This window comes from Synechococcus sp. F70.1, from assembly GCF_047502745.1.
In the GTDB taxonomy this organism is placed as follows: domain Bacteria; phylum Cyanobacteriota; class Cyanobacteriia; order Thermostichales; family Thermostichaceae; genus Thermostichus.
The window spans coordinates 13,879-66,671 of record NZ_JANSJL010000013.1; the positions used below are offsets into that span (position 1 = coordinate 13,879).

The following is a 52,793-nucleotide window of genomic DNA, read 5'->3' on the forward strand; positions in this document are numbered from 1 at the left end:
CTCCGTCCCGCTGCGCGAACGACTACAATGGGCCCAAGGCTTGTCTGCCCTTTTCCTCTGGCAAGGGAGCGGCATTGCCCAAACAAGCAGACTCTAGCGACCACTGCAGTGAGCTGAGGGACTCGAGGACATGACCTGGCGCAGCAACATCACTCCCAGCGAAAGGCCTCCGGCCCCCTGGCGCGAACGGCTGTGGGGATCCCTTCCTTACCTTCTGCCTTTGGTATCGGCTCTGCCCTTGGGCTTTGTCCCCTCGGGGCTGTTTCAATCCCTGCCAGGACTGATCCCTATCTTTCTACCGCTACTGCATTTGTTGCCTCTGGTCACGGGCTGGCTGGGGATGGGGCTGTTCTTTGCCCTCCTCTTTTTCGTCATCCGCAACGGCCGCATCGCCCACTTTGTTCGCTTCAATACCATGCAGGCGCTGCTGCTCAACATTGCCCTGTTCTTGGTGCAAGTGCTGCTGCAGGTGTTGGGTAGGCTCCTTGGCAGCCTAGCGCTAGGGGCAGTGGGCAGCATTTTGGCCAACACTGCCCTTCTGGGAGTGATGGCTGTTACTCTCTACGCTTGGTCCCAGAACCTGCGTGGCCGCTACGCCGAGGTGCCGGTGCTCTCTGAGGCTGCCTATGCTTGGATTCGCTATTAGTTCCTGGCCAAGAGGGAGGTAGGCCCAAGGCTGTCTGTCTGGCTAACGCCTGCTACAGAAGCTGGAAGTTGACCTGCGGCCTGGAGTGGAGCTATCGAAAACATCTGCCCGGTGCGCGAAAGGCGGGCTCTTGGAAATGGTGAAAGCGTTACGCCAACCGGGGTTGTTGGTCGGGCTTGCGCTGCTGGCCGGAGTGTTGGCCCTGCTCTGGCCAATGCTGCAGCAAGGCTATCCCATGACTCACTCCACCCACTTCAACCTCAGTTGGGCCTTTCAGTATCAGCGCCAGTTTTTCGGCGGGCAGTTTTACCCCCGCTGGCTGGAGTACTCCAACTTCGGCTACGGCAACCCCACCTTTGCCTTCTACCCGCCTTTGTGTATGGTAGCCACCCTGCCCTTTCGCGCCCTGGGGCTGGACCTGCCCGGCTCTTTGGTGGCCAGCATGGGTCTGGCGATGGCGGTCTTTGGGCTGGGGCTATACGTTCTGCTGCGGCAGGTGCTTCCTTGGGCTTTGACGCTGGTCTTGGCCCTGCTGAGCATGGCCGGCCCCTATTGGTTGGTGGATATCTACCAACGGGGTGCAATTGGAGAAGTTTGGGCCATTGCCGTCTCCCCCTGGGTTTTCTGGGCCTCGCTGCAGGTGATTTGCCGGCCTCAGTCCCTCTGGCCGATCGGGGCTTTGGCTCTGAGCTATGGCCTACTAGCGCTCTCCCACCTGCCCACTTTGCTGATTTTTACTCTGGTTTGGCTGCCTCTGCCGTGGGTGGTGGGGGGAAGGGATCCCTTCTGGACTAGGGTGGGACGCTGCTACCTGGGATTTGGTCTGGGACTGGGGTGGGCGGCTTTTTATTTGCTGCCGGCTTTCTGGGATCAGCGCCATGTCCAGGTGGATTTTGTCAACTTTGCCGAGGAATACATGCCCCAGCATCGCTTAATGCTGAGCGGGCTAACTCAGCTTCAGCCGCGCTGGACGGAGCACTGGTTTGAGAGCAACCTGGTCGGGTACTGGGTCTGGATGGCAGCGGTTGTGGTGGGCGTTGGGATCTTAGTTTTTCTAGAATGGCTGGTCCGCCGGCCGGGGGGGAGTTTTGATGCGGCTGGATCCCTTGCCAGAGCTACCTTGCTCTACAGCTTTGGGGCTAGCCTAGTGGCGCTGCTGATGACGACGGATCTGCTGGCTTGGCTCTACGAGTGGTTTCTGCCCCTGCGGCGCATTCAGTTTTCCTGGCGCTGGATGGCAGTGACGGCGGTAACCGTGCCCTGGCTTTTGGGGTCTCTAGCGGGTTGGGGATGGGGGCAAAGGCGCCTGCGGCTTCTCTTGCTGGTGGGGATCGGACTAGCTATGGGGGTGCAAACTTGGCAGGGCTTTCAACTCTTGTCCAAGGCCGGCTTTGATCCGCAGCTTGTTCAAACTTTTCAAGAGCTGGCTACAGCTAAGCAGTTTCCTAAGGAGCCCCAAGAGAGGCCCGGCATTGCTTTCTTGCACCTGCACTGGCGCTTTCCCGATGGGCTGGCGCTGGTGGATGCGCAGGAATACCGGCCCCGCCAGGCCACGTTGCCTATGCCGCCCCCGCAGGTGGATCCGCTGCTGCAGTGGCAAGGCGAGCTGGGGGATCCAGCTGCGCGGCTACAGGTGGAAGAGTGGCGCTATGGCTATCGCCGCTTTCGCGCCATCAATCCCACCACTCAAGATCAGCCCGTAGTCTTGCGCACGTTTTACTATCCCGCTTGGCGGGTTCAAATTGATGGACCGTTTAGGGCTGCCGAACACGACGGGTCGGGGCTGTTGCAGGTACGGATTCCCCCGGGAGAGCATCGCGTGAAGGTGCGCTACCTGGGCACGGCAGCCGAGTGGCTGGGCTGGATCCTGACCGGTGTAGCTGGTGTGCTGCTAGTAGAGCTGCGGCGGCTTGTGCGTTGGTTGAGGTTGACCAAGGCGGCGTAGGCCCTGGCGTGCCACTCTTCTGGAGCGGACTTTTCTTTCTTCCTGCTTCCGCAACCGGCTACTACCCCCCAGAGGGATCTCCCCCGGCTCGAGCTGACGGTAGTTGCCCCTTGCTCTTGAGAGAGCAAGCTGGGAAAGGATCCCCCTCTAGGGCTGGGTAGAACGTCAATTGAGTTTCTCTTGGGCCTGTCTCCCGGCAGAGGGAGCTTTTCTTCGCTACCCTGGAGCTAGCTAGGTAAGCAGGGGGATTGGCAGCAATGAGCCACTACGAAGGGCGTCCTGCCCAACTCGGCTTCCTCAGGGAGGGAGAGCAACGCCCCCGCCGACGACGTGGCCAGGCCTTGCAGGTGGGAGTGCTTGGCTTCTTGGTGGGATTGGGGCTTGTGGGAGGAGCCTGGTGGTACAGCAGGGGGCCGCGGCAAACTCTTTCCCTGTATTGGCTGACCGCGGCTGACAACTCTATCTACTACGTGCAGCAGGAGCGCTCCCTTCGCGCCTTCGACGCCCAAGAGGCCATTCGTAGGGCTCTGGAGGAGTTGATCGCTGGACCCAAGGATCCCCGCCTCACCACCGCTATTCCTCCCCAGACGCGGGTACTGGATGTACGGGTGGAAGGCGACGATATCTTTTTGAACTTCTCCCCCGAATTTACGCAAGGGGGGGGATCCACCGCAATGATGGGTCGGATTGCCCAGGTACTCTACACGGTTACTAGCCAAAACCCTAATGCACGGGTTTGGATCTCCGTGGAGGGACAGGCCCTCGAAGTGCTAGGGGGAGAAGGGCTGATTCTTGACCAACCCTTGACGCGGGCCTCGTTCTTGCCCAGTTTCCCGCTTCCGGCAGAATCCAAGGCAGAGCCGTCAGCCGCATCGGCCTCTTAAGCAGCCATGCTCTCTGGAGTGAAGCTGTCTCCAGCGTCCGCCCTTGGCCAACCAACGGTGAAGCTGGGCCAAAAGGTGCTACTGGTAGACCCCACCTCCGGAAGAACACCTGCGAAAGACTTCATAGGCCAGACTCATTTTCCAGCCGCTCGAGACTAGCGGGGTTGGGATCCAGCTTCAGGGAGTAGAGGCCGTAACAGGCCAGCAGCCAATTGAGAAGACGAGCTGCAATGCGGGCAGTTGGTCGCGTTGCCGAGCTTACCGCCACCCCTCCCAGGGAAACGCCGACCACAGGACGAGCAGCGAAGATGGCCTCACAAGTTTGTAACAACCGAAACCAGCTCAGCCCCCCTGGCTCTGGGTGGTGCACTGCTGGTGCTAGCGAGGGATCCAGCACGCTACAGTCCACCACCAAAAACACTGGCTGCTCCGGCAAAGCCTCGACGACCTGCTGCGGATCCCAGGCCTCTTGAGCCCAGAAAATGGGGCTGTGGTGGTCTCTTAGCCAAGCGTAGGCGCGGGCACTGCTGCTGCGCAGCCCCACGTGCACTACCGGCAGGCCGTGCTGGTAGAGCAGCTCTACCCAAGCGCCGTTGCCGTAGCTCATATCTTGATCTGGCTGGGTCATCTCTATGGGGGGCATGAAGTTGGCATGAGCGCTGCAATGCACCACACTGAGACTCAAGTAGTGCTTCCAAAGGGCACGAATGGCCCCCCAACTGGCTGCTAGAACCGAAGGCAACAAGACCGGCCACTGTTGTCGTCGCCAGGCCTGGGTCACTGCTGCCTCACACAGGCCATAGGGTGGCTCATCCATCAGCCCCGGCAACTGCGCCACCGCCAGCTGATCCACATCGATCCCCAAGCGCGGCTCAAAAGCACACAGTTCTGCGCCTGCATTGAGGATGGTCAACGGAGCTTGGGTATCCGGGCCAAAGGCAGTGGGAATGAGGAGAACCCTGGCGCTGGACTGGGAGCAGGGATGGAGAGACCACTGGGCCATAGGCGGCGTTTCTGCTTGCCAAAGGGGGGATCCCTACCAAGTTACTCGACCCCGCAGTTGCTCCATCTTGGCTGGGCCGATGCCCTTAACGCGCTGCAGATCCTCCAAAGAAGAAAAGGGGCGGGCCTCGATAATCCGTTGCGCCAGGTCTGGGCCGATGCCAGGCAACTGCTCCAGTTCGGCTGCCGTGGCTGTGTTCAAGTTAACGCGAGGGGGACTGGGGGTAGCTAGCGAAGGGGAGGACCTCGAGGTGGCCTCTAGCAGCTCCGGCTCTACTGTGGGGGAAGTAGGGGCAAGCGGAAGGGGGTTGGGGCAGCGGCGGGCTGCTTCCTCTACTTCCTCCCGCAAGCGACGGCTGGGGCCAAAGCGGGCCTCGGCCAGGAGCCGCTCGAACTCTCGCACAAAGTGATCCACCACCTGCCTATTGCGGATAATCAAGAGGTTTTCGTCGTTGAGGTGGTTGGCCGAGACTGACCAGTTGTGGGAGCCGGTGATCACCGTGGCCTGGGGGGTGCCGGGATCGAGAATAGCGAACTTGTGGTGTAGCTTGTCGCCGGGGGCGAGGTTGGGTATGCCTATGGCTAGGGGGGGCTGCTGCCAGGGCAGGCGGGCCGGATCCAGGCGGCAGTTTTCGTCTGGAAGCGCCAACCCCCACATCTCTAGGGTGCGGCTGTAGTCGCGGAAGGCAAAGCCAGGATCGAACAGGCCGCGGATCTCCACCTTGCGCTCCTGGTGCAGTTGCCGGAGCTGGTTGGCAATGCCGGAGTCGGTAAAGACAAACAGAGCCAGATCCACCCGCTTCTGCGCTTGGGCCAGGGTGGCCGCAATAATGCCATTAGAAGTAGCTTCATAGGGCAGGGAACGACTGGCGGGGGAAAAATGCACCTCCACGACGGCGTCGTCAATCAACACCGTCTGCAGGGGTCGCTTGCGCTTTTGCACGCCAAAGCGGCTATCGGGCAGCCCTCCCGGCCCGTCCCCCCACATGAGGTTGAACTCCTCCGTATAGATGCGGGCCAGCTCGGGGCTATCCAGTAGCAGCAGGTGGTTGGCATTGCCCACGCTGCCAGGAGCATCGAAATCCCCATGGATATCGGAGAGGGTGAAATTGGCTGAGCCAGTCAGCACCCGCTGCCCGTCGATAACCACGAACTTGTGATGCATCAGGCCGCTGCCCTTGGAGCCGTCGGCGGTGTCGTCCAGCCAGGGCACCTGGCCTCTATCCAGCAAGGCGTACACATCCCGGCTGGCGACCTCCTCGGGGGAAAACCGCCCGTCCCGGTTTACATCCACCAGACGGCGATACTCTTCGAACTTTTGACGGCTGCGCTCGTCCAGCGCCTGCACTTCGGCAGGGGTCAGCCGGTGCCAGGCCCGCACGTAGGTGTTTTCGGTAATCACGCGCACTGGGATCCCGGCCTGCCGCCGCTCTGCAAGGGCCTGGGCGATGAGGGGCAAGTTTAGCTCCTGTACCGCCACATCCACCGACCGCCGAGCGGAACGAATCTGGGAGATAATCAACTCCTCCAGGTTGTAGCCGTAGCGGTGGATCTGGCGATAGGGATCCCGATAAGTGCTCTCGCGGCTTTGGTTAAACGCCACCCGGATGCGAGGGTGCTGCGGCAGAGGGGCCAGGGTGGGCAGCTCTGGTTCTTGGGGAGAGGGCCGAGGGCCTACCCAGTAGCCAACTGCTACCAGGATCAACAGCAGGGCGGCCCAGGGCAGCCAACGGCGCAGTTGCCGCCACCAAGACGGGATCCGGTTCATCCCCTTTTCCCCTTGCAGCAACCCCCTTCAGAATACCGAACTTTTCCGAAAAACTGGGCATAAAGCCCCGTCCCACTGCTCTGTGCTCTATGTTCGAGCCCCCAACGGCATCACCTCAGTCATCGCCAGAGCTTTGGGGCAATAAGATAAGTCTAGCGGTTGATTGAGGAGGCCCGGCGTGGAACGGCCCAAGTGGGTAGCCATTATCACGGGAGTTCTGGCCATTGCTCTGGGGGTGGGCTATTTGTTGCTGGCGCAGCTATTGGATTACCGCGGGGGTAAGTTCTTGCCAGCGCCGTCGGAGCCACCAGGGGTCTTGAGCGTCTTGGCAGGGATCCCTGGCCTGAATTAGCTGAGAGCAATTGACTGTATGCTCAGCTACAGCACGCCCCCTGCTCAAGAAGCGGCTGGGGGGAGATAGGGAAACATTTGGGCAGACGGGGAGTTGGCATAGTGTTGTCGCGCTCCACTTGGCTGTGGCTATTGACAGGGCTAGGACTAGTGGCCTTGAGCCAGTACCTGCAGTGGGTTGGCGGCATCCACGGCTCTATCGCCTCCTACTCGGAACCGCTGGCCGACCTGACCGTGGCCGGCATTCTGGGAGGAACAGTAACGGCAGGACTGGTGGTGCGCCACTGGTGGCAGCAGGTTTGCCGAGGACAAAGGGAGCCCACCCCAGGGGCCAAGCCGCGGCGGCGGGTTAAGTTGACGCGGGCTCAGGTGCAGGCAGATCTGCAGGATGTCGATTCCCTTATCCAGAAGTTGCAAAACGACATCAGCCGCCGTGCCCTGCAAGCCAAGAAACAGGAGATCGATCGGCGGCTGGCTGAGGAGGCATTGCACCTGGTGGTGTTTGGCACGGCTTCTGCTGGCAAAACCTCTCTCATCAACGCTCTGCTGGGGCGGCCGGTTGGGGAAACTGCCCCCACTCTGGGCACCACCCAGCAGGGCTCCGTTCACACCTATCAACTGGAAGGTTGGAACAGCCCCATTTACCTCACCGATACCCCTGGGCTATTGACCATCGGCGGTGCCGGCGAAGCAGAGGCCCGCGCCCTCGCCCAGAAAGCGGATCTGTTGATTGTGGTGGTGGCCGGGGATCTGCTGGCTTCAGAATACGCGGAGCTGCTGGAGTTGGCTCGGTTGGGGAAAGCCACTATCCTAGCCCTCAACAAGACGGATCAAATGCTGCCGGAAGATGTGGAGACCGTCCTAACCCACCTGCGCCGCCGCACTGCCGGTGTCATCCCTCCTGAGCAGGTGGTGGCCATTGCCGCTGACCCCGAGCCCTTGAAAGTCCGCTACTGCTTCCCGGACGGATCCCGTCAGGAGACCTGGGAGCCCCAGCCCCCTGATACCGCCGCCCTCATCCAGCAGATGGCCCGCCTACTGCAGCAAAAGGGATCCCATCTGCGCCTAGCCAACGCCCTGCTGCAAACCCGAACCTTGAGCGAGGCTGTCCAGCAAGCCCTGCGGGAAGAGCGCTGCCAACGGGGCCGCCAGATCGTGGAGCGGATGCAGTGGGCAACAGCTGCAGCTCTGGCGGTAACCCCCCTCCCTGCCTTGGATGTCCTGGCGGGGGTGGCCATTCAGGCCCGCATGATTGGAGAGCTGCACCAAGTCTTCGATCGCCGCATTACCCTGCAGCAGGCTCAGGCAATTGCTCACCGGTTGGCCCAAATGATTGTGCAACTGGGCGGACTGGAGCTAGCTACCCATGCCTTCAGCTCTGCCCTCAAAGCCAGCCCCTGGATGCTCATGGGGATCCCTCTGCAGGCAGCTAGCGGGGCCTATCTGACGCGGGTGGCGGGGCTCAGCTACCTGGAGTGGCTGCAGTCAGGGGATCCCTGGCAGGAGGAGCTCCTGCAAGAGCGGCTGAGGCAGCAGCTCCAGAACGGCCATCCCCTCGCTTTTTTCAAACAGTTAGCTCGCCAGGCCCCCTCCAGCTCCAGCAGCTAGCCGAAGACTTTTCCAAGAACCCGCTAGGAAACCAGCAGGGCTGACGGGACTGGGCGGATTTGAACCGCCGACCTAGCGCTTAGGAGGCGCTTGCTCTATCCAGGCTGAGCTACAGCCCCAGGTCAGGTACCTCACTGATACTAGCAGAGAGGCTAGGGGGTATCGCCGCAAGGCTGCCGAGCAATAGCGTTCTTATGGAATTGCCGGAACAAAGGCTTTGCTTTCTGACATAAAACCCAACGCGGCGGCTCACCCCAGTAGTACTCTTTTTTCCAAATGGGCAAGCGCTCCTTGATTGCATCAATGATGTAACGTGCTCCAGCAAAAGCGGCGCCGCGATGTTCAGCTGTAGCACCAACCCAAACCGCAATATCACCAATTGCAAGATGACCCTGGCGGTGACAGGCAACAGCACCGCAGAGGCCAAACTTGGCGTGGGCTTCTCGGAGGATCTTCTCGCCCTCCTTCTGGGCAAGGATCTCGTAGACTTCGTACTCCAAGCTGAGAACAGGTTTGCCCTGGCTGTGGTTGCGTACCCAGCCCTCGAAGGTTACTAAGGCACCCGCTGTGTTATTGACGAGCAAACGACTGAGTTCAGCTGGCTGGATGGTGCTATCCACAATTAGAAAACGCAGCATTTAGCCCCCACAAACTGGTGGAATGAAAACTACCAAGGCACCTTCATCTATCGGCCTAGTCAAGTCACAGAACTCATGATTGACAGCAACCTTAACGTCCTCCGCTGCTAGCGAAAATCCATACTTTGCTTGCAGCTGCTGATAGAGCTCTAGGTAGTTTGCTGCACTGGTTTGCAGTACTTCGCTGCTCCGCTGAGCCTGTTCCCGCAGCACTGCTACATATTGAATTGTTACGGTCTTACTTAGGACAGATTGAGTTACCATGGCTGCAACTACCCCAAACCGATTGGAAAGTGGCATACTCCTCGGCGGTATTGACGTTCATGAGCTCGACCTCATGGTTGGGGGTAACTAGGGTGCAGGGCTGCCTGCTGAGGATTTCCACAGGGCAGTACACCCCTTCCGCGTAAGCCCTTTCGAGTACCGCTGCAGCTTGAGGAGTATAGATGGCGCAAAGAGCTTCCGGGAAGCCGCGCTCGGGGTTAACATAGCAAGTTGCGATTGTTTCGGCTTGGTAGTGATCCAGCAGCTTTTGGATTGTTTCTGACCGAAGGTTCAGTAGATCACAGGCAACAACCAACCAGTTAGCTTCAGGATGAGTATTCAAGGCAGTCAATAGGCCACTGATCGGGCCAACGCTTTCTACTAGATCTGGTAGTGTGGGCAAGAGCTCTAGAGCTGTGCCCGACCACTGACCGGCACGCGCTGACAAGTAAACCTGCTGGCAGTAGGGCTGCAGCAGTTCATAGAGATAGGCGGCGTGGGGTTTGCCAAAAGGGTTCAGCAGCGCTTTATCGCGACCCATGCGCTTGCTACGTCCCCCTGTGAGCACCAAGCCATAGAGGGGACGTTCCAGGAGGGCGTTTTTGCCGCCGGACTTAGTTACTAGGCGGGTCTCCTGGATGCAGATATGGGGCGACACCGACTTGCACATGTCATAGATTGTCAGCGCTGCTGTTGCCGCACCACAGAGAGCTTCCATTTCAACCCCTGTCTTAGCGCTGGTCTTGACAGTGCAGTGGATGGTTACAAGCAAGTGATCATCAATTGTGATATCAAAGGTGCAGTCTTCAACAGGGATCTGATGACAAAAGGGGATCAGCTGGTCAGTTCTTTTAACAGCCATTGTACCGGCAATGGTTGCTGTCTGAAATACCGGTCCTTTTTTCAGGTGGATATCTTGGCCAACAACATAGGATCTGAGAGCAGGTGGCAGTTGAACTCTTGCCCGTGCTGTGGCCGTTCGCAAAGACACCGATTTGTGGCTAATATCTACCATATGCGGATGGCCTTGAGCATTAAGATGGGCCCATGTACGATCAGCTTTGTCCATAGAGCTAGCCCCCTAAGCCGTACATTGGGTGTGAGACCTGCTCAACCCGGCGCAGTGGTTTCATCCCCAAAAGCTGCTGGTAAATTTGCTGACGTTGGCCTGGTGTTTTGTCTCGAACCGAGAGACCCTCCTCACTAAATAGGCAGGCAAAGAGACGACCATCAGCTGTCAAGCGCCACCGGGAACAGCTGCTGCAGAAGGGCTGAGACTCAGAGGCAATAAATCCAACTTTAACATTCTCGTCGATTGTAAAGTAAAACGCTGTCGAATCAGGTGCCGCTGGAAGGGGGGTTAGAGTATAGCGTTCTTGCAGACGGGCAATGCACTCTTGTGCTGAAACGTAGTGTTCTTCATAGAGAGAGTTGGCATAGCCGACCCGCATCAGCTCCAGAAAGCGAACTGTCACGCCTGTCTTGCGGGCAAACTCAACGAAATCAAATAGCTCGCAATCGTTGATCCCCCGCATTACAACCGTATTGACTTTGAGGCTAAATCCCCGGGCAATACCCTCCTGGATATTACGGAGAATATCCGCCAGGCAGTCGCGACGGGCAATTGCAGCTTGGGTGGAGGGCTGTAGGCTATCGAGGCTAACATTAAGGTTGAGAACGTTGGCAGCCTTGAGAACGTCCCAGTAGCGGTGGAGCAGCAGGCCATTGGTTGTTAGGCTAAGGGACGGGATCTTCAGCTTGGCAAGTTCCTGAATGACTTCATCAAAGTCTTGCCGAACCAGAGGCTCACCACCTGTAATGCGAACTTCTTCAATGCCATAGTCCAGCAACTCGCCAATAATTTCTTTGTATTGCTGCGGAGTTAAGTAGCTACTTTTGTCCAGAAATTCTGGATGCAAAGGCATGCAGTAGCGGCAGCGAAGGTTGCATTGATCGGTTAGAGAAACCCTTAGCTTGCGAATGCGACGATTCCATTGATCCACTAGCTGCATCTTAGTACCACGGATAGAATTGGATGCTTTGCTCGGGGCTGAGGATAGCTTGAGCCGGGGGTAACTCTACAAAGCCATCGCTGTCTGTTAGAGCGATGAAGTCTCCGGAGTTGTTAGGCATAATCGGTGTAAAGACTCGGTTGGCGCTCATCTTAACGGGCACAAAAAGAGTGAGATTGGGTTTGAAGGTAATGACTTCACTTAGGTGCCCAGAGTCAGTGTTACGGTTGAGGAGATAACGATGCAAACATACAAGAGCTGAGATGGGGTTGCCTGGGAGGCCCCAAACTATAGTATTGGCCTGATGGTCGATGCCAAACCACATTGGCTTGCCTGGCTTTTGCGCCACGCCGTGGATGTAGGCAGTAACACCACAGCTTTGCCAGATGGCCGGCAAGTAGTCACACTTTCCCCTTGAAACACCCCCAGAGTAAATCAAGAGGTCGTAGTTTGGGGTATTGGCTTGGTAGTGGGTGGCAATGGCAGCAGGATCGTCCGGAAGGTGATCGGTCTCAACCTCGGTATACCCGTAGGCAAGAAGAGCCGCTCGGAGGGCCTCAGCGTTGGAGCGCCGCAGTTGGTAGGGTGCAGGGGTCTGCTCAATGGGAATCAATTCGCTGCCAGTTGCCACAACTTTGATGCGAGGAGTCCTCTCAACTTGGATGCGGCTGTAGCCAAAGGAGGCCAAGATCCCGACGTGGATGCTCTTGAGGGTAATGCCGGGGCGGAGAACCAGCGCTCCTGCAGAACAATCGCTACCTTGGGGATGAACAAAATCACCCCTGTTGCGTTCGACTTCCTGGATGATGGTGGCAATTCCTCCCTCGATACGAATTTGCTCGTAGGGAATGACGAGATCACTACCCAGCGGCAGGGCACAGCCAGTCATCACTTCCAAGCACTGCTGCGGATCGGGCAGGGTGGCAGGGCTTGTCCCCGCAGGGGCTATGCCTGCAACGGCAAAGCTTCGCTGCCCAGCAGCATAAGCGGCATAGTTGATGGCGATACCGTCCATCAGGACCCGGTTAATTGGCGGGTAGTCCCGATCGGCGTAGATCGGCTCTGCCAAAACCCGGCCCACACAGCTTGCAATCGGGATCGACTCGGTTTTGGCTGGCAGCCAGTGGTCTTTAATAATGGCTTCAGCTTCCTGGACAGTGACCATAGGTGTGGGGTGCGGAAAATTCCTGAAAGGCGGGTAGGAAATTGCGGTTTTCGTGGCCAGGGCGACTGAGCTTAATGAGGGCAAAGCGCTGCAACGGGGTCAGCTTTTGCCATAGCTCAAGAGTCAGCACGACCCCCTTGGCTGCCGCCTGCTCAAGAACGCAGTCAGGGATGGTGGTAGCGTCTTCCCAGGCAGGGTTTGGATCAACAGTTACCTCAGCGGCCTGCTCTTGGCAGACACTTTCGATAAGGTGAATTAGGTAGGCGCGGTAGGCAGCTCGGTTGTCAGCGGTATCCGTTGGCAGGTCAACCAAACTTTGGCGCTGCTGGTAACTAAAACGCAGCCACTGATGTAACTTGAGCTTGATGCCGCACTGATCGAGCTTTAAGCGCACGATCATGGGAATGCAGCGAAGGCTGTCGGCAAAGTCTTGCTCAAACTTGAAGATCATTTTGGTGGCAGCTCGATGCGACTAAGCTTGACGGCACAGGCTTTGAGTTCAGGTTGCTTTGAGCTGGGGCAGGCAACCGGGTGGGTGAGAGCGTTACAGCTTGTATCATTGCCCCACAATGCCCCCCAGTGCATGGGCATGAACACTGTGCCAGGGCTGATGGCGCAGGTAATTTTAACCGGCAGGGTAGCCTTGCCGCGCCGTGATTCAATCCTCACCCAGTCACCCTCAGTTAGCCCTACCTTGCTGGCATCGCGGGGATGGATTTCGAGAAAGGGTTGGGGGTGCATTGCTCGGATTTTGGCGACATGTCCAGTGCGGGTTTGGGTGTGCCAATGGCCATAGAGACGTCCTGTGGTGAGGATGTAGGGATATTCAGGGTCGGGCGGTTCGGCAAGGCCGCGGGAATGGCTGGGGATGAAGCGGGCACGACCTGTGGGCGTTGGGAAACGGTGATCGGTATAGAGGTTGCGGGTCTCCACTGAACCTGTGCGCGGATATGGCCATTGCTGAGGCCCCTGGCGCAGGAGCTCATGGCTGAGGCCAGACTGATCGCAGAGACGCCCGGCAGTTAGACCCACATATTCGGCAAAGACCTCAGCGCTATCGGCAAAGTCAAATGCCTTGGCAAAGCCCAGGCGGCGGCCTACTTCCGCCCAAATTTCCCAATCAGCCCGCGCTTCACCAGGAGGGTTACGCCAAGCTGGACAGAGGGTAACGCGGCGCTCCGAATTGGTCATGGTGCCTGTCTTTTCGCCCCACTGGGCAGCAGGGAGTACCAGATGGGCATAGGCAGTGCTTTCGGTGGGGAAGTAGGCGTCTTGGACAATCGTAAAGGGCGACCGCGCCAGAGCTGCTTCTACCCGACGTAGATCAGGCAGGCTCACCAGAGGATTGGTGGCGGCAATCCAGAAAATATCGAGGGCATCGGCTTCGAGGGCACGGATCATCCCCAGCGCATCAAGGCCAGGTTCAGGGTTAATTGGGCCAAGCTGCCAGTGCTGCTCCACTGCTGCCCGATCCTCTGGATTCGTAACCTTGCGGTAGCCGGGCAATAGATGTGCCAAGCCGCCCGCTTCTCGACCGCCCATAGCATTGGGCTGACCTGTTAGCGAAAAGGGCCCTGCCCCTGCAAACCCTATCTGGCCGGTGAGCAAATGGAGATTGATGAGGCTGGTCACCTTGGCCGTGCCTTCGCTGGACTGGTTAAGCCCCATCGACCACATGGAAAGCGTTTTCTGCGACTGCTGCCACAGTCGCGCAACAGCAAGTACCTCCTCAACTTCTAGGCCACAGCGGCTGGCTACTTGCTCAGGGGTGTAGTCGGCAACCAGGGCAGCATAGGCTTCAAAGCCTTCGGTGTGCTGGGCAATGAAGTCATGGTTGATGGCGCCCCACTGAATGAGTAGGTGAGCAATGCCATTGAGCAAGTCAATATCGCTACCTGGAGTAATCCTCAGATACAAATCGGCCTCCTCAGCCGTCTGCGTACGACGGGGATCCACCACAACAATCTTTAGGCTTGGGTCGCTTTTGTGGCGCTTGCGCAAGCGATTGAACAGAATTGGGTGGCATTCAGCGGTATTGGTGCCGATCAAAAAAGCCAGCTCGCAGCTATCGAGATCCGTGTAGCTACAGGGGGGGCCGTCCGAGCCGAGACTCTGGCTGTAGCCCTCTACGGCAGAAGACATGCAGAGGCGGGAATTGCTGTCGAAGTTATTGCTTCCTAGACACCCCTTAAGTAGCTTTTGGGCAATGTAGTAATCTTCGGTTAGCAACTGCCCTGAGCCGTAGATGGCAATCCTTTCGGGAGAGGTCTGGCGAATGCGCTCGACAATTAAATCCAGCGCTTGATCCCAGCTCACCGGCTGGAAATCCTCGCTGAGGCTAGGGCGATAGAGAGGCACCGTAGCCCGATTGCAATCGAGGGTTTCCAGGAGAGTCGCACCCTTAACGCAAACCATGCCCTGGCTGGACGGATGAGCTCGATCGCCGCGAATTTTTGTGCCGTCGGCCAGGATTTCTAGGCCACAACCAACCCCACAGTAGGGACAAAGGCTGCGTACGTTATCCATGTTCCCCCTCTGTTGTTACTTGGCTTGGTGTGGGCAAGGCGGCCGTAGGGAAAGAAGCTAGGGGTGTTGGGCCTAAGGCCTGCTTATCTAGCTGTCCTTGCCGCGGTTCTCACAAGTTCCAACGCCCCAGTCTAGAGACATTGACCTGGAACTTTTGTAGCTTGCGTTACTTTTTGCTCCTCACTATGCGGAAACATCATAGGAGGAATGCTTGAGCAGCATAGCCACCTCCTGCCAACTGCGGCTAGGTCTCTAGGCAAAGCAAGGGAGAAACAGGCAAGGAGTGCTCCTAAAGGCTCCGTCCTGCTAGACGAGGCGAGGAAAGTTTTAGGTCTGTAAAGGGCAACCTGAGATCAAGCTGCATAGGGGAGAAAGGCCCCCGAGTCGTTTGCACTTGGATACTGACGCTCCAAAGGGGAAGCAGACGCTGCTATGAGCTGACTTTCTCTTCATAAAGCCTATCTAATGCTCTGCCGTCGAGCAACTAAAGCTCCGCACGTCATGACCTTGATCAAGCTGCTGGCGGTAATCGTAATTGTCGGCATTCTCTCTGCTATTAGCATTCCCAATTTTCTTAACCACATTCGCCGTTCCAGAGTTGCAGAAGCCTAGACAGCTCTAGCAGCTATCGGCGGTGCCTCAGAAGTTTTCCGAATGGACTTCATGGTTTATCCTCCTGCCTACGCCGATATTGAATTTGGCGGGATCCACAGGGATCGCTATTTGCAAGATCCTTGGCAAGCCCCCAACTATCGTCTTCCTGAAGTTGTTCCTCCCACTGCCAGCTCAAGCGGCGTTCGTTGGATGACTGAGTCTCACACACATACAACTGTTAGTGGGGATCTCCTGCGCTGCGACCTTGGCTTAGGGGATCGCCAGCAAGAGGTTTTGGCCTCTGGCTACGACCTGCGCAGCTCTTGCAACCTCTATCGCTAGGAAGACAAGACTCGGGCAACTTGAGCTTGAGCTGCCGACTAGCTGTTCCATCGATTGGCCGGTTCTTAACCTGCTCGACAGGTGTTATCTTGAAAGCGCCTGTGAAAGGGGAAGCGGAGCTTTGGCCAGTAGCCTGCTGATCCGCAATGCCGAGCTGGTGGTACCGGAAGGGGATCCCTGGGTGGGAGATGTGCTGGTGCAGGAGGGGCGGATTGCCCAGATTGGCCAACATCTCTCCACAGAAGGGGTGGCTAGGGTCATCGAGGCCGAGGGCCATACCCTGATGCCGGGGGTGATCGATCCCCAGGTTCACTTTCGCGAGCCAGGCCGCGAGCACAAAGAAGACCTGCAGACGGGATCCTGGGCCTGCGCTCGCGGTGGGGTAACTAGCTTTTTGGAGATGCCCAATACAGATCCGCCAACAATTGACCAGAGAGCGCTAGAGGACAAATTGGCGCGGGCTGCCAGCAAGTGCGTCGTCAACTACGGCTTTTTCATTGGAGCCACTGCCGATAACTTAAAGGAGCTGCAACGGGTGCAAGGAGCCTGCGGCATCAAGATCTTCATGGGATCCATGCATGGTCCGCTACTGGTGGATGATCAGGCTGCTCTAGAGAGGATCTTTGCCGAAACGGATCCCAACCTGGTCATTGCTGTCCACGCTGAGGATCACGCGCGGATTCAGGCCCGCCGAGCTCTTTTTGCCGGACGTACGGATGTGGCGGTTCACTCCCTCATTCAGGACGAAGAAGCAGCCTTGATTGCCTCGCGCCGAGCTCTAGACTTGGCCACCCGCTACCGCCACCGCCTGCACATTTTGCACCTCTCCACTGGCCTGGAGGTGGAGCTGCTGCGCCAGCACAAGCCAGCCTGGGTCAGCGCTGAGGTCACCCCCCAACACCTGCTGCTGAGCACTGCCGATTACGCTCGCCTAGGATCCCTGGCCCAGATGAACCCGCCGCTGCGGGATCCCGCCAATTTGGAGCAACTCTGGCAGGGACTGCACGACGGCATTCTGGACTGCATCGCCACCGACCATGCCCCCCACACCCTGGCCGAGAAGGCCCAGCCCTACCCCCACTCCCCCTCTGGCATGCCTGGGGTGGAGACGGCCTTGCCCCTGATGCTGACGGCCGCGCAGCAGGGCCGCTGTACCCTACACCAGGTGGTGCAGTGGATGTGCGAGGCGCCGGCCCGCCTCTACGGGATCCCCAACAAGGGGCGGCTGCAGGTGGGCTACGACGCCGACCTGGTGCTGGTGGATCGGCATACGCCCAAGCCAGTGCGACGGGAAGAGCTGCTGACCAAATGTGGCTGGAGCCCCTTCGAGGGCTGGGAGTTGGTGGGCTGGCCGTTGCTAACCATTGTGGGCGGGCAGATCGTCTTTCAAAACGGCCAGGTGGATCCCTCGGTGCGCGGCCAGGCTCTGACATTTTGCCGCTAGCAAGTAGAGGTAGATCCCCCCTCGCCCTAGAATAGGCTGCATGGACAATCAGCCGACAAAACCAACCTCTGCAGCCCCAGCCGTTCTGGTGCTTGCCGGCCTGACCGGAGCAGGGAAAACTTTGGCCATTCAGCAACTCGAGCAACTGGGCTACACCGGCCTGGAAGGGATCCCGCCTGCCCAGGTCATCCCCTTGGTTGAAGCGATGCGGCCTCACCACGCCGCTTTGGCCATGAGTTTAAATCTCCACGCCCAGGAGTATCGGGAGCAGCTCCCCGAGCTAGATGCCTGGATGCGAGCCCAGGGGATCCCTTTCCTGTTCCTAGAAGCCCGGCCTTCGGTCTTGCTCAAGCGTCTTAGCGCCCACCGTCGCCCCCACCCCCACCACACCGGTGGCGGCCTGCTGGAAGCCATCGAGCAAGAAATCCGCGAACTAGCCCCCATCCGGCAGCGCTGCACCCACCTGCTGGATACCTCGGAGCTCAATAGCCAACAACTGCGGCAGCAACTGCAAGCCTTGGTGCAGGGGCTCCCCCAACCTCTCAACCTGCGGCTAGTGAGCTTTGGCTTCAAGTACGGCATTCCTCCTGAGGTCAACCTGCTGTTTGACGTGCGCTTTCTGCCCAACCCTTTCTTTCAGCCCCATCTGCGCCACCTCACTGGCCAGGATCGGCTGCTGCAGGAGTTTCTCTTTGCTGATCCGCTGACCCAGTCCACCTACCAGCAGATCTTTTCCCTCCTCCGGGCCTGGTGGCCCCACTATCGAGCAGAACGGCGGCCTCACCTAACCGTCGCCATTGGCTGTACCGGCGGGCAACACCGCTCCGTGGCCCTGGTGGAACGCTTGGCCCAGGATTTGCAGCCTTGGACCCTTCCTGCCAACGGCTCTGGCCTGCCCGAGCTCAACCTCCAGATCCAGCACTGCCATTTGCTGGAGTCGCAGCGGGATCTGGAAGCCTGCTTTGGAGCACCGCCTGCTGGCCCCAGCAAGGAGCAGCCAGAGGCTAGGATCCCTTTGGCCGGCGTTCTTTCCCATGAGTAAACCTGAGCTCCGCAACAAGTCCCCCATCCGGGGACCTCGCCGCCGCAAGGCTGCCTGGTGGCGAAGTGGCTGGAAATGGCTCTTCCCTGGCCTGGCGGTCAAACGCTGGCTGAGCCTGGCCGTGGGAGGCGTACTCCTGATGCTGCTGGGCATTGCCATTTGGACGGAGCTGACCCCCATCTTTCGCCTGAAGCGGCTAATCGACATTACCCTGCGCTGGATCACCACCTGGATCCCGAACAACATCAGTGGTCCCTTGGTAACCGGGATTGGCTTGGTGATGGCGGTGCTAGGTTTTCGCAGCGCCCTGCGCTCCATCGAAGATGTGCTGATCCCGGAAGGGGACGAAGCGCTGGTGGATAAGCTCCTATCGCATCGGCGGCTAAGCCGTGGCCCTCGCATCGTGGTGCTGGGGGGTGGCACCGGCCTCTCCAACCTGCTGCGGGGGCTGAAGCACTACAGCTCCAACATCACCGCCATCGTTACCGTGGCCGATGACGGCGGCTCCTCAGGGCGCCTGCGGCGGGAGATCGGCGTGTTGCCCCCTGGCGACATCCGCAACTGCCTCACGGCCTTGGCCAACGAGGAAAAGCTCCTCACCGAGCTGTTCCAGTACCGCTTCCAGGCGGGGGAAGGGCTGAGCGGGCATAGCTTCGGCAACCTGTTCATCACCGCCCTCACCGCGGTAACCGGGGGCGACCTGGTCCGGGCCATCACCGCTACCTCTCAGGTTTTGGCCATTCAGGGACGGGTGCTGCCGGCTACTCTAGCCGATGTCACCCTCTGGGCCGAGTTAAGCGATGGCCGCCGCGTCGTGGGTGAGTCCAACATCACCAAAGCTAGGGGGCGCATCTGCCGCATTGGCTGCGATCCCCCCAACCCTCCCGCCTTGCCCGAGGCAATCGAGGCTATTGAGAAAGCAGAGTTGGTAGTGCTGGGGCCGGGCAGCCTCTACACCAGCATCATTCCCAACCTCCTCGTCCCTGAAATTGTCGAGGCCCTGGCCAGAAACATGGCGCCCCACATCTACGTGTGCAACATCATGACGGAGCCGGGGGAAACCGACGGCTACACCGTTGGGGATCACGTCATGGCCTTGGATCGGGTGGCGGGCCTGCGCCTGTTCGATGCCGTCCTAGTGCAACGGGATCCCCCCTCCCCTCGCACCCTGGAGCGTTACCGCCGCAACGGCTCCGAGTTTGTGGTTTTGGACCCGGATAAACTGGCCTACTTGGGCTGCCGGGCCGTTCTGGCCAACGTCATGCAAGAGGATCCTGAAACTGGCTTGGTGCGCCACAACCCTGAGCGCCTAGCGGCAATGCTGATGCGCTGGTTCGACAGACACCGCTAAGCCCTCCTGTAGCTCCTAGATTCTTCCATGCGGGGGAGGAGGAAAACTTCCCGGCGATGCCGCTTCGCTAGCAACGACTCACCCCGACGGATTTTGGCCACCCTGGGCCCTTGCAGGACCGGGGCTATGGAATTTCCGGGAGAAATTTGTGGCAGCAGGTTTAAAAGTGGGCCAGGATCGAGGTGAGGGATCCCAAGTTACGGCGCAGCATTCCAGGGAAATCCTGGCAGGCTGTTAGCTTTGGAGGTTAGGCGCCAATGGTAAGGTTGTTCTCGTCCCTCTTTAGCAGGACGGGTGGGGTTCGCCTTCCTCAGCCCTGTGCCGAGAGTGGCTTGGATCCCTGGGCTGACCAACGGGAACGGATGGTAAGGGAGCAGATCCTTCAGCGCGGGATCCGGGATCCCCGGGTGCTGGAGGCGATGCGCAAGGTGCCGCGTCACCTTTTTGTTCCCCCCGAGCTGCGGGATCGCGCCTACAGAGATTGCCCCCTGCCCATCGGCTACGGCCAGACGATCTCTCAGCCCTATATCGTTGCCTTTATGACCGAGGCAGCCCGCCTCACGCCTGAGTCGGTGGTGCTGGAAATCGGCACTGGTTCCGGCTACCAGGCGGCCATTTTGGCTGAGCTGGCCCGACAGGTGTACAGCGTGGAGCGGCTGCCTCCCCTAGCCACCCGCGCTCAGCAAACTCTGGCCTCCCTTGGCTACCGCAACGTGGAGGTGCGTCAGGGAGATGGCTACCAGGGCTGGCCGGAACACGCCCCCTACGACGCCATTGTGGTTACAGCCGCACCCCCAACCGTGCCGACAGCGCTTCTGGATCAACTGGCGGTGGGAGGTACCCTAGTGGTACCGGTAGGCGAAAGCAAGGCATCCCAGTCCCTGCTCATTCTCCACAAAACGCCGGAAGGAGTGGTGCAAAAGGAAGCTTTCCCCGTGCAATTTGTGCCCATGGTCTAGGGCAGGGGTTAGCAAAGGCCGCGATCTGACTAGGAAAGCGATAAGCTGGAGGAGCTGAGGCAACCACTGCAGCTATGGAGCCAGCGGAAATTGCCGCCCTAAAAGAGCGCATCAGACGTATTCGCGAGCGCCGGCCCGTCCTGGTCAAGCTTTTGGAAAGGCCGGATCTCGGGGACTTGCGCGTCGATGTCAACCAAGCCTTAGAGGAGATTGACGAGCTGCTGCAAGAGTTCGAGCAGACCTTTGGCCCCCAGGACTAGCCCTTCTTGGTAAGCTCCTGCAGTTGGGCCAAGACCTCGGCGCTGTGCCGGTAGGGGTTGACGATTGGGTAAATAGCCCGCAGGATCCCATCGGGATCAATGAGAAAGGTGTTGCGCAGGGCCATATCCCCCATCCACGAGCCGTAGGCGCGGCTAACCGTGCCCTGGGGATCCGACAGCAAAAGAAACTGCAGCCCCTCTGCTAGGCAAAAACGGCGGTGGGAGTCCACCGAGTCGGCGCTTACGCCCACAATCTCCGCTCCTAGGGCCTGGAACTTGGGCAGATCCTGCTGGAAGCGGCGGGCCTCGATCGTACATCCGGCAGTGAAGTCGCGGGGGTAGAAGTAGAGCACAACCCACTTGCCGCGAAAATCCGCCAGGCGCCGCACCTGGCCCGACTGATCTGGCAGTTCAAACTCTGGCGCTGGGGCCCCAATCGAGGGCAGGGGAGTAGTGCCCCACTGGGCAAAGGCAGCCTGAGTCCCTCCAAAGCTAACCAGCAAAGCTGCAAACAAAGCTACAAATACGGCCCCCCAGCCCCTCCTGCTTACGGTCTCAACGTCCACGGCAACGCCTCTCTCGCCTTTTCCCTCCTAGTTTACATAACTTTACGGCAACCACTTGCAGAGCAAAAGCTGGGGTGGGATCCCCAGCCACTGCCAAAGCTGAGGGGTGCGCTCGAGGGGCACGTAGCCCAGTTGGGTGTAGAGTTGCTGGGCGGGCAAGTTATCTTCCAGGACGTGCAGCTGTAACCGGCGATAGCCCCACTTCTGCACTACCTCCTCAGCGCTGAGCAAAAGCTGTCGCGCAATTCCCTGCCGTCGCCACTCTGGCAGCACCGCCAAGTTCGAAAGGTAGGGATACTTCCCGTGGGCCATCGCCCGCAGCGAGATCTCAGCAGTCCCCACCACTTTCGACTCCACCGCCGCCGCTAAGCAGCAGTAGTAGGGATCCCTGGCTGCCAGCTTGAGGCGTAAATCCTGACGAATGATCCGTTTGTGAATGGGGTGCAGCCAGCGTTGCAGGCCTAGGGGCGGGTAAAAGACCTGGGCAAGAACCTCCACCACAGGATCCAGGTCGACGGCTGTGGCGGGATAGACCACGAGGGAGGGCACTGTGGAGGGAGCGCTTACGTATCCCTACCATTTTCGCAAACAATGCGAAGTGGCGGCCCTTGCTCGGGAACCGCCACCCCAGCACCAAAGCCAGAGCTTAACAGCCCTGAAACGAAGACCAACCCGCTGGCCACCTCTTAGGAGCTCAACCCCTGGACGTGGCAAACCCCTCTCCTTCCCCCCTCGTCCTACAGCTCACCGGCATAGCGAGCCGAGCGCTTGCCGCGATAGCGATAGATATCATCTGTGATGGGCTGGTAGCCGACTTCCACTAGGTCGGACTTGGCAGGGGTGAACACGCGAATAACTGCCCTTGCAATTTTCGACAGAAAGGTAAACATAGAGACCCCCCACCTCAAGAAATCTCAAGTTTTACTAAAAATCTCGGCTCGCTAGAGCCTGCAGGAGGAGCACCTGAACCTCACCGAAGCACCGGTTTTCCACGTCTTCTCCAATCTTCGCTGATTCTTGCTGGAGACTCGAAATAGCAGGCCGGCGCTTCCAGAAGCAGCAGAACTTACTGTCTTTTCACCACTCCAGACGAGGTAAGCGACCCCTCACGCTACAGTGCCTGGCTTCAGTAAACCCAGCCGCTATTTGATTTAACTCCCATGTCCCTTAGCTTGGGGGAAAACCTGTCGGAGAGGCCAGGTGCTCCACTAGGCAAGACAACCCCTTGCTTGGTACACCTGCCAGCACAGCCAATTGAGAGCTTACGTGGGATCAACTTGAGAGGTTGTTTTGCTGGCAGTTTTGAGGCTGAGCAAGTTGCAAGCCGGTGTCTTACCTTTCCGCTGGATCTACCTCCTTTCCTGAATCACTACACCTCTAATCTAGCCCAGGCCGCCTACCCCTGTAGCGGCTGGCAACTGTTTTTAACAGTTTATGTTACTTCTTCAATTTGATTTCCATCTTTCTTCACGGGTAGTACCTGTGGATCCTGCGGTCAAATCTTCTTGCTTTTTCTCCTGGAGAAAAGCTCATTTTTTAGGAGCTTTTTGGCAAGTCAGCCACTCGAGGAGAGCTGCGATTCTGAGGCCACAGGATTAATAGGGAAAAGTAGGGGGGGCGGTAGTCGGCCAATCCGTCGAGGGTGGGGAAAAGGGCTTGCTGGGGCCAGCCGGCCCAGACCACTAGGCTAGCCCGCTGCAGCCAGCCTTTTTCGGCCAGCCACTGCCAAACTTGGGGGTAGACGGAAGCCACCTTCATGAGGACAACCACCTCAGCCCAAGCACAGGCCTCCTCCAGCTCTGCTAGGGCAAAAAGAGCGGGCAAAATTGCCAATTTCTCGGGGCCGAGGGCCAAAGGGGATCCCAAAGCCGCCGCAGCAGCCAGAGGAGAGCATACCCCCGGTACGACCTGGATGGGCAGGTCAGGGAGCCGCTGCCGCAGGGCCTGGGCCAGGTAGGCAAAGGTGCTGTAGAGGCCCACATCCCCTTCGCAGACAAAGGCCACATCTTCTCCCTGCTCCAGAAGGGGAGCTAGTTGCTCGGCAGCCGCCTCCCACGCCGCCTGGAGGAGCTCAGGCTGGGTAACAAAGGGCAAAGGCAGGGGCAAGAGCGTTTGTCCCGGTTGCAGCCAAGGACGCACGATTTGGTAGGCCAAACCAGGCTGGCCAGCAGCATTTTGGGGACAGGCCACCCAGTTGACAGCCTGGAGAACCCGAACAGCTTTTAGGGTCAGCCACTCGGGATCCCCGGCGCCAGCGCTGATGCCCCAAAAAGTCCCCAGACCCATTCCAATATCCCAGCAGCGGCCTAGGAAGCTTCGCCCTTGGGCTCCTCCGGGCTAGATCCGGCGGCTTCGGAGCCAGCCTCAGAGGGGGGAGAGGCCTGCTCGGAGCGCCTTTTGCTCTCTGCAGCTAGATAATCCAAAGCTTCCTGGAGTGAATTGCGCAGGGACAAGAACTTCTCCAGCCGCACCAGCTTTACCGTTTGGGTAATGCGAGGATTGCTCACTACCTGGAAGATGCCCCCGCGCTCTTGCACCAGTTTGGCCAGTTGCACCAGGGCACCGACGCCGGAGCTGTCAATGAAATCGATCCCTGTCAAGTCCAGGATAAGGTTGGGGGATCCCTTTTCTAGGTGCCTGGTGACCACTTTCACGAACACCGGCTCAGAGAAGGCATCCAGAAGGCCGGCCAGGTGGAAGACCTGGCAGTCTTCCAGGGCCTCGTGGCTACCACGCAAGCTAACTGTCAAAGACAGAGGTTCCGGAATGGCTTCTCTCCTTTATCTCGACTGCTCCAAAAGGCTTATACAACCTTATACAACACACCAGGGGACAAAACTGTAAGCCCCTCGTACTGCTCCCTACTTACGTGGTAGCTCACACTGCCCTGCCAGAGGGATCCCCCCGGCAAGCTGGGGGTGTAGACAAACCACCCGTGGGCCTCATTGTAGAGGGCTGGATCAAGCCATGTCCATGGGCAGGGGATTGCGGCTGGGAGTAGGGATTTCTTCTCTCTGGCCCCTCATGGCAAGCCAGGAGTCCTTGGGTAGGATGGGGGCAGCTTTGGCTATCCCCAAGGAGGGCTTCTCAAGGGGGGTGCTTTGGATCCTGAGGGTAGGTGTTGGGCGAAGAGCGACGCAACAAAGAGGGTGAAGTGCCGCAGCGACCCTTTCCCCTCTCCTCCAAGACCTGGGCGAGGATAGGGGCAGGCCTGGGTTTGGGCTTGACGGCTGCCGCCTTTGGCGCTGCCTGGGGAATCGGCGTCTACTTTCAGGATCAAGTGCTGCCCCAGGTGGAAGCTGCCCTCTCGCAGGCGATGCGCCGGCGGGTGGAATTGGGAGAGGTGAGGCTTGTGGCTCCCTGGGGAGTGCGGCTGGGAGAAAGCTTCATTGAACACTTGGCCAGCATTGGCTCTATTGACCTCAGCCCCGACTTCTGGACATGGCTACAAACCGGCGAGTGGGTGCTCAATGTTACCCTGAACCAGCCCCAGTTGCTGCTCATGGAAACGCTGGATCGCGGCTGGGCAGACGTGCAGTTTCAACTGCCTCAAGGGGAGGGATCCCTGCCCTTGCAGGGGTTGAACATCCGTTTGCGGGGGGGATCCCTGACGGCCATCCCCTTAGTAGGGGAGCGACGGCAGTTCGAGGGGCTGCAGGGCCAGGTGCAGGTGAGGCTGAGTGCCCTGCCGGGGGAGAAAGCCGGAGGACGAGCCAGTTTCCAGCTTTCGGCGGTCCTGCGCCCGCTGGCAGGTAGAGGGAGGTACCCTCTGCAGTTGCGGGGGGTGGCGGATTTTGCCCAGGTTTCTGGTTCGGTGACGGTTGCTGCTGCTCGCCTGCCTTTGGATCTGCTGCCCAGCATCTTGCCGGCAGCGCCCTGGACGGAGGTGGAGGGAGAAGCCAGTCTAGCTCTGCAAGTCCTTTGGGGAGGAGAAGGGACGCCGTCCCGCTTGCACAAACGCCCTTTGGAGTTGACGGGGCAAGCCCAAGTTCAGCAGGCGCGGCTGAGGCTGGAGAGGTTGCCTCGTCCTTTTGAGGAGGTGAGGGGCTCTGTTCGCTTTACCCTGGAGGAGCTGGAACTGGAGGGGATAAGCGGCCGCTTTGGCCAGCTTGCTTTTGAAGATCTCAACGGCTCCATCGCCTTCAGCGACAAGGGGTTGGATCTGCAAGCCGCCATCGCCCCGGCCAGCCTGCAGCAAATCCAGGAGACTTTCAACTTCAAGCTGCCAGTGGCGGCAGAAGGGGTGGTGGCGGGATCCCTGGCGGTCACCGGCCCCCTGGAGGGGCCGCAGATCCAAGGGCAGTTGCAAGGGATCTCGCCAGGTCGGGTGGATCGCCTGCCAGTGCCGCAATATGCTTTTGGCTTCCGCTTGGCCGACCAGACCTTGGCCTTTGAGGCCATTGACTTGCAAGCTGCAGGCGGACGCCTCCAGGGATCCGGCCAACTGCAGTGGGCTGGCGGCTTGGCAGGCCAGTTTGATCTGCAGGTTACCGCGGCCGACGCGGGGCAGGTGCTGTCCCTCTACGGCGTCAACCTGCCACAGAGGGGCAAGCTGCCTTGGGCGGGGCGGGTAACTGCTCAGGCCCAGGTGGTGCTGGCGGGATCCCAGCCCCAGGTGGAGGCCACTTGGGAAATCCAGGGGGAGGAGCTCGCTGGAAGAGGACAGCTGCAGATCCTGCCTGGCAGGGACAGCTGGGTGGTGGAGGTGCCCCAGGCAGTGTTGGCCGTAGGGGAGGGCCGAATCCAGGCAGCGGGGCGGTGGGAGGCAGGACAGCTCCAGGCGCAGGTGGTTCCTCAGGCTGTGCCGCTGGCGTTTTTCAACCCGCAGTGGCCGGGATCTGTCTCTGGGGAGCTGACGGCGCAGGTGGACACAGGGGAGGCGGCGGAGGTGGGTCTCCTGGCGGCGCTGCGGGCCCAGGGATCCCTGACCCTGTCGCGGCTTGGGGAGGAAAATGGGCTAGTTGATTCCATTAGAGGCCAGGTGGCCTGGGATGGCGGGGGCTTGGCAATCCAAGCAGCAGAAGTCTTGGCCGACACCACCCGCTTGGGCAGAGTAGAGGGGCGCATCCTCGCGGATCCGCAGACCTTGCAGGTGGGGTCTCTAGATCTCAACTTTGCCGCTGACGGGATCCCCCTAGCCAAAGTGCCCGGCTTGCCGCCGAGGGTGGCAGGAGTGCTGCAGGGATCGGGGCGGCTCCGCGGATCTCTGGACAACCTGCAGGTGGCCGGCGAGGCCAAGGTGCGCGGCTTGCGGGTGGGAGAGGTGGCCTTTGCTGACTTGGCCGGGCCCTTTCAGGGGTCTAGCCAGGGGATGACAGTGGAGCTGAAGGGGACGCGGGAGCGGCTGGCGCTGCAGTTGGATCCCCAGTTTCGGCCCTTGCAGTTCGAGCTGCAGCTGGGCGAGGCGGAACTGCGCGGCCAACGCCACCAAGGTAAGCTTCAGGTGGCGGCGAACCGCTTGCCGCTGGCTTTGCTGGGGGGGGTTGCTGCTGGGCCGTGGGCCAGTCTGCAGGGGAGCCTCGATGGGGAGGTGACCGTTGACCTGGCAAGCGGCGCTACCCAGGGACGGGCAGCGGTGGCAGATCTGCGGCTAGGGGGGATCGAAGCCCAGGGCCTCTCCGTGGATTTCGCTTACCGTCCTGGAGACGGCTCCAGCCCCTCTTGCCTGACCATTGCCCAAGCCCAACTGGAGTTGTTCAAGAGCACCTACACCGCCAGCGGCACCTTGGAGCTGCCGACGGCCTCCTTCCAGGCTGCTCCCGTTCCGCAAATTGACCTGCAGATCCGCACCCCCCAGGGTCGCCTGGAAGACATTGTCTCCGCCTTTAAGTGGCGGCAGTGGCAAGACCTCGCCACCCGCGGCCTGCAATTGCCCCCGCTAGGCCCTGCTGCCGTGCTAGAGACAGAGCCGGTTGGCCTGCCCGGTTCTCCCCTGCTGCAGCAATTGGAGCACTACGCCCAGGTCCTGGCCGCCCACCTGGAGGCCTTGACCAGCCGCATGGATCCCCGCATCCCGCCACCCACCAGCTTGCAAGGAGAATTCCAGGCCAGCCTCAGCTTGGTTGGCAGTCTCAACCGGCCTAGCGTCAGTTTTCACCTGGAGGGCTGGAATTGGCAAGCAGAGGAGTTTAGGGTCGAAAGCCTCACCGCTGCCGGCAGCCTGGTCGAGGGGGCGGTGGTGCTACAGCCGCTGCTGTTGCGCAGTGGGGAACGCCAAGCCCTTTTCACCGGCAAGTTGGGTCTGGAGGAGCAGTCGGGATCCCTGCAAATTCAGGGGTTTCCTCTGGCTTTGCTGGATCGCTTCTTGCCCGAGGGGCTGGAACTCCAAGGGGATCTCAACTTGGATGTGGAACTAGCGGGCAACCTGCGGGATCCCCGGGCCCGCGGCTCCCTGACGGTGGTGAACGCTCGGATCAACCAGGTGCCGCTGCGGGAGGTAGAGGGGCAATTTGACTACAACCAGGGTCAACTGCGTCTGGAGGGTGCTCTCCTAGCCAACAGCGACGAGCCAATCCGCCTTTCCGGCCTGGTTCCCTACACCCTGCCCTTTGCCCAAGTGCGGGCTGCCTCGGATCAGATTGACCTTACCCTGCAAGCCAAGAAGGACGGCCTGCGCCTAATCAACCTCTTCACCGACCAGGTGCGCTGGGAAGGTGGCCAAAGCCAACTGGAGCTGGCCATCGGCGGCACTTTGCAAGAGCCTAGCCTGCAGGGAAACCTCAACCTCAGCTCCGGGATCCTCAAGCTGGCTGCCCTGCCGGAGCCTATCACCAACCTGACCGGCCAAATTGTCTTTAACCTCAACCAATTGGAGGTGCGGGAGCTACAGGGACAGGTGGGGGGCGGATCCCTGGTGGCTCGAGGGGTTTTGCCTGTCAACTCCCGCGGCGCCCTGCAGATGGACGAAACCTCGCCACCCCTAACGTTGCAACTGCAAGGGATCCAGCTCAACCTGCCCAATCTCTACACCGGCCGCTTGGAAGGCAGCGTATTGGTGGAAGGCTTGCTCTTGCGTCCTTTGCTCGAGGGTCGTCTAGAGGCCTCCCATGGGATTATCGAGGTCAGCCCCCGCCAAGCGGCAGCTCCCGCCGACTCGACTCAGGCAGATCCCTTCTGGCAGCTGCGGCTGAACGGGCTGGAGCTGGTCTTAGGGCCCGGGATCCGCGTGCAGCGCCCCAACCTGTTTGAATTCAACGCCACCGGCAGCTTGCGCCTGTTCGGCACCCCCTCAGATCTCCGCCCGGCGGGCACTATCGCCCTGGAGCGAGGCCGCGTCAGCCTGCCAATTGCCAACTTTCGCCTGGATCGCTCCCGCCCCAACACCGCCACCTTTGACCTGGACAACCCCTTCGATCCTTTCCTCAACCTGCGTCTGGTGACCCAAGCCTTCGAGGTCTACCGCTTTCCCCAGGAGCTGTCTCCCTTCGACACTAACCGCAACCTGCCGGGATCCCAGCAGAGCATCGAGATCTTGGCCACCGTCAACGGGCGGGCCAGCCAGCTTGCGGCTGCGGATCCCCGCAACGGGGTTTTGACGCTTTCTAGCAGTCCCAGCAGATCCCCAGAAGAGATCGTCGCCCTGCTAGGAGGAACAGCTTTGGCCCGACTCAATCCAGAAGCAGGGGTGGCCGGGCTGGCGGGAACGGCCCTACTCAACGATGTGGTGGAAACGCTGGGGGACACCCTTGGCCTGGATGAGGTTCGCCTCAGCCCCGTTCCCCCAGTTGACACCCGTGCTCCCAGACGCTCCTCGGTGGGCCTGGTCCTGGAAGTAGCCCGCGATCTGGGGCCGACCACTTCCGTCTCCGTGCAACGCAACCTGACGGATCCCTTGCAGCCCACCCGCTACAGCGCCCGCTACCGCCTCAGCGACCAAACCCTCACCCGCGCCAGCACCGACTTCCAGGGCAACAACACCCTTTCCATCGAGTTTGAGACCCGATTTTAAACCTACTAGAAGAAACGGACGTGCTAAGTTGCTAGCTTGTTTCGTTGGCGAGGTTGCCCAGGGTGCCACAAAGCTGCTCCGCAGCACTGTCCCGAAGGAGGGCTAGAGCAAAGCCCTAACTCACTCTTCTTCTGGCAACTTGGGAGGAGGCTCGTTCCACTTAGGCTCGTCCAGGATAGCTTTTTTGGTTTGTTTGAGTTGTTTCCACAGCTCTTTAATTTGGCGGTAGGCTTCTTCTGGGGTAATCTTGCCCCCTGTCTCTAAGCTACAAATTAGGGACACCTTATGGCTGAATTCTTGTAAATTGGCATCAAAAACCAAGTTCTGCGGCTTGACCTCGCCCCAGTAGGGGTAGCGGGGGGAGATGAATTCATCTTTTCTGGGAGGAGGGTTTGACTCTGTCATGGCGAAGGTAGAAACTATGGACGTTTCTTCTTAGTGGGCTTGGGAGGTTTGGCTGCCTTGGCGGGATCCAGCGGCAGGCCAGGTTGACTGGGGAGCGGTTGTTGCGCGCGCCTTGGGGCGCTGGGAGGTTTCTTCTTGGGTTTGGAAGGGGAAGTTGAACGTTTTGCCTGGGGCTGTGGCCGCTCTCTGGGCACAGGGCCAATAGGAGTTGCCGACTCTATGTAGAGCTGGGAGCCGCGGCGGCGCGCCTGCAGATCCCAGAAGATACCTACTCCTTTGCCTGGCAGGGATCCAAGGAGGCGCAACTTAAAAGCCTGGGGCGCTGCCGGCAAAGCCGATCCTGCTTGCTGCTGGCCCCCCGGACTAGCTACTTGCTGGTCGCTGGAGCTAGCGGCTGGCAAAGGAGGAGCAGGGGAGGGCAACTGAGAGTGGGAGCGGCGAATTTTGACGATGATGAACCCTCTCTCCTGGGATTGAAAAACGACCTCGCCGCGAATGGAAAACCAGTCCGGCACCACCCTTGGGCAGGATCCCTCGGGCAGGGTTTGCCCCATTTCCTCCGGGGCCCAGACTCCCATCAGCTGGACGTGGAGATTTTGGCCTTTGTCGCGGGTGCGGGGATAGACCACCCACAGGTAGTTGCGCTCCGGCCTTAGGTGCTTGCGCACTAGGCTCATCACCCGGCCCAGGAGGACAGCATGGATGTCCAGACCATCCGAGGTGCGCAAAACCCCCCGCGTAAAGCGATCTGGCGAAGGAATATACCGACCCTCAATGAGGCCAATGGCCCGATACTGCATCACTTGCCCTGGGGGAGGGATGGGCTCTAGGCAGGGTCGCTGTCTTGCCACCGTTGCTTTTTCTCCCGACGTGGCGGCGTTACCTAAGCTGGAGAAGGTAGAGGCTACTCCACCCTCTGAGACCGGCAGAGTACCAACGCCCACCGCTGCTTCTAGTCCAGGGGAGCTCTTTGGCTCTGGGACTGGGCTTAGACGCTGTAGGGAAGGTTCCAGACCAGAGGCCATTCTGACACCCCCCGCGGGAATTCTGACTCCCAGTCTAACACATAGCCTCTCGCCTACTGGCGCGGACAGGGCTCTAATCCGGCTCAGCCCAGAGGCAGGGGGTAAAGCTGCCGTGAAGGCCATAGGGAAGGTGATGCCGCAAGGGGATCCGGGCCACTGGGCCGGCTGCTAGGTTAGCAGCTTCTAGGATCGCCACCTGCGAGCGCTGACTGGCTGCATCAAAGACCACTGTTACCACCCACCCGGCTTCCTCCGCAGCGTTTTCGGGATCGGGGATGAACACTGGCTCTCCCACGAAGCCGCGGGGGGCAAAGCTGTACTGCTCGCTGCGGCCTGTTGCGGTGTCCAGCTTGAGGATGGCCTGCAGGGGTGCGTTGGGGCCGGGAGCATGGGTAGCGCCAACATAGAGGTAGCGGTGGGGTCGGCCAACGCAAGCCGGGTGGATAGCCGGGAACTCCACCGAACGATCCAGAAGCAGCTCCCGCTTGACTTTGCCTGCCTTGGGATCCAGCTCAAACCGCCATAGCTTGCCCGCTGGCACCTGGGCAAAGTCAATCTGCAGGTAGTCGGCTCCGGGCTCCAGGGCGGGGTAGGTCTCGTAGACGACGGCATCGACCAAGATCTTTTCCCCCACCTCGTAGCCGTTGACAAAGTGAAAGACAAACCCTGGCTCCGTTTCCAGCTGCAGCGGCTTTTCCTTGGGAGGAAATAGCCAGATACGGGTAGGCTCCCCTTTTTTAAGGGTCAGGCAAGTGCCGGCTGGCTGCAGGCCCAGCATGTAGGGCCAGGGGTTGAAGGCCACAGGATTTTGGAAAAAGATCCAGTGGCGGGGCGTCCAGACAAAGTCGTGCAAAAAGGCAAAATCTGGCAGGCGGTAGTCCCACTTTTCCGCCAGCCGCCCTTGGGGGTCAATGCGGTAGAATAGAAGCGTAGAAGGGGGGCCCGTCCGCACCCCAAAGGCCAGGAGATCTCCGGTTTCTGGATGGCGGCGGGGATGGGCTGTAAATGGCTGATTAGGAGCAAGGGCACCGCCAAAGGTCTCGACCCCCTCGGTGGCCAAGGTGGCTGGGTTTAGGCGGTAGGGAGCGCTGGCTTCCCAAAGGGCTAGGAGCTTGCCGCCGTGGTAGATGACGTTAGTATTGGCCGGATTTTTAAAGCGCAAATCGAGAAAATTGGCCCACCAGCCTCCTGGCTTCTGGGTGCCGAACACGCCGCGGTAAAGGACTCGACCCGCCTTCTCCTCTGCTTCAAACTCTGGCGTACGCACAAACCGGTTGCGGAAATGCACCCGCCCTCCCACAAAGGTGATGGCGCAGACCATGCCGTCGCCGTCGAAGGGATGGCCATAGCGCTGGGATCCCGCTTCCAGCTTGCCGGGCCCGTTGCGAAAGAGGGTTCCCTGCAGTCTTTTGGGGATCCGCCCCTCGATCTCCGTTACCCAGTAGTCGTACTCCTGGCGCAAAGAGCGATAGCCCAACTGCCAGTCGGAGATGCTGTAGGAGCAAGAAGCAACGCTGACCATGGCCAGTCTGCAAGCGACGCCTTCTATTGTTGCTTAAACTTTCGTAAAGTCGCTAGCCTTCCTCGGCCTAGGTAGCCGCTGGGGCCGGGATCCCCAAGCTGGAGCGGCTCCAACTGGACTATGGTAGGAAATGCCCTAGCAGCCCTTGACTAACAGCACCCATGTTTGATGTCCTTGCCGAAAAGTTGGAACTGGCCTGGAGAAAGCTGCGCGGCCAGGACAGGATCACCGAAACCAACATCCAAGAAGCCCTGCGGGAAGTGCGGCGCGCCCTGCTGGAGGCCGATGTCAACCTACAGGTGGTCAAGCAGTTCATCGAGGAGGTGCGGCAGGCAGCCCTGGGCGCTGAGGTGATCCCGGGGGTAACGCCGGATCAGCAGTTTATCAAGATTGTCTACGACGAGCTGGTGAAGGTGATGGGGGAAGCCAACGTGCCCCTTGCCCAGGCGGAGCATCCCCCCACCATCGTGCTCATGGTTGGCTTGCAGGGATCTGGCAAAACCACTACTTGCGCCAAGCTGGCTTTGTATTTGCGCAAGCAAGGCAAAAAGCCGCTGCTGGTGGCAGGCGACATTTACCGTCCAGCGGCCATCGACCAGCTCAAGAGCCTGGGCCAGCAGATCCAGATCCCCGTCTTCGAGCTGGGCAAAGCGGATCCGGTCGAGATTGCCCGCCAGGGGGTGGCAACCGCGCGGGGACAGGGCTACGACTACGTTATTTTGGATACCGCCGGTCGCCTCCAGATCGACCTGGAGATGATGGCAGAGCTGGAGCAGATCAAGGCCGCGGTGCAGCCCCACGAGATCCTGCTGGTGGTGGACGCCATGATGGGGCAGGAGGCGGCCAACCTCACCCAGGCCTTCCACGAGCGGCTGGGCCTTACCGGCGCCATCCTCACCAAGCTGGACGGCGATACCCGCGGCGGGGCAGCTCTTTCCATTCGCCAGGTTTCCGGCCAGCCCATTAAGTTTATCGGGGTTGGCGAAAAGGTGGAGGCCTTGGATCCCTTTTACCCGGATCGCATGGCCTCGCGCATCTTGGGCATGGGGGATATTCTCAGCTTGGTGGAAAAAGCCCAGGAGGAAATCGACCTGGGAGATGCCGCCGCCATGGCAGAAAAGATGATGACCGCCCAGTTCGATTTCAACGATTTTCTTAAACAAATGCGCCTCATCAAGCGCATGGGGTCTCTAGCCAGCTTGCTGCGGCTAGTGCCGGGAATGAGCAAAATTAGCGACGAGCAGCTGCAAAAAGGCCAAGAGCAACTAGCCCGGGCGGAGGCCATGATCAACTCCATGACGCCAGAGGAGCGGCGCAACCCGGATCTGCTGGCCCGCAGCGTCAGCCGCAAGCGGCGGGTAGCCCTGGGCTCTGGCCACAAGCTGGAGGATGTCAGCCGCCTGGTGAGCGATTTCCAGCGCATGCGCGACATGATGCGCTCCATGAGCATGGGCGGCTTTCCGGGCATGCTGGGCGGACGGGGCCCGCTGCCGGTAGGTGGCCCCCAATGGCGAGGGCGTTCGCAGTCCAGCCGCAAGCCAGACAAAGGGGGGGGCAAAAAGGGGGGCAACAGCCGCGGCTTTGGCAGCAAGTGAGCTGAGCCTATGCCTTTCCACGTCGTCTTGGTGGCTCCGGAGATCCCGGCCAACACGGGCAACATCGCCCGCACCTGTGCCGCTACCCGCACACCCCTCCACCTCGTGGATCCCTTGGGGTTTCGCCTCTCGGATCGCTACCTCAGGCGGGCGGGGCTAGACTACTGGGAGCACGTCCAACTGCATCGCTACCCCTCTTGGGAGGCCCTGGTGCAAGCCCACCCCGAGGCAAGATTTTGGTGCTTTAGCGTGCGCGGCAAGGCCCTTTACACCGAGGTGGCCTATCAACCCGGAGACTGGCTGGTGTTTGGCAGCGAAAGCCGGGGCTTGGATCCCATGTTCTTGGAAACCTATCCCAGCGTGCGCATCCCCTTGAGCGGGCCGGTGCGCAGCCTTAACCTCAGCAATGCAGTCGCCATTGCCCTCTTTGAAGCCCTGCGCCAACAGGGATTTCCCACCTAAACTTGACAGCCCTACGCCTGCCGCAACAAGCTGCACCTGCTCCAACCCCTGGTTCACTAGCTGACGCAGCTCTAGTGACTAGACTTGGCAGCTGTTGCGTCCAGGAGCCCAGCTTTCTCGGTCAGCCCCTCCTTGGCTGAAGCCAGGTGCTCCTGGTCCTAGGCTATGCGTTAAAGTGGAAACCCTCCTTGGCGAGGGCCGTTCCCCCAAGCCAAAGGCGCACCAAGTGTACCTATGTTTTCTCCATCTGTGGCACTTTCGCAACTACCGGGATCAAGGGATCCCCTTCGAGGCACCCAAGACCATCCTGGTGGGGGAAAACGCCCAGGGCAAGACGAACCTCTTGGAGGCAGTGGAGCTCTTGGCCACCTTGCGCTCGCGGCGGGCCGGTCGCGATCGGGAGATGGTGCAGCAGGGGGAAGAGAAGGCGCGGATTGCCGCCACCGTGGAGCGGCTAGGGGTAGCCCACGAGCTGGTGATGGAGCTACGCAGCCAAGGGGGACGCTCCCTGAAGGTTAACGGCCAGGCGCTACGGCGACAATCTGAGTTCTTAGGGCAAGTGAATGCGGTGGTCTTCTCCAGCCTGGATCTGGAGCTGGTGCGAGGGGGGCCAGAGGCGCGGCGCAACTGGTTGGATGGGGTGTTGCTGCAGCTGGAGCCGGCCTACCTTGGCCTGGTGGAGCAGTATCGCCAGATCCTCAAGCAGCGCAATGCCCTCCTAAAACAGGATCCCGCTGCTGCCAGCGACAGGGACTTGCAGATGGCCTTCTGGGACGCTCAGCTAGCCACCAGTGGCAGTCGCATCATGCGCCGCCGCGCCCGGCTGTTGCAGCGTCTGGGGCCGCTAGCCGCCCACTGGCACCAAGTCATCAGTGGTGGTCGGGAGACTCTCAGCCTTGCCTACCGTCCGCAGGTGCCTTTGCTGGATCCCCAGGCCAATCCCGAAGGGGTTCAAGCCCAGTTGTTGGCGGAGATCCGTGCCAAGGCCGCTGCCGAACGGGCCCTGGGCACCTCTCTAGTCGGCCCTCACCGAGACGAGGTGGAGCTGAGCCTCGACGGACAGCTTGCCCGCGCCTACGGATCCCAGGGGCAACAGCGCACCTTGGTCTTGGCCCTCAAACTGGCGGAGCTGGAGCTGATCGAGCAGGTGAAGGGGGATCCGCCCTTGCTGCTGTTGGACGACGTGCTGGCGGAGCTGGACCTGCACCGCCAAAACCAACTCTTGGAGGCTATTCAAGAGCGGGTGCAAACTTTGGTAACCACCACCCACCTGGGCTCCTTCGACGCCGCTTGGCTCAAGGGAGCGCAAATCCTGCAAGTGCACAAGGGGCAAATTTCTCTCTCGCCTTAGCTTACAGCAGGCCGGCTGCGATCCAGGCTGCGATACTGAATGGCTTCGGCGATGTGGGCAGGGGCAATGGCCTCGGCACCTTCTAGATCGGCGATGGTGCGGGCCACCTTGAGGATGCGGTCGCTCCCCCGGGCAGAGAGGCCCAGCTTTTGGATGGCGCTCTCGAGGAGCTTGCGACAGGGATCCGAGAGAGCACACCACTGCCGCAGGTGGCGGGGCTGCATCTGGGCGTTGCAGTGGATCCCGGGCTCGTCCTGGAAGCGCTGCCGTTGACGCTGCCGCGCCTGTTCCACCCGCTGCCGCACCGCTTGGGACGACTCGCCACCCTGAAGGCGGACAATTTCTTCCGGCTTGAGGCGGTTGACCCACACCTGCAAATCAATGCGATCTAGCAGGGGGCCGGAGAGCTTCGACCAATAGCGCTCCCGCTGCTGCGGCGTGCAGGTGCAGGGCTGAACAGGATCCCCGTAGAAGCCGCAGGGGCAGGGGTTGGTGGAGGCCACCAGGGTGGTTTGGGCGGGAAACTCCAGGGAAAGGCGGGCGCGGGAGATGGTAACCTTGCCGTCTTCCAGGGGCTGGCGCAGCACCTCCAAAACCTCGCGGCGGAATTCCGTTAGCTCGTCCAAGTACAAGACACCGTGGTGAGCCAGGGAGATCTCGCCAGGCTTGGGGTAGGGGCCACCGCCCACCAGCGCCACTGCCGAGGCCGAATGGTGGGGAGCACGGAAGGGCCGCTGGGTAATCAGGGGGGTTTGGCCTCCCAAGTGCAGGTTTTGCCGCAGCAGGCCGGCTGCTGAATAGATGCGGGTGATCTCCAACATTTCCTCCCACTGCAGCCGAGGCAAAATGCCGGGCAGACGACGCGCCAGCATGGTCTTGCCCGCTCCTGGGCTGCCCACCAGCAGCAGGTTGTGCCCGCCGGCTGCCGCAATCTCCAAGGCTCGTCGGGCCTGTTCTTGCCCCTTCACATCGGCCAAATCCAACAGAGGTTCTGGTTCAGTTGCTAGCAGCTGCTCCGGCTGGATCCGCAGCGGCTCAACCCCCTGGGGGTTTTGCAGCCAGCTCACCACCGCCGCTAAGGAGGGCAGCCCGTACACCTGGATCCCTTGCACCAAAGCCCCCTCTGGGCCATTCTCCTGGGGCACCACCAGGCGGCGGATCCCCATCTCAGCGGCACCGGCGGCAATGGGCAGGATTCCGGCCACGGGTCGCAAGGTGCCATCCAGGGCCAATTCCCCCACCAGCAGGGTGTTGGCCAGCGCTTCTTTCTCGATGACCCCGGCAGCAGCCAGAATGCCGATGGCGATGGGAAGATCAAAGCTGGGGCCCTCTTTGCGCAGATCGGCGGGAGCCAAGTTGACGATGATCCGCCGCTGCGGCAGGGCAAAGCCGGAGTTCTTGATGGCCGCCCGCACCCGCTCTTTGGCCTCCTGAACGGCTGTGTCTGGCAGCCCCACTAGGATAATCTGGGGCAAGCCACCGCCCACATCCACCTCCACCGTGACCCGCACGGCCTTGAGTCCCAGGAGAGCAGCAGCAGTGACCTGAGCAAACAAAGGCGTCGCCTCCTCCGGAAAGCTTTTCCACCGAATGATTGTCTCCCGACACCTATCCTGGAGGAAGTACATTGGCTTGTGCAGGCTTATTCCTGGGAAGCGGTGACTCTAGAGTTGGCTGGGATCAGAGGCTACTGGGTCTGCTCAGCCGCCAAGCCACGGAGGGAAAGCCCCCATCTCTAGGAGGCTGGTGCCAGTGGTCTCTTCTGCTGCTGAACCCCCTTTTGAGCGTTTCTCCAGCTCTGGGCAAGAAGGCGCCCCAGCCTGGAAGGACCTGGAGGAGCAGGTGCAGGAGTTTGCCCGCTGCTACCGGGGGCAGGTGGCCCAGCTCAGCCCACCAGAGCTGGGGAAGGCGCTGCAAGTCTTGTCGCAGCTAACGCAAGCTCTGGCGGCTCAGCTTGCGGAGGGCAGGGAAGGGATCCCGGCTACCTCTCTTCAGGCTCCAAGCTGGCGGGATCTGGAGCGGGCTATCTCCCTGCAAAGCCACTTGCTGTTTTTCTCTCTGGAGCTGCAGTCGCTGTTGGCTGGTTCCCCCGACGACTCTGCCGCCGAGTTGCCGCCCGAGGATGGGCGCTTGGACCTTTTAGCTGCTGCCCATGTCGAGCCGCGGCTACGCCCCTTTCGTCAGTTTCTGTGTGGCCTCCTCCACCAGCGGGGTCACCGACAGGCGGAGCCTCTAGAGCGCTTACTGCACCAGCAGCGCCTGGCTGGACGCTTGGCCTGGCGGCAGTTGTGGCAAGTCACCCTCAGCTCCCTCGGCGACCAGGGCCTGTTGCCTCCCCAACAGCAGTCAGCTAACACCCTTGCCCACCTCCAGAACCTGCAAACCCATCCCAGTGCCGAGGTTCGCTGGGCGGCCTACCAGCGCTTGTGCCACCATCTGGAAGCCCATGCGGAGCTGGGAGGGTTTATTCTCAGCATCCTGGTTCGCGACCACCTCTGGGAGGCCCAGTGGCGGGGCTACGATTCTGCTGCCGACCTTTACCTGGCTCGCCACGGCCTTGGCCAGCCCTTTTGGGAACATCTGCTGGACGGGATCCACGATCGCTTCGACCTGTTCCAGCGCTACTACCGCCTGAAAAGCCGCGCCATAGGACGCTCCATTCGCCTCTGCGACCTCTATGCACCCTGGGGGGAGCCCGTCCCACCTCTTGCTGCTGCCGAAGCCACCTCCCTAGTCTGGGCCGCCCTGCAAGAGTTCTGCCCTGAGTGCGCAGCCCAGGCCAAACCCTGGCTACTGGAAGTCAGCTCCGAACGGGAGGCACCCCCTGGCGAGCCAGAGAGACCATGGCCAGGAAGTGAACCCCTTGCCTCCCTGCTGCAAGCCCTTGAAGCCCTCAGCCGGCGGCTCCGGCCTGAGGGGCCTCGAGTTTGGCTGGATCTGGAGGAGCTGCAGGGATCTGTCCAGCCCTCCTGGGAAATTCGGGTGCATACCGCGTTTTTACAGCAGGTGCTGCTAGACTACCTGCTCGGGGCGGCACGGGGTACACCGGCACCACCCCCTCTTCGAAATCGTGCAAGCGGGCTGGAGGTCTTTACCTTGGCCCAGGCCCTCTTGATTCACCACCTGGAGGCGCAGTTACAGGCCGTGTTTTACCAGAGCCTAATTGCCCGGCTGGAGCTGCTCCTCTATCGCTCGGAGAACACCGCTCCACTAGCTTCCTCCAAGGCCAGCCCTATCTCCTGGGTCGGCGAAGAGTGGCTAAAGCTGATCCAGGAGCTGTGCGGCGATGCGGTGGAGCTGTTGCCGGAAGACCAGTTCTGCTGGGTGGGGATGCCGGAGCTGTTTCTGCGACCCTTCAGCGCCCCTCAGGTCAGCCTGGCCAGCCTAGTGGCCCTGGCCTGCCACCGCCAGTATCATCTGTCTCCGCGTACCTTTTTGCCCCGCTACCGAAATTGGCTGGCTAGCCCCCCTGGATCCCTGACTTGGGGAGAATCGGCCCAGTTGCTCCAGGTGGACTTGAGCGAGCCGGAGGAGGTGTTGCAGGGGTTGGAGGAACTGGAGCATTGGATCGAGGTGCTGGAAGAGAATCAAGACTAGGGGGCTGCAGCCAGCTGGCCTTTGGCGTAGCCGGAAGGAGCTCCTTGCAGAGGGGGAGGGAGCACCTCAAAGCCCGCCCCTTCCTCAAGTGGGCAGGAGGGAAATGGGGGCTGCTAAGCCAGTACGAGCCCTTCTTCCCCCGCGACTGGGGCACTTATCATGAGCCCTTTTTGGGTGGCGGGGCGGTGTTTTTCCACCTGGCCCAGGTTTACCCTGAGCGGGGTTTTGTGCTATCCGACATCAACGCTGACTTGGTCAACGCCTACTGCTGTGTGAGGGATCGGGTGGAGGAGGTGGTGGCACTGCTAGCCTACCACCAGGCCCACCACAGCCGCGACTACTACTACGCCCTGCGGGCATCCAGGCCAGTTGACCCTGTCCAGCGGGCGGCGCGACTAATTTACCTCAACAAAACTTGCTACAACGGGCTTTACCGGGAAAACGCCAGCGGCGAGTTCAACGTACCCCTGGGCCGCTACCGCAACCCGCGCATTTGTGATGCCGACAACTTGCGGGCTGCTAGCCGTGTCCTGCAACGGGCTAAGATCTTGGTGCAGTCGTTTGAGCAGGTGTTGGAGCGGGCCCAGCCCGGCGATTTTGTCTATTTGGATCCGCCCTACTACCCGGTTTCAGAAACCAGCAGCTTTACCGCCTATAGTCAGTACGCCTTTGGCCAAGCGGAGCAGATCCGCTTGCGAGAAGTTTTTGGGATCCTGGCCGACCGAGGCGTGCACGTGCTGCTGTCCAACTCAGATTGCCCTTTTGTGCGAGAGCTGTACAGGGGCTATCCTATCCACACCATCGTGGCCAGCCGCGCCATCAACTGCCACGGCCGCAAGCGCGGTCCCGTCACCGAGGTACTGGTCTTGTCAAGGTAGCCGGCCCTAGCTACTCGATCACCACATTCTTGGGCCCGCCATCGGGGCGCTCCTGGTTGAAATTGGCCAAAAAGGTATCCGGATCTCGGAGGCTGAAGACCAGCTTTTTGCAGGGTACTTGCAGCCCCAGGGGACCTACCAAGGGAATGAAAAGCATCTTTTCCTGGAGCAGCGGAATGGCAATCACCCCCTGGGTGCTGGTTACCGCGCCAACCAGTCCCTGGAAATCGGTGCGCACGCCCAGGCCGTAGAACCAGGGCCAAGAGAAGCGCTCCCCGCGTCCCAGCTCGCCTAGAGAAAAGGTTTCGTTGAACAAGTTGCCCGCCCGCACTACTAGCTTGTCCTGGAGCAGGTCAACGTAGGCCGACTCACTGCCTACCCCAAACAGCGCCAGGGGCAAACTTGCCAGGGGGTTGGAGTCAATGGCCATGTAGTAGCGCATGGGAAATCTCCAAGGTCAGGAACAAAAAGAATGAGCCGCGGCCCCTAGCCTTGCAATTATAATCTCCGGCCTTGCCAGCTTGGCCAAAAGGAAACCCGTTCGCTAAGGCTTTGAGCGGCTATGATGGGTTGCTGGGAGCGGCCTTCTACACCCTTTGAGCTGGCCACTGCTGAGCCAGGAGAACTCATGGATCTGCGCCCCCTTGTCCGCCTGGTGCCCGATTTTCCCAAGCCCGGGATCCTCTTTCGCGACATAACCCCCTTGCTGCAGAATCCAGCGGGCTTTCGGGCCGCTATCGAACAGTTGGCCGCCGGCACTGCCACCATGGGATCCCTAGATTACGTGGTGGGCATTGAGTCGCGAGGGTTTATTTTGGGGGCTGCCTTGGCCCAACACCTGGGTTTGGGGTTTGTCCCCGTTCGCAAGCGCGGCAAACTGCCGCCGCCAGTGCTCAGCCAAACCTACACGCTGGAGTATGGCCAAGACGAGCTCCAACTACAAGCCCACGCCCTGCGCCCTGGCAATCGGGTGGTGATTGTCGATGACGTCTTGGCAACTGGCGGTACAGCCGCCGCCACGGCTGAACTGGTGGCTCAGAGTGGCGCCCAGGTAGGCGGGTTTGCTTTTCTAATCGAGCTAGCTTTCTTGTCGGGCCGCAAGCTTCTTCCTCCACAAATCCCAACCCACGTGCTGATGGTGGAAGACTCCAACTGAGGGATTTGCCCCTCACCGCAGGCGTAGCGGCTGGCGGACGGCTACTTCTGTTGCCTTAGCTTTGGGCAGAGGTTGAGTCAAGGGGCTGAGCTGAGCCTGGGCCTGCAGTTGCTCCTCAATCCAGTCGGCCAGCTCCCGCATGTAGAGGGCCACGTGGGGGGCGTAGTCGCGCCGCAGCGGCTCTACCCCTTTTTCGGCCAGGCGGGCCAGGATGACCGGATCGCCTAGCTCTTCGAGAGCGGCAAAGTCTTCTGGCTGGTCAAACCCCAGCTCTGCCATCTTTTCAAACACATATCCCAGCCGTAGGCCCGTAGCCCCGCAGTGGGAAGGATCCCTCGCGACATAGGCAGCGGTGCGGTAGGCCGTTTGGGCAATGGAGCGCCAGGTGCCGCGGTGGATGTGCAGGCTAAGCTGCTGCTGATCCCAGCCCAGGGCTTCCCGCACCAAAAGGCCACAATTGCAGCGGGTGCTATCCCGCCAGCAGTACTCGCGATCCCAAAAACCCCAGTGCTGAGCTTGCAGGCGATCGGCGGTGCGGCGCAAGAGGGCTGCCAGCTCCGGTGTAGGACGCATTGGTCAAGGCGGCAGACGGGATCCCCTCCAGTCTAGGCAGGCAGGCGGCTGGGAACAAGCCAAGCTTAATCCTTTTTTGAGTTGATTGGCTCTGCTTGAACTTCGGAATCCTCAGAAGACTGTTGCCGCTGGCGATGCCGTTGCCAAGCTCCCCAGGCCACCCCCGCCAACACCAGCGAGGCCCCGCCCAGATAGGTGCCCCCTGCCGGCAAGCCCGCCAAGGCCAGGGCCAGGGATCCCCCCCAGAGGGTCATGGCGTAAATCAGCAGCACCGAATGCCGCTGGGACAGGCCAGCCTTGAGCAGGCGATGGTGCAAGTGGCCCTTGTCGGGATGGAAAGGGGATTTGCCTCTGGCCAAGCGCTTGAGGATCACAGCAGACATATCCAGAATCGGCACGGCCAGGATAAAAAACGGCAGGGCCACCGCCAGGGTGGTCACCCCCTTGGCCACCCCAATGACCCCGATCCCGGCCAGGGTGAAGCCCAGAAAGTAGGCTCCCCCATCCCCCATGAAGATCTGCGCCGGGTTAAAGTTGTAGCGCAAAAACCCCAGACAAGCCCCCGCTAAGGCTGCCGCCAGCATGGCTGCCGCTGGCCGATCCAAGAGCAGGGTTACCATCAGCATCACGACTGCCGCGATCCCCGACACCCCTGCCGCCAAGCCATCCAGCCCGTCCATAAAGTTGATGGCATTGGCCATCCCCACCAGCCACAGCAAGGTAATCACTAGGCTCAGCCATGCAGGGAACGGCCAGATGCCGATCCGCGGCAGGTTGATAAATTCGATGCGCACCCCCACTCCCCAAGCCGCCGCAGCCACTCCAAATTGCATCGCCAGGCGCGAAAAAGGCGACAACTGAAACAGATCATCCGCCAAGCCAATTAGGAAAAACAGAACGCCGCCAATCGTCACCCCCCAGATCTCGTACTCCTGCTCGGGGCGCAGGCCGGCAAAGGCTCCGGCTCCCCAAAGCACAAGCAGCGCCACCAGGTTGCCGAAAAAGATGGAGACCCCCCCCAGGCGCACCATCGGCTTCCGGTGGATCTTGCGCTCGTCAGGAAAATCCAACTGGCCGCTGCGGATCCCGACCGCCCTCACCACCGGGGTTGCCCACAAGACCACACAGGCAGCAGCGAGAAAGGCAACCAAGTAGGGCATGGCAGGCTGTAGCGAGGATGGCGGTTATCCCAAGTGAGGGTAGAGCGGAAAACGGCGGCAGAGCTGAGCAACCCGCTGACGACAGTCTTCAAGAACGCCTGGATCCTCCGGTCGGAACAGGCAATCGGCAATGATCTCCCCGATTTCCTCGAATTCTGCCGGCCCTAGGCCGCGGGTGGTCAAGGCCGGGGATCCCAGACGCAGGCCGCTGGCCACAAGGGGCGGCTGCGGATCGAAGGGGATGGCGTTTTTGTTGGCGGTGATGTGGATCTCGTCCATCAGGCGATCCGCCCGCTTGCCCGTCATCACGGGATCCGCCGCCCCGTTTTTCTCCAGCACCGCCGAGACCGAGCGCAGGTCCAACAACATCAGGTGGTTGTCGGTGCCCCCCGAAACCAAGCGGATGCCACGCCGCTGCAGAGTCGCCGCCAGCGCCTGGGCATTGGCGATTACCTGGGCTGAGTACTGGACAAAGCTGGGCTGCAGCGCTTCCCCAAAGGCCACCGCCTTGCCGGCAATGACATGCTCTAGCGGCCCACCCTGGCTGCCGGGGAACACCGCCTTGTCCAGCTTTTTGCCCAGTTCTGGGTCGCGGGTGAGAATCAGGCCCCCGCGTGGCCCCCGCAGCGTCTTGTGGGTAGTGGTAGTTACCACATCGCAGATGGGCACGGGGTTAGGGTGGTGCCCAGTGGCCACTAGACCGGCAATGTGGGCGATATCGGCCATCAGATAGGCCCCCACCTCGTCGGCAATAGCACGGAAAGCAGCAAAGTCAATGACCCGGGGATAGGCCGAATAGCCGCAGATGATGAGCTTGGGCCGGTGCTGCAGGGCCAGATCCCGCACCTGGTCAAAATCGATTCGCTCCGTCTTGGGATCCACCCCATAGTGCACCACGCGGAACCACTTGCCGGAGACATTGACTGGCGAGCCATGGGTAAGGTGGCCACCGTGGGCGAGATCCATACCCATGATCGTGTCTCCCGGCTGCAGCAGGGCCAGGAAAACGGCAAAGTTGGCCTGGGCGCCGGAGTGTGGCTGCACATTGGCGTGGGCTGCTCCAAACAGTTGCTTGGCGCGGTCGATGGCCAGTTGTTCGATCTCGTCGATAAACTCGCAGCCACCGTAGTAGCGCTTGCCGGGCAGCCCCTCGGCGTACTTGTTGGTGAGCACCGATCCCTGGGCCGCCAGGACAGCCGGCGAGGTGAAGTTCTCGCTGGCAATCATCTCCAGGTGATCCCGCTGCCGGTTTAGCTCCTGCTGAATCAGGCGGTAAACGATGGGATCCGTTTCCGCCAAGATGGCCAGGTTGTCCCGGGGAGTGGTCAAGCTTTGGGGAGCGGCTACCATGGTGACACCAAAAGCAAACGTTGCCAACAAAAAAAGCCCAGCAGCGCCCTGCCGTCGCGACAGTCCTACGGAGCAACATCGTAACACAGGGGGGCTAGGCCAGGGGATCCCCAGGGGCCAGGGGAGGCTTTGTAAAGAATGTTTTTCGGCCCTGGGTCTGGCCGCTGGCCAAGGTAAAGTGGGGGGCAGGGTTTTAGGGAGTTGGCTATGACCGACGCACAAGTTTTCACCATCCTGGCCATTGCCCTAGTGCCGGCAGTGATGGCCGTGCTCCTGGGATCCGCCCTGGCTCGCAGCTAGTTTCTAGCAAAAGGCTGCTCTGCGGGACCTACCCCTGGGTAGGTCCTTATTTAGTGGTCAAATGGGTGAGTGTTGCCATTGGCTAAAGTTGGATAAGAGATACTACCAGCAGCCAGCCCGGAAGCAGCTTGACCCAGGTGGATCTCCAGCGAGTTCAGCGCGCCCTTTCTCTAGAAGCAGAGGTGGGGTTTACCGACCTGCGAGGGCGAGAGCAAACCTTTTCCCAGTTTTTGCAAAGCATCTTTGGTCAAGATCCGCCTTCCCACTGGAGCCTGGATGGGGATGACCGACGGCGCTGGCGGGAACTGGGATCCCGCTATCGCCTCTACCCCCAGCTAGAGCTGTCGGAGCGGCAGCACCTGGTGGCAGAAACCCGTCGCTGGCTGGAGCGTCTCCGGCGGCAGCAAGAACAAGCCCACTCCGCCCCACCCAGCCCTGCTTTGCCCCCGCCCAAGAGCCTTAGCTTGGAGCAGCCTCTGCAATTTCTCAAAGGCATTGGCCCCAAGTCAGCGGAGAAGCTGGCGCAACTGGGCCTGCACACTGTGCGCGATGCCCTTTACTACTTCCCCCGGGATCACCTGGACTATTCTCGCCGGGTGCTCATTCGCCAGGCCAAGGTGGGGGAGACAGTCACCCTGGTGGGGACGGTGAAAAGCTGCAGCTGCTTCACCAGCCCCAAGAACCCCTTGCTGACCATCTTGAACCTCAAGATTGCCGACAAAAGCGGCATAGTCACCCTCAGCCGCTTCTACAGCGGGCGGCAATTTGCCCAGCGTAGTTGGCAGGCAGCCCTAGAGCGGCAATACCCCAAGGGAGCAGTGGTGGCGGCCAGTGGCTTGGTGAAGAAAGGCCGCTTTGGCCTGACGCTGGATAACCCGCAACTGGAGGTGCTGGGGGGAGAGGGCGAGGATCCGGACAAGCTGGGCAAGATCCTGCCCGTTTACCCGCTCTCAGAAGGGATCCCCGCCGATCTGGTGCGCAAGGCCGTCCAGCTTGCCCTGCCGGCAGCCGCCTTGGTGGAGGATCCCTTGCCAGAGAACCTGAAGCGGCAGTTGCAGCTTTTGGACTTGCCCCTTGCCCTGCAGCAGATTCACTTTCCTGAAACGCGAGAGCTGCTGGCCCAAGCCCGGCGGCGGCTGGTGTTCGACGAGTTTTTCTATCTGCAACTTAGCCTCTTGCAGCGGCGGCAGCGCTACCGCGCCCAAGCTCAGGCTGTACCTCGCTACCAGCCGGCCAGAGGGGAGCTCTTGGATCGCTTCTACCAAATCCTGCCCTTCCAGCTTACTGCGGCCCAGCAGCGGGCCATCGATGAGATCCTGGCGGATCTGCGGGATCCCTTGCCCATGAACCGCCTGCTGCAGGGGGACGTGGGATCCGGCAAAACCGTGGTGGCGGTGGCGGCCTTGCTGGCAGCCATTCAATCCGGCTGGCAGGCGGCCCTCATGGCTCCCACCGAAGTCCTGGCCGAGCAACACTACCGCAAGCTGGTGGAGTGGCTCAGCCAACTGCAAGTGCCCGTTGAACTCTTGACTGGCTCCACACCCCCCGCCAAGCGGCGCGAGATCCTGCGGCAGTTGCAAACCGGGGAGCTGCCCCTGGTAGTCGGCACCCATGCCCTCATCCAGCCGGCGGTGCAGTTTCGCAACCTGGGCTTGGTGGTCATCGACGAGCAGCACCGTTTTGGGGTAGAGCAGCGGGCTGCCCTGCAACAAAAAGGTGACCACCCCGATGTCCTGACCATGACAGCCACGCCCATCCCCCGCACCCTCACCCTGGCCCTGCACGGGGATCTGGACGTAACCCAGATTGACGAGTTGCCCCCGGGGCGCAAGCCGGTGCATACGGTGGTAGCTCGACCGGGGGATCGCCTGCAGGTGGTGCGGCTTATCGAGCGGGAAATTGCCCAGGGGCGGCAGGCCTACGTGGTGCTGCCTTTGATTGAGGAGTCGGAGAAGCTGGATCTCAAGTCGGCCATCGAAGAGCACCAGCGCCTGCAGGAGAAAGTCTTCCCCCAGTTCCGGGTGGGCCTGCTGCACGGGCGCCTGAGCAGCAGCGAGAAGGAGGCGGTTATCGAGGCCTTTCGCCGGCGGGAGCTGGATATTCTTGTTTCCACCACGGTGGTGGAGGTGGGCGTGGATGTGCCCAACGCCTCGGTGATGCTGGTAGAGCATGCCGAGCGCTTTGGCCTCTCCCAGCTCCACCAACTGCGGGGACGGGTAGGACGGGGCTCCGACCAGGCCTATTGCATCCTCATGACCTCCTCCGAAAGCGAAGAGGCCCTGCGCCGTCTCAAAGTCCTGGAGCAGTCCCACGACGGCTTTTTCATTGCCGAGATGGACCTGCGCTTCCGGGGCCCAGGGGAAGTGATGGGCACCCGCCAGTCGGGGCTGCCCGACTTTGCCCTGGCCAGCCTCATGGACGACCAAGAGGTGCTGCAGTTGGCCCGCCAGGCGGCAGAGCAGCTTATTGCCCAAGACCCTGAGCTGCAGCAGTGGCCCCGCCTGCGCCGCATACTGGAAGAGCGCCAGGCCCGCCTTTTGGGGCCAGCTTTGTTGACTTAGCCTTGGTGCCTATGCCCCCTACCCCTGAAGAGCTGAAGCTCCACGGCCTCTCTTCCCAGGAGTATCAACAGATCCAGCAGCAACTGGGCCGGGATCCCAACCCCACCGAGCTGGCCATGTTTGGGGTGATGTGGTCGGAGCACTGCTGCTATAAGAACTCTCGCCCTCTGCTGAAAAACTTTCCCACTGCGGGCGAGCGGGTGGTGGTGGGGCCAGGGGAAAATGCCGGCGTGGTGGATTTGGGGGATGGGGACTGGCTGGCCTTTAAGATCGAGTCCCACAACCACCCTTCAGCCGTGGAGCCCTTCCAGGGGGCGGCCACCGGCGTGGGGGGCATCCTACGCGATATCTTTACCCTGGGCGCCCGCCCCATTGCCCTGCTCAACTCCCTGCGCTTTGGGCCGCTGACGGATCCCCGCAACCGCCGCTTGATGGCCAGAGTGGTGGAGGGGATCGCCCACTACGGCAACTGCGTGGGGGTGCCCACGGTGGGGGGCGAAGTGGCCGTGGATCCCTGCTACAGCGGCAACCCCCTGGTCAACGTCATGGCTTTGGGGCTTTTGGAGGCACCAGCGGTGGTGAAGTCGGCAGCGCGGGGGGTGGGCAACCCTGTCTTGTATGTCGGCGCCACCACCGGGCGGGACGGGATCCGCGGGGCCAGCTTTGCCAGCGCCGAGCTGAAAGAAGATGCGCACCAAGACCGGCCAGCCGTGCAGGTGGGGGATCCCTTCCTCGGCAAATGTCTCATCGAGGCCTGCCTGGAAGCCTTTGCCACAGGAGCAGTGGTGGCTGCGCAGGACATGGGAGCTGCCGGGATCACCTGCTCCACCGCGGAGATGGCGGCCAAGGGAGGGGTGGGGATCCGCTTCGACCTCGACCGGGTGCCGGCCCGAGAAAGCGGCATGGAAGCTTGGGAATACCTCCTTTCGGAGTCCCAAGAGCGGATGCTGCTGGTGGTGCAGAAAGGCCGGGAAGCAGAGGTCATAGAGATCTTCCACCGCTGGGGCCTGCAGGCCAGCGTGGTTGGGGAAGTCATTGCCGAGCCGCTGGTGGAGATCTGGCACCAGGGATCCTGCGTGGTGCGAGTGCCGGCGCGGGCCTTGGCGGAGGATACCCCTGTATACGTCCGTCCCGTGTTGCCAGAGCCGCCAGAGTATGTGCAGGCAGCCTGGCAATGGGATCCCAGTACCCTTCCCCCCTGCGACCGGCAAGGGATCCACCTACCCCAGAAAACGCTGCCGTGGGAGCAGGTGCTGCTACAGCTTTTGGCAAGCCCCACCCTGGCCAGCAAAGCCTGGATCTATCGCCAATACGACCACCAGGTGCAAAACAACACCGTCCTTTGGCCGGGACAGGGAGATGCGGCAGTCATCCGCATCCGCCCCCAGAAATTTGGCGTAGGCGAAGTGCCACCCCTGCAGGCTTCCCGCAAGGCGATTGCCGCCACCGTAGACGGCAATGGTCGCTGGGTGTACCTGGATCCCTATGAGGGGGCCAAAGCTGCGGTGGCCGAAGCCGCCCGCAACCTCTCCTGCGTGGGGGCGGATCCCTTGGCGGTAACCGACAACCTTAACTTCGGCAACCCGGAAAATCCGGTGGTGTACTGGCAGTTGACCCTGGCCTGTCGGGGGATTGGGGATGCCTGCCGCGCCCTGGGCACGCCGGTAACCGGGGGGAACGTCTCCCTCTACAACGAGAAGGGATCCCAGGCCATCTACCCCACTCCTGTCATCGGCATGGTGGGTCTCATTCCGGACTTGAAATTCATCTGTGGCCAGGGGTGGCAGCAAGAAGGGGATCTCATCTACCTCTTGGGATCCCAGGCCGTTACCAGCCTGGGGGGGAGTGAGTACTTGGCGGTCATTTACCAGAAAGTTACAGGCCGGCCCGCGCCCGTGGATCTGGAACTGGAAAGGCAGGTGCAAGCGGCCTGCCGCCACGGCATTCGGCAGGGGTGGGTGCGCTCTGCCCACGACTGCAGTGAGGGGGGACTAGCCGTGGCGCTGGCGGAAGCCTGCCTCAGCGGCGGACGAGGAGCCAAGATCTGGATCCCCTCTCCGTCTACCCGTTGGGATCTAGCTCTCTTTGGCGAGGGATCCAGCCGCATCCTCGTTTCCGTCGATCCAGCCCAGCGCTCCCCTTGGGAAGCCTACCTAGAGTCGCAGCTTCCCGGCCAGTGGCAGCTTCTAGGACAGGTGGGCGGGCCAGCGGATCCCTTGGTGGTGACTACTGCAGAAGGGGATCCCGTGTTGTCGGTCTCTTTGGCAGCTCTACAGGCCGCCTACTCCAGTGCCTTTGCCGACTAGCTGGTAGACTAGGCTGATTCGGACAAGTTGGCCTGGATCACCTCGCGGTAGTGGGACTTGGGCTTGACGCCCACCACCTGGGCCACCAGCTCCTTGTTTTTGAAAAACTGCACCGTTGGCGTACAGGTTACCCCGCCGGCCTCGGCAATCTCCGGCTCCTTCTCGATATCGATCTCCACCACGTGCAGCTTGTCGGCAAACTCTTCGATGACCTTGTTCAGGATTGGCTTGAGGGCATGGCAAGGGGTACAGGTGGGAGCCGTGTACTTGACCATCAGCAGGCGATTGCTCTCATGGTAAAGCCGCCGCAGGGCATAGCCCCCTTCATGGCAAGTTTGGTTGAAGTCGAGGTCATCTTGCTGCTCAAAACCGGCCTCCTCAACAGCAGAGTCTCCCGTAGGCTCTACCTCGATAGCAGAAGCAGGTTCCGGCTGGCTCTGCGGGGCAACGGGATATTCCTGAGCTAGACCTCGCTCCGAGAGCCAGCGCTCCGCCAGCATGGCTGCCATACAGCCGGTGCCGGCAGCGGTGATGGCCTGACGAAACTCGTGATCTTGCACGTCCCCAGCGGCAAATACCCCCTCCACACTGGTGGCTACAGAACCGGGGCGGGTGACAATGTAGCCAGCTTCATCCAGCTCCAGTTGCCCCTTGAACAAGTCCGTGTTGGGTTTGTGGCCAATGGCGTAGAATACCCCCCCTACCGCCATCTCCCGCAGCTCGCCGGTCTGGTTGTTGCGCACCCTCACGCCCGTCAGGCGCTGGCCGTCGCCCAGAACCTCTACCGCCTCCGTGTGCCAGTGCACCGTAATCTTGGGGTGGTTGAGCACCCGGTCTTGCATGGCCTTGCTGGCCCGCATCTTGCCACTGCGCACCAGCATATGGACATGGGATCCAAACTTAGTTAGGTAGGTGGCCTCCTCACAGGCGGTATCGCCACCGCCAATCACCACCAGCTCCACTCCCCTGAACATGGGCATGGCCCCATCGCAGACAGCACAGGCCGACATGCCCCGGTTCCAGTAGATCTCCTCTCCAGGCAGGTGCAGGCGCTTGGCCGTAGCCCCGGTGGCAATAATGAGGCTGTGGGTGCGCACTTCCCGTTCGTCAGAGCGGACTACAAAAGGCCGCTGGCTGAGATCCACAAAGGTGACATCCTCGGGGTAAAGCTCTGCCCCCCACCGCTCTGCTTGAGCGCGCATGTTCTTCATCAGTTGGGGACCGCTGATGCCCTCGGGAAAGCCCGGAAAGTTCTCCACCTCGGTGGTGGTCATCAGTTGCCCACCCGGGATCCCGCCCACTTGAAACCCCTCGAACACCACCGGCTTCAGGTTGGCACGCCCAGCGTAAATGGCTGCGGTCAACCCAGCAGGCCCCGAGCCAATAATGACCACATTCTCAACCCGACCTTGGTTTGTCATTGCTCTATCTCCCCTTCCGCAACGGGACTATCAAGTCAAACTCGTAATGACTACGCTTTAGCCTAACACGATTCCGCAGCCTCAAGGAGGCCAGGGCTTGTCAGTTTCATTTTCGTTCTCCCGCGGATTGCCGGTGGGCTACTCTTTGACGGGGGGAAGGCTGGAACCAGGTCATCTTTGTATCAGAAGATACAAAAAGCTGGTGTCGGCCTTTCTAGGATGGGTGAGCGCTTTCGGCCTGTCTTAGTTTCAACCGCAACCCAAGTCAAGTTAGGAGAAAGGCATGGCATCCACCCCACAAGAAGTGCTCCAAATGATCCACGACAACAATATCCAGATGGTGGATCTCAAGTTTGTGGATCTCTTTGGCACCTGGCAGCATGTCTCCTTCCACTCTTCAATGCTGACGGAGCAAGTTTTTAGCGAAGGGCTGCCCTTTGATGGCTCCAGCATCCGGGGCTGGAAATCCATCAACGAGTCGGACATGTACATGGTGCCAGACCCCAAAACGGCCTGGATCGACCCCTTTTTCCAAGTGCCCACCCTCAGCCTCATCTGTAACATCATTGAACCCCGCACCGGCCAGCCCTACAGCCGTTGTCCTCGGAGCCTAGCCATGCGGGCTGTGGCTTACCTGCAATCGACAGGCATTGCCGATACGGCTTACTTTGGGCCCGAGGCAGAGTTTTTCATCTTTGAAGATGTACGGTTTGACCAAACTCAGAACGCCGGCTACTACTTCGTCGATTCCATCGAGGGCCGCTGGAACTCAGGCCGGGAGGAGAAAGGGGGCAACCTGGGCTACAAGCCGCGCTACAAAGAAGGCTATTTCCCTGTGCCGCCCACCGATGCCCACCAAGACCTCCGCACCGAGATGTTGCTAACCATGGCCAAGTTGGGGGTGCCCATCGAAAAGCACCACCACGAGGTGGCCACTGGCGGGCAAGGAGAGCTGGGCTACCGCTTTGCCGACCTGCTCACCTCTGCCGACTACATGATGATTTACAAGTACGTGATCCGGAACGTGGCTCGCAAGCACGGCAAGACGGTGACGTTCATGCCCAAGCCCCTCTTCAACGACAACGGCAGCGGCATGCACACGCACCAGTCTCTCTGGAAAGACGGCCAGCCCCTCTTCTACCAAGAAGGCAACTACGCGGATCTCAGCGAGATAGCTCTCTACTACATCGGCGGCCTCCTCAAGCATGCACCAGCCCTTCTGGCTTTCACCAACCCCACCACCAACTCCTACAAGCGCCTGGTGCCTGGGTTTGAGGCGCCGGTAAACTTGGCCTACTCGCAGGGCAACCGCTCCGCAGCCATTCGGATTCCGGTAACGGGCAAAAACCCCAAGGCCAAGCGGCTGGAGTTTCGCTGCCCAGATGCCACCTGCAACCCTTACCTTGCCTTCTCGGCTATGCTGATGGCTGGCTTGGACGGGATCAAGAACAAGATCCACCCCGGCGAGCCTCTCGACAAAGACATCTACGATCTAGAGCCGGAGGAGCTAGCCAAGATCCCCTCCACGCCCGGATCCCTGCTGGATGCTTTGGAAAGCCTGCAGAAGGATCACGACTTCTTGTTGGAGGGGGGCGTCTTCACTGAGGATCTCATCGAGACCTACATCGAGTACAAGATCGACAACGAGATCAACCCCATTAACCTGCGGCCTCACCCCTACGAGTTTGCCCTCTATTTCGACGCCTAATCGAGGTTTTCATCTAAAGCATTAGTTCTCGACCAAGGCTTTTGAACGGGATCCCTTCTTGCTGGAGGGATCCCTTTTTTGTGCCTGCTCTGGTACTCTGGGTGGGGG

Annotated in this window: 46 protein-coding genes and 1 tRNA gene; 23 read left to right on the forward strand and 24 right to left on the reverse strand. The window is 60.6% G+C overall.

Annotated elements, in window-relative coordinates; genetic code table 11:
* Window positions 1-130: 130 nt before the first annotated feature.
* The 3 genes from NW860_RS00635 (at window position 131) to NW860_RS00645 (ending at window position 3,475) form a co-directional block, all read left to right on the forward strand.
* Window positions 131-646: a Tic20 family protein gene (locus tag NW860_RS00635; RefSeq protein WP_414511913.1), complete on the forward strand. Its 516-nt coding sequence runs from the start codon at window positions 131-133 to the stop codon at window positions 644-646.
* Between the two features lie 136 nt (window positions 647-782).
* Entirely contained in the window at window positions 783-2,591 is a 1,809-nt protein-coding gene (locus NW860_RS00640) for a hypothetical protein (RefSeq protein ID WP_414511914.1), read from the forward strand.
* A gap of 257 nt (window positions 2,592-2,848) precedes the next feature.
* Window positions 2,849-3,475, forward strand: a complete 627-nt coding sequence (locus tag NW860_RS00645; RefSeq protein WP_414511915.1) for a GerMN domain-containing protein — start codon at window positions 2,849-2,851, stop codon at window positions 3,473-3,475.
* A gap of 121 nt (window positions 3,476-3,596) precedes the next feature.
* On the opposite strand, the gene NW860_RS00650 is transcribed toward NW860_RS00645, so the two are convergent.
* Together NW860_RS00650 and NW860_RS00655 are read right to left on the reverse strand one after the other, a co-directional pair.
* Window positions 3,597-4,478, reverse strand: a complete 882-nt coding sequence (locus tag NW860_RS00650; protein WP_414406286.1) for an arginase family protein — start codon at window positions 4,476-4,478, stop codon at window positions 3,597-3,599.
* Between the two features lie 33 nt (window positions 4,479-4,511).
* A complete protein-coding gene (locus tag NW860_RS00655; RefSeq protein ID WP_414511916.1) occupies window positions 4,512-6,245 on the reverse strand; it encodes a phospholipase D-like domain-containing protein in 1,734 nt (577 codons plus the stop codon).
* A gap of 178 nt (window positions 6,246-6,423) precedes the next feature.
* On the opposite strand from NW860_RS00655, the gene NW860_RS00660 reads away from it, so the two are divergent.
* Window positions 6,424-6,597 (forward strand): hypothetical protein, encoded by a 174-nt coding sequence (locus NW860_RS00660; RefSeq protein ID WP_414406288.1) that lies wholly within the window; start codon window positions 6,424-6,426, stop codon window positions 6,595-6,597.
* A gap of 101 nt (window positions 6,598-6,698) precedes the next feature.
* A complete protein-coding gene (locus tag NW860_RS00665; protein ID WP_414511917.1) occupies window positions 6,699-8,204 on the forward strand; it encodes a YcjF family protein in 1,506 nt (501 codons plus the stop codon).
* A gap of 44 nt (window positions 8,205-8,248) precedes the next feature.
* On the opposite strand, the gene NW860_RS00670 is transcribed toward NW860_RS00665, so the two are convergent.
* The 8 genes from NW860_RS00670 to NW860_RS00705 form a co-directional block, all read right to left on the reverse strand.
* Window positions 8,249-8,323: transfer RNA gene (locus tag NW860_RS00670), tRNA-Arg, on the reverse strand.
* 33 nt (window positions 8,324-8,356) lie between these two features.
* Window positions 8,357-8,842: a molybdopterin synthase catalytic subunit gene (locus tag NW860_RS00675; RefSeq protein ID WP_414511918.1), complete on the reverse strand. Its 486-nt coding sequence runs from the start codon at window positions 8,840-8,842 to the stop codon at window positions 8,357-8,359.
* Entirely contained in the window at window positions 8,843-9,142 is a 300-nt protein-coding gene (locus NW860_RS00680; protein ID WP_414511919.1) for a MoaD/ThiS family protein, read from the reverse strand.
* Window positions 9,081-10,175 carry a cyclic pyranopterin monophosphate synthase MoaC gene (moaC, locus tag NW860_RS00685; RefSeq protein ID WP_011429090.1) on the reverse strand — a complete coding sequence of 365 codons (1,095 nt, stop codon included), beginning with the start codon at window positions 10,173-10,175 and terminating at the stop codon, window positions 9,081-9,083. Before moaC ends, NW860_RS00680 begins: the two co-directional genes overlap by 62 nt.
* A gap of 4 nt (window positions 10,176-10,179) precedes the next feature.
* Window positions 10,180-11,118, reverse strand: a complete 939-nt coding sequence (gene moaA / locus NW860_RS00690; RefSeq protein WP_011429091.1) for a GTP 3',8-cyclase MoaA — start codon at window positions 11,116-11,118, stop codon at window positions 10,180-10,182.
* Window position 11,119: 1 nt separating this feature from the next.
* Window positions 11,120-12,283: a molybdopterin molybdotransferase MoeA gene (locus NW860_RS00695; protein ID WP_414511920.1), complete on the reverse strand. Its 1,164-nt coding sequence runs from the start codon at window positions 12,281-12,283 to the stop codon at window positions 11,120-11,122.
* Window positions 12,261-12,734: a nitrate reductase associated protein gene (locus NW860_RS00700; RefSeq protein ID WP_011429093.1), complete on the reverse strand. Its 474-nt coding sequence runs from the start codon at window positions 12,732-12,734 to the stop codon at window positions 12,261-12,263. Before NW860_RS00700 ends, NW860_RS00695 begins: the two co-directional genes overlap by 23 nt.
* Window positions 12,731-14,809, reverse strand: coding sequence for a molybdopterin oxidoreductase family protein (locus tag NW860_RS00705; RefSeq protein WP_414393104.1), 2,079 nt, complete (start codon window positions 14,807-14,809; stop codon window positions 12,731-12,733). Before NW860_RS00705 ends, NW860_RS00700 begins: the two co-directional genes overlap by 4 nt.
* A 501-nt stretch (window positions 14,810-15,310) precedes the next feature.
* Here NW860_RS00705 and NW860_RS00710 point away from each other — a divergent pair.
* The 7 genes from NW860_RS00710 to NW860_RS00740 all read left to right on the forward strand — a co-directional run bounded on the left by NW860_RS00710 (window position 15,311) and on the right by NW860_RS00740 (window position 20,801).
* Window positions 15,311-15,421 carry a type IV pilin protein gene (locus NW860_RS00710; protein WP_414393106.1) on the forward strand — a complete coding sequence of 37 codons (111 nt, stop codon included), beginning with the start codon at window positions 15,311-15,313 and terminating at the stop codon, window positions 15,419-15,421.
* Between the two features lie 42 nt (window positions 15,422-15,463).
* A complete protein-coding gene (locus tag NW860_RS00715) occupies window positions 15,464-15,745 on the forward strand; it encodes a hypothetical protein (protein WP_414393108.1) in 282 nt (93 codons plus the stop codon).
* Window positions 15,746-15,866: 121 nt separating this feature from the next.
* Window positions 15,867-17,189 carry a dihydroorotase gene (locus NW860_RS00720; protein ID WP_414511921.1) on the forward strand — a complete coding sequence of 441 codons (1,323 nt, stop codon included), beginning with the start codon at window positions 15,867-15,869 and terminating at the stop codon, window positions 17,187-17,189.
* Between the two features lie 40 nt (window positions 17,190-17,229).
* Window positions 17,230-18,231 (forward strand): RNase adapter RapZ, encoded by a 1,002-nt coding sequence (rapZ, locus tag NW860_RS00725; protein WP_414511922.1) that lies wholly within the window; start codon window positions 17,230-17,232, stop codon window positions 18,229-18,231.
* On the forward strand, window positions 18,224-19,582 hold the full coding sequence (locus tag NW860_RS00730) for a gluconeogenesis factor YvcK family protein (protein WP_414406236.1): 1,359 nt from the start codon (window positions 18,224-18,226) through the stop codon (window positions 19,580-19,582). Before rapZ ends, NW860_RS00730 begins: the two co-directional genes overlap by 8 nt.
* Window positions 19,583-19,944: 362 nt before the next feature.
* Window positions 19,945-20,541 carry a protein-L-isoaspartate(D-aspartate) O-methyltransferase gene (locus NW860_RS00735; protein ID WP_414511934.1) on the forward strand — a complete coding sequence of 199 codons (597 nt, stop codon included), beginning with the start codon at window positions 19,945-19,947 and terminating at the stop codon, window positions 20,539-20,541.
* 74 nt (window positions 20,542-20,615) lie between these two features.
* Window positions 20,616-20,801 carry a hypothetical protein gene (locus NW860_RS00740; protein ID WP_414393115.1) on the forward strand — a complete coding sequence of 62 codons (186 nt, stop codon included), beginning with the start codon at window positions 20,616-20,618 and terminating at the stop codon, window positions 20,799-20,801.
* Here NW860_RS00740 and NW860_RS00745 read toward each other — a convergent pair.
* The 5 genes from NW860_RS00745 to NW860_RS00765 all read right to left on the reverse strand — a co-directional run bounded on the left by NW860_RS00745 (window position 20,798) and on the right by NW860_RS00765 (window position 24,117).
* Window positions 20,798-21,367, reverse strand: coding sequence for a peroxiredoxin (locus NW860_RS00745; RefSeq protein ID WP_414393117.1), 570 nt, complete (start codon window positions 21,365-21,367; stop codon window positions 20,798-20,800). The two genes, NW860_RS00740 and NW860_RS00745, sit on opposite strands and share 4 nt — an antisense overlap.
* Window positions 21,368-21,409: 42 nt before the next feature.
* Entirely contained in the window at window positions 21,410-21,916 is a 507-nt protein-coding gene (locus NW860_RS00750) for a GNAT family N-acetyltransferase (protein ID WP_414410584.1), read from the reverse strand.
* 188 nt (window positions 21,917-22,104) lie between these two features.
* Entirely contained in the window at window positions 22,105-22,257 is a 153-nt protein-coding gene (locus tag NW860_RS00755) for a hypothetical protein (protein WP_414393121.1), read from the reverse strand.
* 646 nt (window positions 22,258-22,903) lie between these two features.
* A complete protein-coding gene (locus NW860_RS00760) occupies window positions 22,904-23,653 on the reverse strand; it encodes a precorrin-2 C(20)-methyltransferase (RefSeq protein WP_414410586.1) in 750 nt (249 codons plus the stop codon).
* Between the two features lie 20 nt (window positions 23,654-23,673).
* Window positions 23,674-24,117 carry an STAS domain-containing protein gene (locus tag NW860_RS00765; protein WP_414393124.1) on the reverse strand — a complete coding sequence of 148 codons (444 nt, stop codon included), beginning with the start codon at window positions 24,115-24,117 and terminating at the stop codon, window positions 23,674-23,676.
* A gap of 371 nt (window positions 24,118-24,488) precedes the next feature.
* Between NW860_RS00765 and NW860_RS00770 the strand changes: the two genes are divergently transcribed.
* A complete protein-coding gene (locus NW860_RS00770; RefSeq protein WP_414511923.1) occupies window positions 24,489-29,315 on the forward strand; it encodes a translocation/assembly module TamB domain-containing protein in 4,827 nt (1,608 codons plus the stop codon).
* Between the two features lie 120 nt (window positions 29,316-29,435).
* On the opposite strand, the gene NW860_RS00775 is transcribed toward NW860_RS00770, so the two are convergent.
* From NW860_RS00775 to NW860_RS00785, 3 genes are all read right to left on the reverse strand, one after another.
* Complete coding sequence (locus NW860_RS00775) at window positions 29,436-29,720, reverse strand: hypothetical protein (RefSeq protein ID WP_414406240.1); 285 nt, start codon at window positions 29,718-29,720, stop codon at window positions 29,436-29,438.
* 14 nt (window positions 29,721-29,734) lie between these two features.
* Entirely contained in the window at window positions 29,735-30,664 is a 930-nt protein-coding gene (locus tag NW860_RS00780; RefSeq protein WP_414511924.1) for a hypothetical protein, read from the reverse strand.
* A gap of 154 nt (window positions 30,665-30,818) precedes the next feature.
* Window positions 30,819-32,267, reverse strand: coding sequence for a carotenoid oxygenase family protein (locus NW860_RS00785; RefSeq protein WP_414511925.1), 1,449 nt, complete (start codon window positions 32,265-32,267; stop codon window positions 30,819-30,821).
* Between the two features lie 161 nt (window positions 32,268-32,428).
* Between NW860_RS00785 and ffh the strand changes: the two genes are divergently transcribed.
* From ffh to recF, 3 genes are all read left to right on the forward strand, one after another.
* Window positions 32,429-33,862 carry a signal recognition particle protein gene (ffh, locus tag NW860_RS00790; protein WP_414511926.1) on the forward strand — a complete coding sequence of 478 codons (1,434 nt, stop codon included), beginning with the start codon at window positions 32,429-32,431 and terminating at the stop codon, window positions 33,860-33,862.
* 9 nt (window positions 33,863-33,871) lie between these two features.
* Complete coding sequence (locus NW860_RS00795; protein WP_414393134.1) at window positions 33,872-34,324, forward strand: tRNA (cytidine(34)-2'-O)-methyltransferase; 453 nt, start codon at window positions 33,872-33,874, stop codon at window positions 34,322-34,324.
* A 226-nt stretch (window positions 34,325-34,550) separates the two neighbouring features.
* Window positions 34,551-35,675 carry a DNA replication/repair protein RecF gene (gene recF / locus NW860_RS00800; RefSeq protein ID WP_414511935.1) on the forward strand — a complete coding sequence of 375 codons (1,125 nt, stop codon included), beginning with the start codon at window positions 34,551-34,553 and terminating at the stop codon, window positions 35,673-35,675.
* On the opposite strand, the gene NW860_RS00805 is transcribed toward recF, so the two are convergent.
* Complete coding sequence (locus NW860_RS00805) at window positions 35,672-37,231, reverse strand: YifB family Mg chelatase-like AAA ATPase (RefSeq protein ID WP_414511927.1); 1,560 nt, start codon at window positions 37,229-37,231, stop codon at window positions 35,672-35,674. The genes recF and NW860_RS00805 overlap by 4 nt on opposite strands.
* A gap of 190 nt (window positions 37,232-37,421) precedes the next feature.
* Here NW860_RS00805 and NW860_RS00810 point away from each other — a divergent pair, with 190 nt between their 5' ends.
* Together NW860_RS00810 and NW860_RS00815 are read left to right on the forward strand one after the other, a co-directional pair.
* A complete protein-coding gene (locus tag NW860_RS00810; protein WP_414511928.1) occupies window positions 37,422-39,272 on the forward strand; it encodes a peptidase M3 in 1,851 nt (616 codons plus the stop codon).
* Window positions 39,273-39,316: 44 nt separating this feature from the next.
* Window positions 39,317-40,150 carry a DNA adenine methylase gene (locus NW860_RS00815; protein ID WP_414511929.1) on the forward strand — a complete coding sequence of 278 codons (834 nt, stop codon included), beginning with the start codon at window positions 39,317-39,319 and terminating at the stop codon, window positions 40,148-40,150.
* Window positions 40,151-40,160: 10 nt separating this feature from the next.
* Here the strand turns inward: NW860_RS00815 and NW860_RS00820 are convergent, their stop codons facing one another.
* Window positions 40,161-40,592 carry a hypothetical protein gene (locus NW860_RS00820; protein ID WP_414393141.1) on the reverse strand — a complete coding sequence of 144 codons (432 nt, stop codon included), beginning with the start codon at window positions 40,590-40,592 and terminating at the stop codon, window positions 40,161-40,163.
* 186 nt (window positions 40,593-40,778) lie between these two features.
* Here NW860_RS00820 and NW860_RS00825 point away from each other — a divergent pair, with 186 nt between their 5' ends.
* Window positions 40,779-41,306, forward strand: coding sequence for an adenine phosphoribosyltransferase (locus tag NW860_RS00825; RefSeq protein WP_414346831.1), 528 nt, complete (start codon window positions 40,779-40,781; stop codon window positions 41,304-41,306).
* A gap of 12 nt (window positions 41,307-41,318) precedes the next feature.
* Here NW860_RS00825 and NW860_RS00830 read toward each other — a convergent pair whose 3' ends face one another.
* The 3 genes from NW860_RS00830 to glyA all read right to left on the reverse strand — a co-directional run bounded on the left by NW860_RS00830 (window position 41,319) and on the right by glyA (window position 44,389).
* A complete protein-coding gene (locus tag NW860_RS00830) occupies window positions 41,319-41,879 on the reverse strand; it encodes a hypothetical protein (RefSeq protein WP_414511930.1) in 561 nt (186 codons plus the stop codon).
* A 65-nt stretch (window positions 41,880-41,944) separates the two neighbouring features.
* Window positions 41,945-43,039: a glycosyltransferase family 4 protein gene (locus NW860_RS00835; protein ID WP_414511931.1), complete on the reverse strand. Its 1,095-nt coding sequence runs from the start codon at window positions 43,037-43,039 to the stop codon at window positions 41,945-41,947.
* Between the two features lie 24 nt (window positions 43,040-43,063).
* Window positions 43,064-44,389 (reverse strand): serine hydroxymethyltransferase, encoded by a 1,326-nt coding sequence (gene glyA / locus NW860_RS00840; RefSeq protein ID WP_414393144.1) that lies wholly within the window; start codon window positions 44,387-44,389, stop codon window positions 43,064-43,066.
* A 207-nt stretch (window positions 44,390-44,596) separates the two neighbouring features.
* Here glyA and psaM point away from each other — a divergent pair, with 207 nt between their 5' ends.
* The 3 genes from psaM to purL all read left to right on the forward strand — a co-directional run bounded on the left by psaM (window position 44,597) and on the right by purL (window position 49,556).
* Window positions 44,597-44,689, forward strand: coding sequence for a photosystem I reaction center subunit XII (gene psaM, locus NW860_RS00845; RefSeq protein ID WP_414332959.1), 93 nt, complete (start codon window positions 44,597-44,599; stop codon window positions 44,687-44,689).
* A 137-nt stretch (window positions 44,690-44,826) separates the two neighbouring features.
* Window positions 44,827-47,250 (forward strand): ATP-dependent DNA helicase RecG, encoded by a 2,424-nt coding sequence (gene recG / locus NW860_RS00850; RefSeq protein WP_414511936.1) that lies wholly within the window; start codon window positions 44,827-44,829, stop codon window positions 47,248-47,250.
* Window positions 47,251-47,261: 11 nt separating this feature from the next.
* Entirely contained in the window at window positions 47,262-49,556 is a 2,295-nt protein-coding gene (gene purL, locus NW860_RS00855) for a phosphoribosylformylglycinamidine synthase subunit PurL (RefSeq protein WP_414511932.1), read from the forward strand.
* Between the two features lie 8 nt (window positions 49,557-49,564).
* Here the strand turns inward: purL and trxB are convergent, their stop codons facing one another.
* Window positions 49,565-50,977, reverse strand: a complete 1,413-nt coding sequence (gene trxB, locus NW860_RS00860) for a thioredoxin-disulfide reductase (RefSeq protein WP_414511933.1) — start codon at window positions 50,975-50,977, stop codon at window positions 49,565-49,567.
* A 283-nt stretch (window positions 50,978-51,260) separates the two neighbouring features.
* Here trxB and glnA point away from each other — a divergent pair, with 283 nt between their 5' ends.
* Window positions 51,261-52,685 carry a type I glutamate--ammonia ligase gene (gene glnA, locus NW860_RS00865; RefSeq protein WP_414405511.1) on the forward strand — a complete coding sequence of 475 codons (1,425 nt, stop codon included), beginning with the start codon at window positions 51,261-51,263 and terminating at the stop codon, window positions 52,683-52,685.
* Window positions 52,686-52,793: the final 108 nt, after the last annotated feature.

Coding starts and splice junctions, on each gene's coding strand:
- NW860_RS00795 (WP_414393134.1), top strand. CDS start 33,872: ATGCCTTTCCACGTCGTCTTGGTGGCTCCGGAGATCCCGGCCAACACG.
- NW860_RS00635 (WP_414511913.1), top strand. CDS start 131: ATGACCTGGCGCAGCAACATCACTCCCAGCGAAAGGCCTCCGGCCCCC.
- NW860_RS00655 (WP_414511916.1), bottom strand. CDS start 6,245: ATGAACCGGATCCCGTCTTGGTGGCGGCAACTGCGCCGTTGGCTGCCC.
- NW860_RS00695 (WP_414511920.1), bottom strand. CDS start 12,283: ATGGTCACTGTCCAGGAAGCTGAAGCCATTATTAAAGACCACTGGCTG.
- NW860_RS00820 (WP_414393141.1), bottom strand. CDS start 40,592: ATGCGCTACTACATGGCCATTGACTCCAACCCCCTGGCAAGTTTGCCC.
- trxB (WP_414511933.1), bottom strand. CDS start 50,977: ATGACAAACCAAGGTCGGGTTGAGAATGTGGTCATTATTGGCTCGGGG.
- NW860_RS00830 (WP_414511930.1), bottom strand. CDS start 41,879: ATGCGTCCTACACCGGAGCTGGCAGCCCTCTTGCGCCGCACCGCCGAT.
- NW860_RS00755 (WP_414393121.1), bottom strand. CDS start 22,257: ATGTTTACCTTTCTGTCGAAAATTGCAAGGGCAGTTATTCGCGTGTTC.
- NW860_RS00680 (WP_414511919.1), bottom strand. CDS start 9,142: ATGCCACTTTCCAATCGGTTTGGGGTAGTTGCAGCCATGGTAACTCAA.
- NW860_RS00835 (WP_414511931.1), bottom strand. CDS start 43,039: ATGCCCTACTTGGTTGCCTTTCTCGCTGCTGCCTGTGTGGTCTTGTGG.
- purL (WP_414511932.1), top strand. CDS start 47,262: ATGCCCCCTACCCCTGAAGAGCTGAAGCTCCACGGCCTCTCTTCCCAG.
- glnA (WP_414405511.1), top strand. CDS start 51,261: ATGGCATCCACCCCACAAGAAGTGCTCCAAATGATCCACGACAACAAT.
- NW860_RS00715 (WP_414393108.1), top strand. CDS start 15,464: ATGGACTTCATGGTTTATCCTCCTGCCTACGCCGATATTGAATTTGGC.
- NW860_RS00825 (WP_414346831.1), top strand. CDS start 40,779: ATGGATCTGCGCCCCCTTGTCCGCCTGGTGCCCGATTTTCCCAAGCCC.
- NW860_RS00730 (WP_414406236.1), top strand. CDS start 18,224: ATGAGTAAACCTGAGCTCCGCAACAAGTCCCCCATCCGGGGACCTCGC.
- NW860_RS00775 (WP_414406240.1), bottom strand. CDS start 29,720: ATGACAGAGTCAAACCCTCCTCCCAGAAAAGATGAATTCATCTCCCCC.
- NW860_RS00735 (WP_414511934.1), top strand. CDS start 19,945: ATGGTAAGGGAGCAGATCCTTCAGCGCGGGATCCGGGATCCCCGGGTG.
- moaA (WP_011429091.1), bottom strand. CDS start 11,118: ATGCAGCTAGTGGATCAATGGAATCGTCGCATTCGCAAGCTAAGGGTT.
- NW860_RS00760 (WP_414410586.1), bottom strand. CDS start 23,653: ATGGGTCTGGGGACTTTTTGGGGCATCAGCGCTGGCGCCGGGGATCCC.
- NW860_RS00740 (WP_414393115.1), top strand. CDS start 20,616: ATGGAGCCAGCGGAAATTGCCGCCCTAAAAGAGCGCATCAGACGTATT.
- NW860_RS00640 (WP_414511914.1), top strand. CDS start 783: ATGGTGAAAGCGTTACGCCAACCGGGGTTGTTGGTCGGGCTTGCGCTG.
- NW860_RS00785 (WP_414511925.1), bottom strand. CDS start 32,267: ATGGTCAGCGTTGCTTCTTGCTCCTACAGCATCTCCGACTGGCAGTTG.
- NW860_RS00710 (WP_414393106.1), top strand. CDS start 15,311: ATGACCTTGATCAAGCTGCTGGCGGTAATCGTAATTGTCGGCATTCTC.
- NW860_RS00675 (WP_414511918.1), bottom strand. CDS start 8,842: ATGCTGCGTTTTCTAATTGTGGATAGCACCATCCAGCCAGCTGAACTC.
- NW860_RS00645 (WP_414511915.1), top strand. CDS start 2,849: ATGAGCCACTACGAAGGGCGTCCTGCCCAACTCGGCTTCCTCAGGGAG.
- NW860_RS00650 (WP_414406286.1), bottom strand. CDS start 4,478: ATGGCCCAGTGGTCTCTCCATCCCTGCTCCCAGTCCAGCGCCAGGGTT.
- psaM (WP_414332959.1), top strand. CDS start 44,597: ATGACCGACGCACAAGTTTTCACCATCCTGGCCATTGCCCTAGTGCCG.
- ffh (WP_414511926.1), top strand. CDS start 32,429: ATGTTTGATGTCCTTGCCGAAAAGTTGGAACTGGCCTGGAGAAAGCTG.
- moaC (WP_011429090.1), bottom strand. CDS start 10,175: ATGGACAAAGCTGATCGTACATGGGCCCATCTTAATGCTCAAGGCCAT.
- NW860_RS00700 (WP_011429093.1), bottom strand. CDS start 12,734: ATGATCTTCAAGTTTGAGCAAGACTTTGCCGACAGCCTTCGCTGCATT.
- NW860_RS00705 (WP_414393104.1), bottom strand. CDS start 14,809: ATGGATAACGTACGCAGCCTTTGTCCCTACTGTGGGGTTGGTTGTGGC.
- glyA (WP_414393144.1), bottom strand. CDS start 44,389: ATGGTAGCCGCTCCCCAAAGCTTGACCACTCCCCGGGACAACCTGGCC.
- rapZ (WP_414511922.1), top strand. CDS start 17,230: ATGGACAATCAGCCGACAAAACCAACCTCTGCAGCCCCAGCCGTTCTG.